Raw genomic sequence first — 57,671 nt, 5'->3', positions numbered from 1 at the left:
GCAGAGGACATCGGCTAGAAAAGCTCATCATAAGCTGAATGAAGAGCTATTTGCAGTGGACAGTGTCTAGAAAAGCTCATCATAAGCTGAATGAAGGGCTTTTTATAGTGAACACTGGCCAGAAAAGCTCTTCATATCTAAAATGAATTCCTTTTTCAGCCATTCGACTCCACCAAGTCCTGCTTAAATAGCCGGAAAAACATGAATATGTTCATCGCCAAGGTATAACATGCAAGAACAACGAGTCCGAGCACGGTATAATCCGTCATGTTAATGATCAGGCTCGCCATTGTACAAATGTAAAGTATGCCGAGCAACCGCTGAATGGTTTCATTTTTCACATAGGATGTAGCTTTTGCCCCCAACTGGGAACCGATAATGGCTCCGGCAATTAGTAGAAATCCGGTGTCATAATGGATTGGTATGTTGATGGCATATGTAAGAAATCCAGCAGTAACAATTAAAATTACACTCGTCAGGCTGGTTGCGACAGCATTCCTCGAAGGGAGTCGCAGGAAACTGATCAGGAGCGGAACAATGATGAAGCCGCCTCCTACACCAAGTGCAGTGGAGAGGAATCCTCCGATCAACCCGATAATCATCAAGGGGATAATGGAGGTAGAACCGTGCAGACTATCGCCTCCTCTTGATGATTGTTTCAACATCGTGAATGCGAAGTAGCTAAGCAATATTAAATACATTGAAGGTATCACCGTTTCGTCAAGGCCCGCGGAATCAAGCCACTCGACAAAAGGATAGGCCAGTTGTGTAGCCATAACACCGCTACCCCCAATAATAAGCGCCTGCTTCCATAAAATATTTTTCATTTTAAAATGCGCATAGACACCTGAAACGGATGTGCCGATCGTATATAGAAGGCTTGTCGAGATTGCCTCAATGGGACTGAACCCCAATAACATAAGTACTGGTGTCAGAACGAAGCCGCCCCCGATGCCGAAAAAACCGGATAGCATACTGATGGAAAACCCCATAAGGATGAATAATGCAAATTCCAAAAAAAACACTCCTTAAAAAAATCACAATAATAAAAGTATAACATGTTACATCCTTATTCTTTCCTGGAATCAGAAAAGAAGTTCATAAAAAAGCAATCCCTTTTCATCATATCAGGACCTTGTTCATACATTGTGATAAGAGGAAAAGGGAGGTTGTAACATGAGAGCAGATGACGAAAAAGCGTTATTTCGGGCTATCGATGAGATCACCGAGATTGCAAAAGGCTTTGGCCTAGACTTTTACCCGATGCGTTATGAGATTTGTCCAGCCGATATCATCTATACTTTTGGAGCATATGGAATGCCAACTCGTTTTTCCCATTGGAGCTTCGGTAAACAGTTCCATAAAATGAAGCTTCATTATGACCTGGGGCTTAGTAAAATCTATGAGCTTGTAATCAACTCCAATCCTTGCTACGCCTTTTTGTTGGATACAAATTCCCTTATTCAAAATAAGCTGATTGTGGCGCATGTGCTTGCCCACTGTGATTTTTTCAAGAATAATTGCCGTTTCCAGAATACGAACCGGGATATGGTGGAGAGCATGGCAGCAACCGCCGAAAGGATCAAGCAATATGAGCATGATCATGGAAAAGAAGAGGTGGAGAATTTCCTGAACGCCGTCCTTGCCATCCAGGAGCATATTGACCCATCTTTGGTTCGTTCCAAGCTCGCGTGGAGCATTGATGATATGGAAGAAGAGGAGGAAGTGAAGAAAAAATCGAGTGCTTATGATGACTTATGGAACCTCGATTCGCGCAACAAGCCAAAGGCAGTTCCGAAAAAGAGAAAAAAGAAATTCCCGCCGCAGCCGGAAAAGGATGTGCTGCTCTTTATCGAACATTACAGCAGCGAACTGGACGACTGGCAGCGTGATATCCTGACTATGATGCGTGAAGAGATGCTCTACTTCTGGCCGCAGATGGAAACGAAAATCATGAACGAAGGCTGGGCTTCCTACTGGCACCAACGCATCCTCCGCGAAATGGATCTCACAAGCGGCGAAGCTCTTGAATATGCCAAGCTGAATGCAGGCGTCGTGCAACCATCCCGCACGAGTATCAACCCTTATTATCTCGGTATCAAAATCTTTGAGGATATTGAAGAACGTTACAACAATCCGACAGAAGAGATGAAGCGCGACGGCATCAAGCCTGGCTCCGGGCGTGAAAGAATGTTCGAGGTGCGGGAAGTGGAATCGGACATTTCGTTCCTGCGTAACTACCTGAACAAAGACCTCGTCATGCGGGAGGATATGTACCTTTTCCAAAAGCAGGGCAAGGACTATAAGATTGTCGACAAAGCATGGGAACAAGTGCGGGACCAGCTGGTGAATATGAGGGTGAATGGAGGCTTCCCGTATATCACCGTGAATGACGGCGATTACCTCCGTGCAGGCGAGTTGTATTTAAAGCACTGGTTTGAGGGGATTGAACTCGACCTCAAATATCTCGAAAAGGTGCTGCCATATATTCATCAGATTTGGGGCAGACCGGTGCATATGGAGTCGGTGATCGAGACAAAGAATGTACTGTTTACGTATGATGGGAAGAGTGTGCATAGGAAATATATTTGAGACTCGGGGACAGGTGCACTGTCCCTTTTTCCTTCCATTTCTAACATATATTGCTTGCCAGGCTATTAAAGTAGCCTGTTATTTATCGGGAGACTAGTTTTCTAGTCTCTTTCTTTATGCTCGTTTTTAATAGATTTTGACTGTTATTGAAAGTTTATGATCGTTTTTGATTGATTTTTGAAAGGGCTTGCATTAAAATAAGGGTACTTACTAAAGTCCTATAAAAAAGGTGATGTTCATGTTAACTCCAGAGAGGCAACAGAAAATTATAGATTTGGTTCAACAGAATGAAATAGTGAAATTACAGGAATTAGTTGATATAACAGGGGCTTCGGAGTCGACCATCCGTCGCGATCTTAGCCAGCTGGAAGAGGAAAATAAATTAAAACGCGTACATGGCGGGGCAGCAAAGCTTCATCAAAAAGGCGAGGAACCAAGCATTCTGGAAAAGTCCTCGATTAACCTTGATGCCAAAACGACCATTGCCGGTGCTGCGGCAGGGCTTGTAAATGATGGAGATTGCATTTTTCTTGATGCAGGTACCACTACCTACCAAATGATTCCGTTCTTGGCGGGCAAAAGGATCACTGTTGTGACCAATGGTTTTGCGCATATTCAATCACTGATGGATAAAGGTATTTCCACATACATTGTTGGCGGTTTCATGAAAAATAAAACAGGGGCAATCATTGGAAGAAAGGCTACAGAAAGCTTGGAAGCCTACAATTTTGACAAAGCATTCATTGGTGCAAATGGTGTTCATCTAAAGAGCGGCTATACAACACCGGATCCGGAAGAGGCGGCTGTAAAGAGCCTTGCGATAAAGTTGGCACAAGAGGCATATGTACTGGCAGATGAATCAAAAATCAATGAAGTGACCTTTTCAAAAGTAGGGGCATTAAAAGAAGCGGTTGTCATCACCAATCACATGGATCCAGACTTGCTTCCTGAATTTGAAGAAAGAACGACGATTATGGTGGTGAACCACAAATGATTTATACCATAACTTTAAACCCTTCGATTGATTACGTGATGGAGGTTGCGGATTTCAAGGAAGGGTCAGTCAATCGCGCCGATCACACCATGTATTATCCTGGTGGAAAAGGCATTAATGTCTCGAGGGTGCTGAAGCGGATGGGTGCTGATACAACAGTACTTGGATTTACAGCAGGATTTACCGGCACTTTTATAAAAGAGAAATTAATAGAAGAGCAGGTTGCGGTAAAACTGATTGAGGTGGAGGGAACCTCTCGCATCAATGTGAAATTGAAGGCAGGAGCCGAAACCGAAATCAACGGAACGGGACCTATCATAGGTGAAGGTGCAGCAGCCCGGCTTATCAGTCAATTGGGTGCCTTGCAACCAGCAGATTTCGTTGTGATAGCCGGAAGCCTTCCTGGCACGGTGCCACCTATGATCTATCACACGATTGTAGAAAAGTGCAAAAAGCATGAGGCTAATGTGGTGATCGATACCGGTGGAGCTTTGTTGAAAAGTTTGATCGAAAAGCGGCCATTTCTAATTAAGCCGAATCATCACGAATTGGGAGACCTTTTCGGCGTAACCATTCGCTCTAAAGAGGAAGTCGTGGAATATGCAAGAAAAATCCATGAACAAGGTGTTCAGAATATCATTGTTTCGATGGCAGGAGAAGGAGCCATTCTTTATTCGGATGCAGGGACATTTATTGCCAAAGCTCCAAAAGGCAACGTGAAAAATTCGGTTGGAGCAGGGGATTCCCTGGTAGCAGGATTCCTGGCAGGCTACGAAAAATATGCCGATATCGAGGAAGCGCTGAGATATGGAATTGCTTCAGGAAGCGCAACTGCATTTTCCCATGACCTTTGCCAAAAGGAAGAAGTGGAAAAACTATTAACTCAAGTAGAGATAGATAAACTATAAGAAGGGGAGTTCATGATGAAAATTACTGATTTATTGACAGAAGAAACTATTTCCCTGCGATTGAAGGGAAGCTCCAAGGACAGTGTCATTCGTGAGTTGGTGGATACGCTAGATAAAGCGGGCAAGCTTTCGGATAAAAAGGGATATGAAGAAGCGATCCTGGCACGGGAAGCCCAAAGCACGACAGGAATCGGGGAGGGCATTGCCATTCCCCATGCAAAAACAAAAGCGGTTAAAACACCCGCAATTGCATTCGGTGTTTCGGATGCGGGAATCGACTATGATTCCTTGGACGGTCAACCAAGTCATTTGTTCTTTATGATAGCTGCAAGTGAAGGTGCAAACAATGCCCATTTGGAAACACTATCACGTCTTTCTTCTATGCTGATGGATAACGATTTTCGGGCAGGGCTATTGAGTGCTGCATCGAAAGAAGAGGTTATCAGTTTAATAGATAATAAAGAAAAAGAATTGTTCGAAGAGGAAGAAGTGGTTGAAACATCCGAAACTAAAGGGATGATTCTGGCTGTTACAGCGTGTCCAACAGGAATTGCCCATACGTATATGGCAGCGGACGCCTTAAAACAGAAGGCGAAAGAACTCGGTTTGAACGTGAAGGTGGAAACAAACGGGTCAAGTGGTGTGAAAAATGAACTGACAAAAGAAGATATTGAATCTGCAACAGGAATTATTGTGGCGGCAGATAAGCATGTCGACATGGAGCGGTTCCATGGCAAGAAAATCATCCAGGTTCCAGTTGCACAAGCAATCCGAAAGCCGGAGGAACTGCTAAGAAAAGCGAGCAGAGGGGAAGGAACAACTTTTACTGGTACAGGAAAAGCTGAGTCCGGTTCTGAAGAGAAGAAGGGTCGTTCGGGATTCTATAAGCATCTGATGAACGGGGTTTCCAATATGCTTCCGTTTGTTGTGGGTGGTGGTATCTTGATTGCCATCTCCTTCATGTTCGGGATTGAAGCGGCGAACCCGGATGATCCTAGCTATCATTGGTTTGCGGAAGCACTTTCCACAATTGGTGGAGGAAACGCCTTTGGATTGATGATTCCTGTATTGGCAGGTTTTATTGCGATGAGTATTGCTGACAGACCAGGTCTTGCTGCCGGTATGGTAGGGGGACTGATGGCTTCGACTGGTGGAGCAGGGTTCCTGGGTGGAATTATCGCTGGATTCCTGGCAGGGTACATTATCCTTGGTTTGAAAAAAGCATTGAATGTCCTGCCTTCATCGTTGGAAGGAATCAAGCCTGTGCTGCTGTATCCTTTATTCGGGATTTTCTTTACCGGAATGATCATGCTTCAAGTGGTTGCTCCATTAAAGGCTTTCAATGAAGGGCTGACTTCATGGTTAGGCGGATTGGGCTCAGGAAATCTAATCTTCCTGGGGCTGCTTTTGGGTGCAATGATGGCCATTGATATGGGCGGACCTATCAATAAAGCGGCTTTCACATTCGGTATTGCAATGATTGACGCAGGAAATTATGCCCCGCATGCAGCGATCATGGCAGCGGGAATGGTACCGCCACTTGGTTTGGCAATCTCGACCACCCTATTCAAAAATAAATTCAACAAGCAGGAACGTGAAGCGGGAAAAACGTGTTATGTAATGGGAGCGACCTTCATTACAGAGGGAGCAATTCCTTTTGCTGCTGCTGACCCGATGAGGGTAATTCCTTCCGTTGTGGTTGGTTCTGCAATTGCAGGTGCATTAACAATGCTATTCGGTATCGGTTTGCCTGCCCCTCATGGCGGAATCTTTGTCATCCCGATCATTACGGGAAGTATTCTACTTTACATCTTGGCAATATTAATTGGTGCATTTGTTACCGCTATGATGGTGGGCTTATTGAAAAAGAAAGCAACCGTCTAATCAATGAAAGACCGTCCCAGCACATGGGACGGTCTTTTCAATAGATAATATTATTCAACAGCAATGGCTTCGCTTTCTACCATCCCGTCCTTCACCTTCAGCACAGTATGTTCCTCATTTTTTGTGATGACGAAGAAGCCGTTAAGGAAATCGGTGGATGCTTCTTTGTAAAATACCCCATTAAGTGCATTCGGAAAGCTGGAATCAAAGACAAGCTCATAATCCGACGGCTTTTTCACGAGTTGTGCTTTTATGCCTCGATCATAGTCCACTCCTTGCACCACTGCTTCGCGTCCGACTTCCACAACATGAATGTCAATTCCCTCTACAATTTGAAATATCTCGTTTATTAAGGAATTCTTCATCATCATTTCAAATTTAGATTGCACGGGCTGGCCTAAAATAATCTGGGTAATGCCCTTTTTATTAGAAACATCTGCAACTATGGAAGAAACCTTTTTCCCTGTAGCGGACTCTACAAGCATGGTGGCCTGATACTTTCCTGCAATGGTTTGGAATAGCTGTTTGGTGCGAATGTGATTCAGGTCTAGTTCATCTTTTTCAATAGAGCATACATAGAGTACGTAGCATTCCCCACCAAATGCGTCAGCGATGATTTTTCCCCTTTGAACCAATTTTTCTACGTTACTGGGATTGCTTACACAAACCAAAATGTTCTCCTTCATCCTTTCACCTCTCCAATTAAATATCCTATAATTCTATTATTATACTAAAAATGGAAGAAAATGTTGAATGGTCATATATCTAAAGCGATAACTACTTTAATCTGTAGAGATAATGCATTTATTATTAGGTTATATGGCAATGAAGAAAAGATAAAAGAGGATATTCAGTATGTGAAACGAATTTACTAAAGAGTTGAATTTTATGAATTATTTATCGAGGTGCTGAAAACATTGAAAAGAAATGGAAGTTTAATTGAAGCATTCAAACAGACTAAATATCAAGTTGCAGGGCATGGTCCAAGGGACATTCAGGTACTGAAAGAAGCCTTGGCCGATATCGATGGGCATCAGGAAAGTGATATGTATGGGAAAGGGAAGATTATAGAAGATTTTCAAGAAAAGATGGCGACGTATTTAGGGAAAGAAAATGCAGTGTTCTTCCCGAGCGGAACGATGGCACAGCAGATTGCATTAAGGATATGGTGTGACAAAATAGGAATAAAAAAAGTTGCCTATCATCCACTAAGTCATTTGGAAATCCATGAAGAAGATGGGTTGAAGGAATTGCATCAGATACAGACCGTTCTGTTGGCAGATGCGAGCAGATTGATACAATTCGATGACGTCATCAATATGGAAGAGGAAGTGGCATGTTTGTTGCTGGAATTGCCTCAGCGTGAGATTGGCGGACAGCTGCCGGATTATGAAACTCTTGAATCAATCTCTGGATATTGCCGTGAAAAAGGGATCAAATTGCACTTGGACGGTGCTCGGCTTTTTGAAATTCTTCCTTTTTATAAGAAAACGGCAGCTGAACTCTGCAGCCTTTTTGATAGCGTGTATGTTTCTTTTTACAAAGGTATTGGCGGAGTTGCGGGTGCGATTCTTGCTGGGGATGCACCATTTGTAGAAGAGTCGAAGAAATGGAAAAGACGTTATGGTGGGGATTTGATAAGCCTTTACCCTTATATAATCAGTGCGGACTATTATTTCAATAAAAGGCTGGATAAAATGGAGCAGTATTATGAGGAAGCGAAAGAACTGGCAGGGCTTTATAACGGTTGCCAAGGAATAACGACAGAGCCTTTTGAACCTGTCTCTAATATGTTCCACGTCCATTTCCATGTTCCAAAAGAGAAGCTTGAACCTATTCTAATAGCCATTTATAAAGAAACCGGAATCGGTTTATCCAGCTATATAAGGGAAACAAGCGAGGAAGCATGCTATTATGAGGTTAGCCTCGGCGATAGATATGCTGCTGTACCCAATGAGGAATTGCGAAAAGCGTTCCATTTGCTTGATGATTGTTTGCGTAAAATAAGACATTAAAAAGCTCAAAGCTATTAAAAGTAAATCAAAATAATAAATTATAAGGAAAAATTAATGAATAGTATCTCAAACGTCAACAAAAGAAAATTAACACCAGACTTAGCACGAGGTTTTATGTTGTTATTTATTGCTTTGGCACATGCAAATCAATTTATATTTTCAACTGAACAAAAAATTACTTTAACCGACCAGTTAACTGTATTTTTCAGGCAAGTTTTCATTGACGGACGAGCATTCCCTTTATTTGCCATACTATTTGGGTATGGGCTCCATCAAGTATTGAAAGGCCAAGAAAGAAAAGGGAACAGTTGGAAGGAAACGAAAAAAATTTTTAAACGTAGAGGAGCTTGGATGTTAGTGATAGGCTTTTTCCATGCAACTCTGTTCTTCGCGGATATTATCGGGGTGTATGGATTTATCGCTCTTCTTTTTGCAAGTTTATTTCTTCGATTATCCAATCGAAATATTATTATTATTACAGTGTTTTTTCTTGTTTTGGTGGGAGTGTTTGCTCCGTACATGCCTAGAGGATTTGATGCATTGAGTATGGAAGTCACTACTTCGGCTACGATTATAGATCCTATTGAGGCATCTATTACGCGAATGTTTGATTGGCTGTTCTACACACCTGTACTTAGTTATCAAGTAATCCCAGGGGTGCTAATTGGCATATTACTCGCACGCTTTCAGATAATAGATAACCCTAGGAACCATAAAAAGGCACTTATCACAGTTGCTATACTGGGACTTTTACTTTCGTTAGCTGGCGGTATTCCGATGGCCCTGATGTCGTCATTATTTTGGACAAGTTACAATGATGTATTGGAAGTAACAGCAAAATCACTTCATACTATCACTGGCTATGCAGGTGGAGTTGGGTGGACGGCGCTCTTTGGATTGCTAGTCATTAAGCTGGAAGGGAAAATTGGCAGCTTTACAAAGGCGATTGTTGCTCTTGGACAACGTTCACTGAGTTTTTATCTATTTCAGTCCATTCTGTTTGTTGTCATATTAGCTCCGTATGCTGGTGGTCTTGGTGGACAAATTGATCAATTGTGGAGTGATTTGATTGCGTTAATTGTTTGGTTTTTTTCAGTAATAGTTGCTAATTTTATGCATCAACGATCTATAAGCGGACCATTTGAGATCTTTTTAAGGAAAATGAAGGAAAAATAATTCAAGGTAAGTAATAGTAAAACCGGTCTATCCTACGTTACACAAATTAAAATGCTCGGAGATTTTCTCCCAGCATTTTTTATTGATTTCAAAGTGTGTTTAACGGTTATTTTGTGTGCCAATTTAATGACCATTTCCACAGTGAATAAGATTATTCACTTCAAAAGAATCCATAGTTTGACCTTTGAGGAAGTCTATTACAATAGTGTCATCAAAGTCCCGCCGATCGCACCTGTCACCACGATGACCCATGGTGGAAGCTTCCAATATACAAGCATACTGAACAGAACCGCTGCGAAGGCAAAATCAATGGGTTCCATGATGGAGCTCGTCCAGATAGGGAAGTAGAAGGCGGATATGAGAATACCTACAACTGCAGCATTAACCCCCATCAAGGCAGCCTTGACCTTCACATTGCGGCGCAGAGAATCCCAGAAAGGCAGAGTCCCTAAAATGAGCAGGAATGCCGGAAGGAAAATGGCGAAGGTTGCTAAAAGTCCACCTTTCCAGCCATCGATGACCGCTCCGATATATGCGGCAAAAGTAAACAATGGACCTGGTACGGCCTGGGCGGCACCGTAACCGGCAAGGAATGCCTCTTCGCTAATCCAGCCTGTTGGAACAAATTCTCTTTCCAATAACGGAAGGACCACATGGCCACCACCGAATACAAGTGACCCTGATCGGTAAAAGCTGTCAAACATGGCGATCCAATTTAAGGAGGTAGCCTCTCTTAAAATAGGAAGCAGCACCAACAACCCGAAGAATAAAGATAAACATACAACAGCGAAACTTTTGGATATCGGGAATTTAATTCGATCGGTATCGCTCTCTGCGTGCTGTTTGAATAATAGAAATCCAATTAATGCAGAAATAAGGATGACAGCAACTTGAGAATAGGCTGTTTGCCATAATAGGGTTCCAACCAATGCAAAAAGCGCAATGGCTTTTCGCTGAAGATCTGGGGTCAGGTTCTTCGCCATCCCCATGATCGCATGTGCAACGACTGCAACCGCGACAATCTTCAAGCCGTGAATCCAACCTGCATTGCCAATATCCATGGTATTCAGTACAAGTGCGAAAATAATCAATGCCAATACAGAAGGCAGGGTGAAGCCGATAAAGGAAACGATGCCTCCAAGTACCCCCGCCCTCATCACGCCAATCCCTATACCGACCTGACTGCTTGCAGGTCCGGGCAGAAACTGACAGAGCGCCACCAGGTCTGCATAGCTTTTCTCATCCATCCATTTTCTGCGACGGATGTATTCAGTATGAAAATAACCTAAATGTGCCACCGGACCGCCAAAGGAGGTCAGCCCCAATCTTGTGGAAACAATAAGTATTTCGAGCAGAGATTTTAATTTGTTCATGTTTCATCACCTTCTTTAATTTCTTTGAATAGTTCATATGCTTTGTTTCTCGCTTCATGAAGAATGAGATTTCCTTTTTCGGTGGTGGTATAGTACTTTCTGATTTTCCCTTCCACCTTTTGATCTTTTTTTACTAGTAGACCATCCGACTCCATCGTGTGAAGAATGGGATAAAGTGTCCCGGCGCTGATGTTATAGCCATGTTCTCTGAGTTCCTCGAGCATCCATAACCCGAAAATCGGATGTTCTTTTGCATGATGGAGTATATGAATTTGAATAAAACCAAGGAACAGCTTGCGCAGCACTTTCTCTTCCAAGTTTTCGCCTCCCATAGCATATTGGACTTCAATATCGAACTTCGATATTGGAAACCGATATGTTGATACTAACATACATTAATTACTTGCCCAACCCTTTCTACTAAAATTTACAAAAGCTTAACCTTTTATCAAAAGTGTTCAAACATTTGACCAATTAAACGATTTAAGCTATGATGAACCTAACATAAACGAATGAATTCATCCCAAAGGGGAGTAGCTATACAATAAAGTCGTCATTACGGGATTTTTAGTCCTCGGCTTTGTTGGCAACGTCAAGTTGTTTGCGAGACCTTTGTCAGTACTAGCATTCTGGCAAAGGTCTTTTCTATTCCAAGAGGCCTTCTACCAGAAAAGTGGTAGAAGGCCTCTTTTCTTTTTAGAAAAACTCTTATAAAGATTCGTGAAAACTCTTAAAACCCCGCTTAGCTGTTGATTGGAGCAATAGGCGAAGACTCCTCGAAAATGCGAGCATTTTCTTCGTGCGATGTATCGCTGCCGTAGTCTTCCTTGTCCTGCGGGAGGAAGCGGTAGGCTGGAGACCCCACAGGGCAAAGCCCGAGGAGCACCAGCATCGCCCCGCGGAAAGCGCAGCCTAGTGCGGAAATCAACAGCGGTGTTCAAAGGGGCATTTGGCAGAATATCAAAGGAGGGGAAAAAAACAATGATAAAAAAATTAGTGAAGGCACTGATCCTGAAAAAAGGAGCCAAGATTGCTAAACAGAAAGTATTGCCTGTGGTGATGAAAGAAGTAAAGAAAAGAATGAAAAAATAATATAATAGGAGTGAATGGACATGAAAAAATTATTAATGATTGTTGCAATTATTTCATCGGTACTTCTCAATGGCTGTTCTCTTTTGGAAGAGGTCAATAATTCGCTGGAATACGCGAACAAAGCAACGGAACATATCAATACGTGGCAGGACTTCGGTCAGGAGGCACCTCAGATGATCCAGGAAGCTGCTACAAATCCTGAGACTAAGCAAGAGTTGGAAGCGGAGCTGAATGCCCTACTGAAGGAAATTGACGAATTCAACAAGACAGAACCACCAGCTATTGCGGCAGATCTGCATCAGCAAATAGTTGAAAAAAATGAAGCTCTACAAGAAATTATCAATGATGCGATGGTAAACGGAGAGCTGGCTTTAGAGGAGCTTCAGAACTCTGAGTTGATCACGACAATCAATGAAATTACAAAGCTGATGAACTTGGTGGAGGAATTGGGGAACTAACCTCCTTCCTCCCAAAGCTTCTTAAGAGAGTGAGAGGTTTAGAATGAGACATAACACCGAGCTCCTGCAATCTTATGATGCACTTGCTAAAAGTGTCGTGTTTGTTCACGGTAATCAAGGAACATCCTTGGTGGATTATAATAAAGTGGAATTAACTCCTATAGGTTATGGGAGAAGCGCATTTGTATTTAAAATTAGCGGGTCAAACAGGGTGCTTAAGGTTTTCTACCCGCCTTTTGAAGAAATTGCAGCAAAAGAAGCAGAAATTTATCAAAGCCTAAAAGGAATTTCCTATTATCCAGCTCTTTATGATTATGGAGAAAACTATCTTGTCATAGATCATATAGAGGGTTTGACACTCTTTGAATGTCTGGTTCATGGCAGGAAAATGAATGAGCGGCATGTGGAGCAGATAGACGAAGCTCTCGGGATGGCAAGGGAAAGAGGATTGAACCCCTCAGATATCCATCTGCACAATATCATTCTCACCCCGACAGAAGAGGTGAAACTGATAGATGTGGCACGATTCAGACAGGAGAAATTCTGTACACAGTGGGAAGATATCAAAACAGTATTTTTCAAGTACTATATAAAAAGGTATTTCCCGAAAAAATGGCCAGCCCGATTACTGTATTTTATTGCAGCTTTATACAAAAAAAGACTTTTGACTAGATTCTATTAGAAAGGAAGCATTTCTCAATGAAGGGAGGTGCTTCTTTTTTGTTTATCAAAAAATTTTCAACTTAAGTGCGATAAAATGGAGATGGGATTCGTCTAATTGTTTAGAAACTGCAAGATACGGGGGAAGAGAATGTCAGACAAACAAGTCATTTCCAAATGGTTTTATGAATATAGCGATGATATTTATCAATTTTTACATTTTCGATTAAATGCCAAGCAGCATGACATAGAAGATCTTGTACAGGAAGTATTTATTCGGGCGTTAAAGGGGCTTTCCCATTTTAAAGGGAATTCGAGCCCGAAGACCTGGCTTTTTTCAATTGCAAGGAATGTAGCAATTGATGAGGGCAGAAAACGGACAAGAGACAGATGGAAATGGTTTCTTTCCTTTGACGATAGCCACCAGGAGTCCCTCCACACGGAGTTGACACCAGAAGATATTCTTACTGACAAGGAAGAACAGAGGGCCTTAATCGCTGCTATCCGATCTCTCAAGGAGTCGTATAAGGATGTGTTGATCATGAGGAGTATAAAAGAGTTTTCAATACAGGAAACAGCAGTGGTGCTTGGTTGGAGTGAGAATAAGGTCCGTTCGACACACCACCGTGCCAAGGCAGCCTTACAGAAGAAGCTAGGAGGAGATCACCTTGAATAGAAGAGAAGATCAATTGGATCAAAAACTCAGAAGAGTCTCGAAACCACGACTATCTCCAGAAAGAAAAGAACAAATCCATGACAACCTGATGAGTGATGAATTCCTTAAAGCAAGAGGAAACTGGTTGAAGAATTTAAAGGGAATAACTGCGGTCACGGTAAGTGCGATTGCTGTTTTGATTTTGTCCTTTATCATTTTTACAGGCGAAGAAGGTTTCGCACCAAGATCATCTCATCCAAAAGAGAACTACATTACCGAACTAAGTAATATAAACTTGCATGATGAATTTTCATCCACGACCAACTATGTAGGCGACAATGGTGCGGTTACTAGTATGGCGTATTTACTGCCAGGAAATGATGCAGAAAGGACATTCGAGCTCCAGACAAAGGAAGAGCCCTATGAGATCAGGATTTTTTATTCGATTGATGAAGAACATAAGGCTTTTACAGAGGAAAATCTGCCGAAAACTTTACTCTATGATGCAACAGCCTACTTCAGTTTTTTTCACAATTTAGGGATTCTTACACTTCATTATGAGATTGAAGGTGTAAGAGAAGGGGAGCGGACCATTTCTATAACACGGGAACAGATTAATGAAATTTATGGTCAGGACCTTACAAGGTTTGCAGAGGATAAGGACCTTTGGAAAAGCGAAGTGTTGGAAAAAGTGATGAGGGATGAAGAGAAGATCGATGATTTTTATAAAAGTATAAATGCTTTCACGCCATCGGAAGGTTCTCTTCAGAAAGCTGTGGAAACCTACTACAAAAGAAATGGATCTGAGGCGGAGATTTCCGTCATGCTTGAAAAACCTTCATTATCCAGTATGGTCTATTGGAGAAAATATGATGAAGATGTGCAATATATTTTAGCCGAATTTGAGGGTAGTGAAGGGAACTTTGTTTATAAGGAAAAACATATAGACGGCATGAGTGGAGGTTACCCTTTATGGGCACAAGCAACTGAAATTGATGGCATTCCAGTCATCTGGGGCACCATTCCATTTGACCGAGAGCCGGTCCAAGAGGTTGTGTTGGATTATGGAAATGGAATAACGGACAAAGTGGAGGTAGTCAATCGTAGTTTTCTAATTGAAGCGGACCAACTCAAACACTATAATCCTGAGCTTGGCTTGTATGAGCAGGTAAATGAGGTTTATGGTGTGGATGAAATTGGGGAAAGAGTGACACCAAAGATAAATTAATGATTTTTGCAGGCATGCGGGTTGGAGTTTTATTTTAACTGCTTACTTGTTTTATATTGGTCAGGTAAAGGAAGTGCAGAAATTCTATGAAGGGTCGAGCGGGGAAATTGAGGTCATTTGACATCTCCCCCGCATTTTAATATTATTAACTTAGTAGTTTAAGAGTGAAACTATTACTCTGCTATAGAGTTTATAATACTCCAAAGGGGAGTAGCTAACAGTTATGTCGTCAATCCGTGATGTACCATGCATCGCCGGCCTAACTGGCAACATTCATGTTGTTTGCGAGACCTTTGCCTATTCGGTAAAGGTTATATAATGGAAAACCTTTACTAATAAGCTTGGTAAAGGTTTTTTTAATGTATATAGGAGGGAAGCACCATATAAAATGTAAAAAGTAATTTATTCATTGGAAAGTAAAAATTAAAATTTCACGGAGGTGAATCCCTCAAAATAGAGGGAACCAATTGGACAGTATAACGATTATAAACTTGCTTTTAGTAGCTTTGTTAATTGCACTAACAGCATTCTTCGTAGGATCTGAGTTTGCAGTAGTTAAAGTACGTATGTCTCGAATCGATCAATTGATAGCAGAAGGAAACAAAAAAGCGGTTAGGGCAAAAAAATTGATCCATGATCTGGATTACTATTTATCAGCCTGTCAACTGGGTATCACCGTAACAGCATTAGGTTTAGGTATGTTAGGTAAGCCGACAGTAGAAGCCCTTATTTATCCTTTCCTTGAAAGTCTCGGAGTATCACCATCCATGATAAGTGTAATATCATATGCAGTAGCTTACTCACTAGTAACATTTTTACACGTAGTAGTAGGGGAACTTGCTCCAAAGACTTTGGCTATTCAATACGCCGAGAAAATGACATTGCTATTTGCTTCACCTCTATACTGGTTTGGTAAGCTGATGTATCCATTTATTTGGACTTTGAATGGTTCAGCGCGTATCCTGCTTCGTATTTTTGGTGTACAGCCTGCAAATCATGAACAAGCTCACTCAGAGGAAGAATTGAGAATTATTATGGCGCAAAGCTTTGAAAGCGGAGAGATTAATCAGACAGAACTTTCCTATATGGAAAATATTTTTACATTTGATGAAAGAGTTGCAAAGGACATTATGGTCCCTCGAGTTCAGATAATCACTTTATCACAAGCGTTTACCCGTGAAGAGATTATCGCCATCCTTGATGAGCACCAATATACCCGCTATCCTGTTACTGATGATGGGGATAAGGATAGTATCATTGGATTTGTGAACGTGAAAGAAATGCTGACAAGTATTGCAGCAGGTCGTGAAGGCCAGTTAAAAGATTTCCTTCATGAACTTCCACTTATTCACGAGTACACTTCTTTGCAGGATGCCCTATTAAAGATGCAAGAAGAGCAGGTTCATATCGCGCTTGTTATTGATGAATATGGGGGTACAGCTGGTATCCTTACAATGGAAGATATTCTTGAAGAAATCGTTGGGGAAATCCGCGATGAGTTTGATGCAGATGAAGTTCCAGAGATTGACCAGCATGGCGAAGGTCTTTATCATATCAACGGACGTGTGTTGCTATCGGAAATCGAAAATGAATTTGATATCAAATTCGAAGAGAGCGACGATATTGATACAATCGGCGGGTGGATTCAAGTACAATTGCAGAATGCCGAAGAGGAGAGTGTTGATACCTTCGAGCATGATAACAATACCTGGACAATTCTTGAGATGGAAAATCACCAGGTAAAGCAGGTTGCATTGCAAATAGGAGTTTTATCTGAAAATAGATGACGTTAATGTAAGAGTCCCGTTTTCATGGAAAACGGGGCTTTTTTGTGCGCAATGATGAGTAGCGAAGTATGACGGAATATGCGTTTTATCGATATCCAACGTGTTTTCGTGGATATTCTGACATTTTCTTTGATATAAAATTTTTTTCGTTGATATCGCCAATGGATTCGTTGATATATTGAAAATTTCGTGGATATCCACAAGGGAAATCGGTCCAATATGATCTATTTTCGAAAAATGGGTAAAAAATCATAGCTTTTCTGAAAAAAATACCAAAAATACCAAAAATACCTTTCGCAATGATGGAATTCCTTTTACAATAAAGTATATACTAACCATTACAACGATGGAGGTGAATTGAATGGAAAATAACCCTAATCACTATGATGGCAGCGTTCAAGCGGTAAACGGGAATCAAAATTCTTTATCGGAAAATGAAACGTTGATTGTAACGGATGAAATGAGAAAGAATATTGCAGCTAATCCGTTTGTACTACATAATGAGGAATAATTGGTAAGGATTTGTCTTTTTGGCAAGTCTTTTTTTTATGTAGAAACAAATTACTTGCATCGAGAAGATATATTTAATAAAATTACCTCGAATTAAAAATAAATTCATTCAAGATAGTTGTTACTTTTTGCATTTTAAGGCAAACTAAACTATCTAAATTACTTACATGGAAGGGATCGATTTAAAATGGCTAAAGTTTTATACATCACGGCACATCCGCATGACGATACACAATCCTACAGTATGGCGGTAGGAAAAGTTTTTATTGATACGTACAAGCAAGCAAACCAGAATGATGAAGTGATTCATCTTGACCTATATCGTGAGCATATACCTCAAATTGATGTGGACGTGTTCAGCGGATGGGGAAAGCTTCAATCCGGAAAAGGATTTGAAGAGCTGTCCCAAGAGGAAAAGGCAAAAGTCAGCCGTCTGAATGAATTGTCCGAGCAATTTATTTCAGCCGATAAGTATGTATTTGTTACACCTTTATGGAATTTCTCTTTCCCACCAGTTATGAAGGCGTATCTTGATTCTGTAGCGGTGGCTGGGAAATCATTCAAATATACAGCGGAGGGTCCGGTTGGTCTTCTGACTGATAAAAAAGCTCTTCACATTCAAGCGCGAGGCGGAATCTATTCCGAGGGTCCTGCTGCAGGGATGGAAATGGGGCATCGTTATTTAACTGTTCTCATGCAATTCTTTGGCGTTCCATCATTTGAAGGATTGTTTGTCGAAGGACATGCGGCAATGCCTGATAAAGCACAGGAAATAAAAGAAAATGCGATTGCACGTGCAAAGGATCTAGCTCATACGTTCTAAACCAAAAAGAAAGGAGCCAACTGATATTGGCTCCTTTCCTCTATTAATGGGAATCAGTTGGCTTCTTGATTTTCTTCGTGACTTTCACCTGCTTTAGCACATTATCCTCCATGACAACCACTTCAAAATGGAGATGGTGGTATACCATTGTTTCGCCAACCTCAGGGATATGACCAATTTCTTTAAAGAAAAATCCGGCAATCGTATCCTCGTCTTCAGGTACCTTCGTTTTGAAAACTTCGTTAAAACGTCTGATTGCTATCTTCCCGTGGCAGATGATCTGATTTTCTGTCAATTCATCAATCAGTATATCGCTGTCTTCATCCGTTTCATCTTCAATTTCCAATCCAATCATCGCCTCAATGATATCCTCATGGCTAATGATACCGGTAGTTCCGCCATATTCATCAATGACAATGGCCATGTGCTTCTTTTCCTTCAACATCATCTTGAACACTTTTTCAATATTGGTGGATTCAGCAACGAAAAGAGGGCTTTTGTCCATAAAATCCCTAATAGTCAAATCCGGTTCAAGGGACCAGTTGAGGAGTAATTTTGCATGAAAGACACCTACGATATTATCTATATTCTCCTTATAAACGGGGTATCTGGTATAGCTGCTGTCCATGACAAAATTCCTGGCTTCTTCAAATGTCACCTCACAGGGCAGACCATGAATTTCTATTCGTGGAGTCTTCAGCGCATCGCGGACATCTTTTGTATGGAAATCGATAGCGCCTTTAATTATTTGGGATTCTTCCTGATAAAAGGTACCTTCCGTTAATCCGATGTCCACCATGGTCTTCAGCTCTTCTTTTGAAAGGGTGGCCTCCTGGATCATTCCCCTTGAAAGCATCCTGATAACAGAGTTGGTAAAAAGGGAGAGGAGAAATATCAATGGCTTCAGAACGATTAGCAACACGGAAATCACAGGTGATACTATGTATGCTACACGATTGGCAAAGGTTGCTGCGATGGACTTTGGCAGCACTTCTGCGAAAATAATGATGACCACCGTCAAAATGGCAGTCGCAACTCCTATATTGAAGTCATATCGAATCGCTATCAACGTAACGAGTGTCGGAAGCATGATATTGGCAATGTTGTTCCCGATGAGAATAGCTGTAATGAATTCATCAGGCTTCGAAATAAGCTTCAACAGTTTTTGGGAACGTGGATCATGGTTCTCAGCAAGAGTACGTACTTTCATTTTATTTACAGCGGTCAGGGCAGTTTCGCTGCCCGAGAGAAAAAACGACATAAAAAGGAAAAATAATAATGCAATAATCAAGTTTGCTGCCTCCTAAGAAATAATAATAGTAATTTCCCCATTCCCTTCGAAAGAATACTTTATTTTGGCTAAAACTACATATTTGAAATAGTGGTAAAATGATTGACTATACCCCGATACTCGAATATGATTTATTCGATAAGAAAACATAAAGAATGTAGGAAATGTACTATATTATTAGATAATAATAGATGAAGTAGTAAAATCCTAATTATTTGCTGAAAATGGAGTAGAAGAATGTGGATTATAAAGATAAACAACAATTAGATGTCACGCTCATTTTTTTGATGATCATGATGGTGCTTGCAAGCTTGATTGCACTCGATAGTATTGAACCGACCTTGCCTAAAGCGTTGCAAGGTATAAACTTCATGGAAAAGCAGCTTGTCTGGTTTTTGGTAGGGGCAGTCGGGATTGGGCTATCCCTGCTTATTCACTTTGATTACCTACGAAATCTTGCATGGATTACTTATGGAATCGGTATATTCTTTTTAATAGGATTGGAATTGAACTTTCCGGGTACGCTTGAAATAAAGGGTGCAAGAAGCTGGTACAGCATCCCGGGCCTTGGGAATATCCAGCCCTCAGAATTAATGAAAATAGCTCTTATTCTAGTATTAAGTAAAATAATTGCAGACCACCGCACCAAATACGAGAACCCTGAAATAAGAGATAGTTTTTATCTTCTCTTCAAGATGGCTGCTGCATCCCTGGTGCCTGTCCTTCTTTTGATGAGGCAGCCTGACATGGGGACAACCATGGTGTACCTCTCCATTATTGCTGCTTTGGTATTAGTATCTGGTATACGCTGGAGCATTATTGTTGGGCTTATATCCATCGGTGTTGGTTTTGCCGCAATATTTATCTATATTTTCATCCAGTTTCCTGAGTTTTTTCATACGTATTTCATTCCTGAATATCAGCTTGACCGCTTCTATGGCTGGCTGAATCCATATGAGTATCAGGATGAACAGGGGTTCCAGTTGGTTCGTTCTCTGCTGGCAATTGGATCTGGCGAGTATACGGGTGCCGGATATGGCTCGATGAATGTCTATCTCCCAGAAGCCCATACAGACTTTATATTTGCTGCTATAGCGAACCAATTCGGGTTTATGGGGACAACGGTCGTTTTATCCCTGTTCTTTTTACTATTGTATAAAATTACATTTATTGCTTTGCAATGCCACGATACCTTTGGCAGTTATCTTTGTACGGGAATCATTGGGATGATTACGTTCCAGGTTTTCCAAAATATCGGGATGACAGTTGGCCTCTTGCCAATTACAGGTATTCCCCTTCCATTCTTCAGCTATGGTGGAAGTTCGCTCTTAACCTATATGATTGCGATAGGTATTGTATTGAATGTTCAGTTGAGAACCCGGAAATATGTGTTCGCATAATCTTTTTTGAGAAACAATGATCTAATGATATAATGGTTCAATGTTTAAATATATCTTCTTGGAGGCATTATGTTAACTTTTGAACAAAAACTTGCAATTATCGAATCCTTTCCGGAACTGGAACGTAAGGACGTATCTTTGAAACGTGTCAATTTTCAATTCGAGGAAAGCTTAAGTGACAAAAAAAATGTCGTGTATCACCTGCATCCAAACGGCAATGGATTTGTTTATGCCAAGGGGATCAAGGGGTACCGTACGGATGAAAAAGGTATGGTCAATATCCGCGAATTTTCCGAAGAAGAGTTAAAAGAGGTTATCGCAAAAGCGATCGAGGTTTTGAGTGTGGAAACCAACTCGGAAGTGTCTGATGAAGCGGAGGCTTTTGAAGATGAGAAGTGGGCAAATGACGAAGATCAGACGCTCATGCTGGTGCTAGAGGATGATATGTGGAATGTCTACGCAGGTCCCAATCTCGATGGTACGTTCCCATCGTACAACGAAGCAAAGCAATATCTGATTGAGGAAGGTTTCAGAAAGCGATTCTATTGAGGAATCGCTTTTTTGATATGAAAAAACTTAAACATGTAATAAAAAAATGCTCCTGGCAAAGGGAGCATTTTTTGTATCATCCTGTCAACAGGTCTTCGTTAGGGTAGCGAATCTTGGCAAGGGTCGGTTTTGCCAGGGAATAGGCAAGTGTCAGCGGACCGAGTTTCCCAAGAAGCATGATGAAGATAATGACCGCTTTTCCAATAATGGTGAGATCTGCTGTAATTCCCATGGAAAGTCCGACCGTTCCGAAAGCGGAAACCACTTCAAATAATAATTGAAGGAAGTCCATTTTTTCTGTGATCGTTAAGATGAATAATGATAAAAAGACGAACAATAGACTGATGATCGTGATTGCAAGCGACTTGAATACATATTTTTGATGGATCGATCTTTTAAAAAGAACAATTTCCTGTTTGCCTTTAATAAAAGTGATGACCGCCAGAATGATAATGAGAAAGGTTGTGAGCTTTATCCCCCCACCGGTTGATGTGCTTCCTGCTCCAATGAACATCAGCAGTATCATAAATAGGATGGATGAACTCTCCATGGCCCCTATGTCGATCGAATTGAATCCGGCTGTCCTTGTTGTAGCTGCTTGGAAATAGGAGGCCCAGAGTTTCTCCATAAACGTCAAATTAGCCAGTGTGTCAATGTTGAAGTATTCCAGTGAGAAAATCACCAGCATGGCCAACAGGTTGATGCCAAGTGTTCCAAACAGCATGATCTTCGTGTGCAAGGAAAGCTTCCTGAATTCTTTTGTGTACCATAAATCCGTAAGAACAGTGAATCCAATCCCTCCAATGATAAAAAGGAAGGATATGACGATGTTTATGACAGGATCTCCAACGTATTGAGATAAGCCATCTGCCCATAGAGCAAATCCAGCATTGTTAAAAGCGGAAATGGAGTGGAATATACTCAAATATATCCCTTGTCCCCACCCATATTCCGGTACCCAGCGATAGGACAATAAGAGTGCAGCTATTCCTTCAATCAGCAAGGAGAAGATGACAATCCTGCGAACAAGGAGGATAATTCCCCCAACAGAAGTCTGATTCAATGCTTGCTGCAGAAGCAATCGTTCCTGAAAGCCGATTTTTTTGCCGAGCATCATGAAAATGAGGACTGCAAATGTCATAATTCCGATTCCGCCCAATTGAATTAATGCCATGATGATGACCTGACCAAATACCGTATAAACAGTGGCTGTATCAACTACGACCAATCCTGTGACAGTCATGGCTGACATGGCAGTAAACAAGGCGTCGATGAATGATATTCGCTCGGTAGTGGAAACAGGGAGCATAAGGAGCATAGATCCGATAAAGACAAAAAAGATGAAAACGAGAATGAGCAATTGAGGCGGACTCAGTTTAATACTCAAGTTACGCATCCGTTACACTCCTGTCTCCTCAAAACGGTGGATATCTTCATTTCTTCCTAAAATGATCATCAGATCTCCTTCACGGATCACTTCATCAGCGGCCGGTGAAAGAATGATGTCTCCGTCCCGTTGTATGCCAATTAAGGTACAACCATACTTGGCACGTATATCCAGCTCCATCAAATTCCTATTCGCCACCTTTTGGGTTGCATATAATTCTGCAATACAATGGTTATCCGAAAGCTCGATGTAGTCGATGATTTTATCGGAGACGACATGGTGAGCAATTCTTTTTGCCATATCGCGCTCCGGTTGGATGATGCGATCGACTCCAATTTTTTCAAGAACTTTTTGGTGATATTTATTGTTCGCTTTTACCCACACTTTTTTTAATCCCATCTCCTTTAACAGGAGGCTGCAGAGGATGCTGGATTCGATATCATCCCCCATGGATACGATGGCGTGATCGAAATTTCTGATGCCAAGCGAATTCAGTGTGGCCTCATCTATTGCATTTGCTTGTACAGCATGGGTCGCATAAGGACTGATCTTGTTGATGTTTTCCTCGTCTTTGTCGATTGCAAGCACCTCAACACCCAGAGTGGAAAACTCTTCTACGATGCTGCCTCCGAATCGTCCCAATCCAATTACGACAAACTGCTTTTTCATGTTAGTTCCTTCTCCCTTTGAACATAAAAAGACCATTCCTTGACAACACAAAGAATGGTCCGGTCGTTCATAATTTAGACCCTTCTCTCAATAAGCTTACGAGGTTAGCTGTCGGATTAGAGGATGAGAGTCCTCTTCGCATATCTGCGATTCACCCCAAGATAATGAAAAAGTCCATTATCAATATGGTTCCCCCGCTCTTAAAAGATTAAGCAATAGGTTTATATGTTTCTGTATGATGTAATATAATTTACTCCCCTTTTTCATGTTCGTCAATACGTTTTTTTGTAAAATTTATATGAAGAAAGAATTAGGCATTTGGAGAGTCATTTGAGGATAGGGAATGTAAGACTACCCAGAAAATAAGTGTGTGATCTGTTTAACACCCTGTTGATTTCCGTTCTAGGTGGCAGCGACGAGGAGGCTCCACAAACGCCCAGCGGAAAGCGCAGCCTAGTGCGGAAATCAACAGCGGTGTTTTATCATGACAAAATATTAAAAAGGCCTCTCCACATATCGTGGGAGGCTTAGAATGTAACTTATTCCTTGGAACTGCGGATTTTCCGTTGGTAGAAGATGAAGATCGGAAGAGGAATGACGATCCAGCCGAAGCTTTTAATCAGCGTGTTCCACGCTCTTTCCTTGTTGCGTTCTTTATCCTGTTTCACCACCATTTCGTACTCCTTAAGCAGGTCCTCTTCGTCTATTTCAGGGGTGGAAATCGGTTTTCCATTTTCATCGTATTTGGTCTTGTTGGCAATTTTCATTTCCTTGTATTCCATGTAGCTTTGATAATAGCTTGGTGGAGAAACGATATCCGCGATTGCCATGAAGGCGGCGACACTTCCTCCGATGGTCATCATTAAGGTCATGAACAGAATCAAATAGTAATATACCACTCTAATCATGCTTGCACCTCGATTTTTGTCTGAAGTAGTTTTTCTTGCATAGCTTCCTGCCATGAAAAGACAGAAACCCAATAAAACAAGTATCAAAAATGGGATGAATAAAGCTGCTATACTCATGCTGATCATGCAGTCCCCCTTTCTTACTACTAGGATATTGTGATTATTGGAGTAATAGACGCACTGTAAAGTGAGGAACTTGCAAAACTTATTGTGAAAAGTATACACTTAAACAGGAAATGCCAAAGTTGGAAGTGCGTAAGAATGGATATGGAATACCACCGTTGTTAAAAGGGCATTTTATAGAGGGGATAAGGCAGCAGCCTTTTGTACATTTATAAAGGCCATGCAGCCTATTTGTACGTGGAAGTAGGAGACGAACAGCTATTCATTAATGCTGAATCAGAATCCGATACACTAAAATGGTTCGAACAACTCGTACAAAATTTGGAGTCGGCCAACTAATACAATGAAAAGGAATCGAATATTATGACATATGTACTTCTTGTAGTAGGCTTTGCATTATTAATTAAAGGAGCAGATTTTTTCGTGGAAGGTGCTTCCAAAATAGCATCCATTCTGCGAGTTTCTCCGCTCTTGATCGGACTGACCATCGTTGCATTTGGGACAAGTGCACCTGAGGCTACCGTGAGTATTTTGGCAGCAATGGAAGGTAATGCGGATGTTGCACTTGGGAATGTGATTGGAAGTAATATCTTCAATATCACCTTTGTGGTAGGTGTGACAGCTCTGATATTCCCACTATTGGTTGAAAGCAACACTATAAGAAAAGAAATTCCTTTTACTCTTTTAGGGAGTGTTGTATTACTTGTTGTGATAAGTGATATTGCTCTTCAGGGCTTAAATTCAAATCTCATAACAAGAAGTGATGGATTAATTTTTCTCTTGATTTTTACAGTGTTTATGTACTATATATTTGAAGTTGCCAGAAATAATCGTGAGCAGAGCAAAGCAGAGGACATCGTTGAAAAAAGTCCATGGATGAAAAATGCAATCCGTACAGTCCTGGGACTTGCAGCCATTATTTTTGGAGGAGATTTAGTGGTACGTAACACTTCAGAGATTGCCGTATCTCTTGGAATGAGTGAAACGTTGGTGGGATTGACGATCGTGGCTGTGGGGACTTCCTTGCCTGAATTGGTGACATCTGTTACGGCGGCCGTAAAGAAGCAAAGTGAGATTGCCCTAGGTAACATTGTAGGCAGTAACATTTTTAATATCCTATTTGTCCTAGGAGCATCATCTGTGATTGCTCCATTACCTGTGAATGATAAAATATTTGCTGATATTTTTATTTTGTTGTTTTTGACAGTAGTCCTCCTTATCTTTTCCCGTACAAGATACCGTATCGGTAAGATAGAGGGTAGTATCCTTGCCATCGCTTATGTGATATATTTAATCTTTATCATCTTAAGAAATTGAGGTTTATTGTTTATGGAAGAAATTTTGTTGTTGTTTAAATATTTATTATTAGGAATTTTCCAGGGGATCACCGAACCGATTCCCATTTCATCAAGTGGCCATGTCATGATTCTTCAGGAACTGTTAGGAATGAGAATGGAAGGGCTGACCTTTGAAATAGTCGTGAATTTTGCATCATTGCTTGCAATCCTGGTCATTTATCGTGAGTCCATCTCTCAACTTTTCTTTGGTGCAACAAGATACTTGGTCAAAAGGGATGAAGCGGATAAGGCTGATTTCCGATTCTCGCTATATCTTATTATTGCAACCATTCCGGCAGGTGTAATTGGTGTGCTGTTTGGCGATTGGATTGCCGCACGGCTCGATGATAACATTAAGATAATTGGAGTTACCCTTCTTGTCACAGGGGTTGCCTTATTCTTGATACGAAATCTGCGAGGCAGAAAGAATGATGCGGAGCTATCCCTAAAAGATGCCATCATCATCGGATTGGCCCAGGCTGTTGCCCTGATTCCCGGAATCAGCAGATCAGGTGCGACCATTGTTGCCGCAATGGGACTTGGCATGAAGCAGGAAACTGCATTAAAGTTCTCGTTTTTACTATTCATTCCTGTCAGTGTAGGAAGCATCATTTTAGCAGTTTCCGATCTCATCAAAACCCCGAACCTCGGAGAGCTTGCCCTGCCATATACATTGGCATTCCTGGGTTCACTGGTTGCTTCCTATTTTTCTTTGAAGTGGTTCATGAACATCATGGCGAAAGGAAATCTTGTCTACTTTTCCATCTACTGTTTTATCGTCGGAACTCTAGTAATACTATTTTTATAGATTGTAGGATAGAAGAAGCCTTTCACTTAGGGGCTTCTTTTTTATTGCTGAACTACCAGATAGTTGGTGTTGTTTAAATTATCTGAAATTATTTATCTCGAATTGAGCAAATAAATAAAATGTTACATATACATATGCTATAATAGAGTTAAGTAACATTAGGAGGTGTGTTTTAGGAATGGAGTATGTGGAGGCCTTAAAGGATAAACACTATATACATGCGATGAAAGAGTATCTTCATAAGCATTCATTAAGGGATAACCTATTTTTTGTAATGGGCATTAATATGGGGCTTCGTGTAAGCGAGCTGCTTCAGCTTAAGGTTCAGGATGTAGTGGAAGGAGAGGAAAGCATCAAGGAGTTCTACTCAGGCAAAGATGATTATTCTCCTTCCATCTATATCAACAATCAGGTAAGAGCGGCATTGACTTCCTATCTTCAAACAGTGGAGATGAAGCCGCATGATTATCTATTTAAATCAAAAAAATGTGCATTACCCATAACTCGCCAGCAAGCGTATCGGATCATTAACCATGCCGCCAAGGAAGTAGGTGTGCCAGGAAAAGTTGGGACGCATACGCTTCGCAAGACATTTGGCTATCACGCTTATCATAGCGGCGTTGCAATATCCATCCTTCAAATGTATTTCCACCATACAACACCTTCTGAAACACTTCGATATCTGGGCATCAAAAAAGCTGAAAACACATTGGTCAAGATCGATGTGAACTTATAGATTTAAGGGGGGAGACGATGATTTCTGGATCCTTTAATGTAGACTATTTTATTTTATTGATTGCAATGTTATTGATTGTTGGTGTCCTGACTACAAAATTCTCTGCCAGAATGGGTGTTCCTGCGCTTGTTCTCTTTATTATCGTAGGGATGGTTGCAGGTAGTGACGGACTTGGATTCATCTATTTTGATAATGCAAAATACGCCCAGCTGATCGGTGTATTTGCCCTTGTCATTATCCTGTTCGAGGGTGGTTTGCAAACCAAATGGAAGATAGTGAAACCTGTCATCATCCCATCCTTATCGTTGGCAACTTTTGGTGTAATCCTTACTACAACTATCGTGGCATTGGCTGCAAAGCTGATATTGGACGTGACGATGCTTGAGGCGTTCCTGTTCGGAGCCATCGTTGGTTCCACAGATGCGGCAGCCGTTTTTGCAGTGCTGAAGGGGCAGAATATCAAAGAACGCATGGGAGCGACCCTTGAAGCGGAGTCAGGTACCAATGATCCGATGGCTGTCTTCCTGACATTGGCATTCATCGAACTGATACTTGCACCTGAACCGAGCTATCTCGGATTTATCGGCAACTTTTTCTGGCAAATGGGATTCGGATTACTCCTTGGATTACTGTTAGGAAAGTTTGCTTCCTATGCCATCAACACAATTAATCTTGACTCGAGTGGACTCTATCCGGTCTTTGCGATGGCATTTGCGCTACTCACTTATAGTGCCGCAGCATTGATGGGGGCAAGTGGCCTGCTTGCTGTTTATGTGGCCGCTCTCATCATCGGGAATAGCGAACTGACGTATCGCCACTCCATCTTCCGATTTAACGAAGGATTTGCATGGATGATGCAGATACTCATGTTTATCATTCTGGGACTATTGGTTTTCCCAGGACAGCTGTTTCAGTTTGATATTATGATGAAAGGGTTGCTGATTTCCTTTGTGCTTATTCTTGTGGCAAGACCCGTGGCGGTATTCCTATCCACCATCGGTATGGATTTTGATACAAAGGAAAAGGTGTTCCTATCATGGGCAGGTTTGCGGGGAGCTGTTCCAATTGTCCTTGCCACTTTTCCGATGCTTGCAGGAATTCCGAACAGCCAACTATTTTTCAATGTGGTATTTTTCGTTGTATTGACATCCACCCTGGTTCAGGGGTCCACCATCACCATGCTTGCCGCCAAGCTGAAACTGATGGGTCCCAAAAAGGTTTCGCCTCCTCATTCCCTGGAGCTCGTTTCCATTGGAAAAGCTAATGCGGAGATTATTGAGGTGGAAGTGGAGGACAATGCAAAAATCATCGGTCAGTCTCTGGCGGATATCAAGTTCCCGGAAAATACGCTGATCAATGCCATCATCCGTTCGGACATACTTGTGACACCATCTGGAGATACCGTGATTCGCGAAAAGGATTTTCTTTATATATTAACTTCGAGAAAAAGTAAAAAGAAGCTTGAGGAGTTTTTGAAGGAAAAGAAAGTGGATGATGAGGATCATTACGGTTCTGAGCAATTAAAAATGAAAATGTAGAGCATGAAGAGCCAGGTTTTCTCTGAGAGGGGGATGACCTGGTTTTTTGATTTTTGAGTAGCGGGGTTTAGGGACGACTACGTTATGCGGTTTTGAGACCACGAAAACGGGAAGAAGGAGGAATGGTGGTGTCAAAATGCGGTTTTGAGACCACGAAAACGTGAAGAAGGAGGAATGGCGGTGTCAAAATGCGGTTTTGAGACCACGAAAACGAGAAGAAGGAGGAATGGTGGTGTCAAAATGCGGTTTTGGGACCACAATAGTGGGGAGATGGGGAAATGGCGGTGTCATATATATTTTTTTACTTACACAAACTCATTCGAACACAAGAAGACCAGTTCAACAGCACTGGTCTTTTCTGTTATTTTCCTAGATTAATATGAAGAGAGGTGTTTTGGGCAGCTTATGCTCCTCCCATTCATTCAACGAGTTAATTATTACCCTCTATATCTCCATAATTGTTCCCATAGTTTGGTCCGTATCCGCCACTGAACCCAGGACCACCGCCGCCGAACCCGGGACCACCGCCGCCGAACCCGGGACCACCGCCACTGAACCCGGGACCACCGCCACTGAACCCAGGACCACCGCCACTGAACCCGGGACCACCGCCACTGAACCCAGGACCACCGCCACTGAATCCGGGACCACCGCCACTGAACCCAGGACCACCGCCACCGAACCCAGGGCCACCGCCACTGAACCCAGGACCACCAAAGCCAATTCCAGGGCCAACTCCATAACCAGGGAAGCCACCATAACCAACGGGATACCCTCCGTATCCTCCACCGAATGGCCCGCCAAATTGATTAAATAGTGCACTGCCGACAAGCCCTCCGACTAATCCACCAATCAGAGGAAATCCAAAACCTCCAAATCCACCGATTCTGCCAGGACCGCCAAATCCACCAAAACCTCCTGGCCCACCGAATCCTACTCCTCTAGAACGGAATGACAAGGGTGGGGGACCATTCCAACGATGTGCTATCATAATTCTCCTCCTCTCGCTTAGGTCTACTAAGTATTCTATGTACAAATGTCCAATCGGTGCCCGACCCATAAACCCACCATAATATCCATACAAAAAGACAGCTCCTCCAAGAAAGAGAAGCTGTCTACCACCATCAAAGGTTAAGAAGCGATATGCTGCTGTTTTACTAGAATCTTTTTGTCCGCCTCCACAGTAATTGAAGCATGCTGATATGCACAATAGACCAAGAACACAGAGACAAGCATATAGCCAATTGCAAACTCCGGTGAGGCATTGAATGCAAGCTTTGGTGCATGCATGAAGCCTACGAAAGAAAGAAGTGCTCCAACAAGTGAAAAGACGGCAGCTTTCCTGAACTGCTGATCGATTACATAAACCGTGATGGAGCCTAACACAATAGCCGTAAACATCGCCCCTTGACCGAGTGGAACGATACCTTCAGAAATGCCTGCCACCACTTCGCCAGCAGCATTATTGAAGCGTGTCATCACGTAGTTTGCAAAATAAGGGAGCATGGCAATTGCCACTGCCGGGAAGTATTTCTTTTCATTGGATTGAAAGGCAGTTGCCACCATGGAAATCCCGACGAACACTAGAATTGGGGCAACGGCTGCCAACGGGATGATGGCTGCCATTGCAGCGATGACTCCTGTTACTGCTGCCAAGCCAAATACAATTGCATTCAGGATGCTGTAGCCTCGACCTGCTCCCATCCACTTTGAACCTACCGTTGCAATATATACGGTTGTAGGGAAAAGTCCACCGAATACTGCACCAAGCATGGTTCCGACACCATCCACAGCTTGACATTCACGCACATCATAGGAATCTCCTGCAGCAGACATGGCATCGACGTTGTTCATCGTTTCAATCGCATTATATAAAGTGATCGGTAGAATGATGGCTAAAAGACCGATTAGAGTACCGAACAAATAAGTCATTCCATCAAATGCTGCAAGTGTTGGCAATAATGGGTAAAAGCCGATGTTCGCAAGACCTTCATTTATTTTTCCGGGAGATTGATAGCCCAAAGTGAAAGCAAGAATGGTACCGATGATTACTGCAAATAAAGAGGATGGGATATTAAACGGCATGGACATCTTTCCGACAACCCCAACGATGATAATGACAAGTGCAACCAGACCCACTACCGGGATGGAAAAGGTGTTGAACAGCATTTCACCTGCGATAAATGTCAGGGCAACCCCCGCAAGTGCTCCGAGCATGGCAGCTCTGGGAAGCTGATTGCGTACCCAATTGCCTGTAAAGCTTACCAAGGTTTCCACAAGTCCGCTCAGGAAAGCGGCTCCCACTGCAATTTTCCATGCAAGTTCAGGATCGCCCGTCAGTGTTTTTGCTGGTACGAGAACACCGAATAAAAAGACGAACATGACAGGCGTACTAATCCCATAGGAGAGGGCGGTCACATCTGTCCGGCCTTCTTTTTGTGCCAGACGGTTTGCCATGTAAGCATAATAGAGATTTCCAACCATCACGGCTACAGCAGCACCCGGAATGACTTTTCCGAATACAATGCTGGCAGGAAAGCCCAAGCCTAGCATGGTAACAGCGATGATGACGAAGTTTGCCAGGTTATTTTGAAAAAGAGCAATAAATGCATCTGTGTCTTCTTTTTTATACCAAGGGTAGTTGACCGTTTTTGTGGACATACACAATACCTCCAAATAGAAATTTTATTAGCTATGGACAGCGTCTTTATGAAGAAAAGTAACGGTTTCATTTTCCAAGCTTTCAATCCTTGCCAGCGATTCAACACGGTAGCCTGCTGATACCAGCTTTTCTCTGCCAGGCTGAAAGGATTTTTCTATGACAATCCCAATACCTGCTACAGTCGCACCAGCCTGTTTCACTACATCAACCAAGCCAAGTGCTGCCTGACCATTTGCCAGGAAGTCATCAATGATCAGAACGGTGTCATCCTCATGCAGAAATTCTTTGGCAACGGTAATTTCACTCGTTTCCTGTTTGGTGAAGGAATAGACGCTGCTCGTATATAGATTATCCTGAAGAGTGAGAGATTTCTTTTTTCTGGCAAAAACCAGTGGTACTTCGAGCTCATGAGCGGCGAAAAAACTCGGTGCGATTCCTGATGATTCGATCGTAATGACCTTGGTGATACCACAATCATTAAATCTATGTGCAAATTCCTTTCCAATCTTGATCATTAGACCGGTATCTATCTGATGGTTTAAAAAGGAGTTAACCTTCAGTACCCCACCGGGAAGAACAGTGCCTTTTTCTTGAATGGCGTTTTTCAATGCTTCCATCTCGTTTCCTCCTAAAAATGAATAAATAAAAACCCGAAAGCTGGTTGGCACTGTACTACAAGTGACCACCAGACTTTCGGGTTTAATGGAAAATAAACAATACAAGCGCAGCAGGTAATGACTGTTGCTGACTTGTACCATGTCAGGGTATCACCCGTAGTCAAGCCATTTACGGTAGCTTGGTAGAGACTTGTAGGCCATATTCCCACTATTATACGAGTTTCTAATATGAATTTGTTTGGATTATGTAGCGATTATATCGGAAAACTCGATAAAAAGATACCCCTGAAAAGCAAAAAGCGAATTAAAATATAAAAACAAGTAAAATAATTCGGTTTCTGAACGACTAGAGAAAGTGGATAAGAAAAAAACGCTCCAGTGAAAAAAAGAATCACCGGGAGCGTTTTTTTACGCATCAATCGCATCTTTAAGCTTTTTCATTTCCATCATCAAGTCTACTTTTTCCAGCTTGTACTCCTTGGCAATATCGCGGAAGGATTGACCATCTTCCTTTTTCTTCAGCACATCTTTCAGCTCCACTCCTGCAAGCTTTGAGACAATGGAAGCTTTTACGAGAGTATGAAGCTTTGCACCATCCTCAAGGTAACCATTCAACTCAGCTTCCTCTTTACCGAGGTAAGTTGCTAAGTATGGCATTACCTTGTCCTTATTTTTCTCCAGATAGAGGTGGTGTTTTTTCCAGTCATGATGATGCTTTACTTTAGTGGGGTCCAAGCCGAAATGAGAGGCAGTTTCTTCCCATGACTTGCCTTTTTGATGGAATGCAAGGATCTCTTTCGCCTCTATATCAGCCCCTTTTGAAAGCTTCAGGGCAACAAAGATATCATGCTTGGAATAGCCAAGCTTGATCAGTTCTTCCACCTTTTCTTTTTCTCCGGCTTCCCATTCCATTTTATGTTTATGATGCTCTGCTGGGTGATTGGCGTGATCCTCAGCATGGACCAAAGAATATGCTCCGACTGTGGATAAAAGCCAGCAAGTAATCAAACTGAATGCTAATTTCTTCAACAGATACCCTCCTTAAGATTGATCTTTCTTAATTTGTCCAAATTATATTAAAAAATGCAATAATTTCCTTATTCCCAACGTGCTTTTCCCATCTGAGGAAAGTCATCTGTGGGAATTACGAATTAAAGTCCAAATTGAGTTAGGACTTTCCCAATAGCTACCGAAGAAAACTTGTTCTATGATAGAAGATGAGGATATAGAACTAAGAAAAGTAATTTTTTTCTAAAAATATGGATCTTGCAGAGGGGGAGATTGCTTGAGAAAAGTAGCAGTGCTCGTTTTTTTCATTAGCATTATCGCAGTTGCAGCGGGTATTGTTCACCATTATGACATCTACTCCATACAGCACTCCGAAGCAGACATACAATACTTTCTTCATGAATGGTATAAAGAAGATGAGCCTTTATTGCTGGAGATACACACCATCGATAAATCCACCACCGTTATTGCAACCTACTTACATAAAAAAGATACCATCGGTGCGATGATTTTTGAAAAAGGAATGAACCGGCAATTAAAGCTGAAGAGCGTTCTGGATAATCAAGCTTTCTATTCAGAGATTGTTGAAACGAATAAAGGGACCTATGCTTTTTTTCTTGGGGAAAACCGTGAATTGGCCATTAAGACCATTATTACTGATATTAGGGGAGAAAACGAAATAAAGAAAATAACAGTACCTCCTCAGAGTTATTTTTCTAAGATTGAAAAAGCGGAATCCTTCATAAAGAGCGGAGCTTCTCCCATTTACTATTACAAAACACTACAGGGAGCTTTAGATGCTTCATTGGATCATGCGGGGATGGAGCTATTGTTTATGGATAGAGTGAATCAAACCTATATGCTTCATTCCCTTGAGAATAGTAGTTTGAACACTGTTTTGGGAAGCTTTGAACTTGTAGAGGAAGGCTATCGAATAGCTCCTGCAAAAGAAAGGGATACCTATTCGATGGAGGGAGAAAAGACTTTTTGCTTTGAAGAAAAACAGGTGAAAAGTGCAGATGGTGAGCTGAACTATATTCATGGGCTGATCCCGAATATGGGGGAAGTGCAAAAAGTGGTGTTGGAGGTGGAGCTCGAGGATGAGATGATTTTCCAGGCCGCAAGCGATGTGAAAAATCAGCAATTTCTCCTGCATGTTGAAATCCCTGAACACATTCTCAAAGAAGGGAAAGTGGTAAGGAAATTTCATCTTTATGATAGTGAGGGGAAATTTCTGGGGACGGAATGGAAATTATGAGGGGAAATTTTTGGTTGGAGAGCTGGAAATCCAGCTTCTTTTTTTTCGGAACTTTCCCAGTCTACATTACGTATATTCGATGTAGAGGTACTTAAAGGAGGAGTATTTATGATGACAGACAATATGGGGATGCCGGGTGGATTTTTTACTGGGGATTTTCTTTTTCAGCTTTTTCCGATCTTTTTTATCATCGTTCTCGGAATCATTCTATTTTCTTTTTTTCGTGGTATCAAAGAGTGGAACAACAATAATCAGCAGCCGAAACTGAGTGTAGCAGCAATTCTCATAGCCAAACGGACAAGGGTAAGAAGACATGGGGGAACTCATCACAATAATAATCATCATCATTCTCACACAGCCACTGATTATTTCTGCACATTCGAGGTGGAAAGCGGGGACAGGATGGAATTCATGGTGAAGGAAGGTGTTTTTGGCTTATTGGCAGAGGGTGATAAAGGGAAATTGACTTTTCAGGGTACAAGATTTCTTGATTTTGAAAGAAGAACGTGATTTGTCCAATACTTGATTTTTACATGCAAAGACCGCACCTATTGATAATAAAAGGTGCGGTCTAGCTCTTTGCCGGTTCTTCACTTGTATAAATATGTTTGTATACGGAAATGTTTTGCAGAATACTGATAACCATCAAGGCAAACATTACCCAAAAGTAACCGATGTCTTGTATGACAAATGCTATGACCGAGGCAACTAGCATTAAGAAGCTTGCCATGATGCTGATAACAAAGATAATTTTACTTAACCTCAACAGTCCATCCCCCGTCCATGTATGAATTATAAAAATTGGAAAAATGTATGTAACGGTTTATAGCCAAAAAATATAATAATTGCACGTTTACTATTATACACGATATAGATATGTCTCTTCATTACATTTTTGTAAAAACTAACTTTAACAATGGCTAACCTTATAACGTAAGTGAAAGCTTGAAAGTTCTAATATTCTTGAAAAAAATGAGCTTAGAAAGAATGAGTTAAGATTCGTTGATTTTCACGAGTTCGTGAATGTCTTTCAAATATTCCGCTTCTGTTTCATGACGTATCCAACCGACCTGTGGTGCAAAAGTGGATGTCCCTTTACGGATAATCTTTCCCTCTTTATCCTTTTCTTCAAAATCAATGACAATGGTTTGGTTGAAGGTTTTTGCCGGTGTTTCCAAGGTAGAATCAATGGAGCGAATGTGATAGGAGATGGACACGCCCAAATCTTCGAGATTTTCTGTCCATTTGCTTCCAACCTCAAGAGGATATGCGATGATTTTCGTCTTTTGAAATTTTTTTATATCATTGGCAGTCCAATCTTTAGGGAAATCCTCTGATAGAACCATATATCCATAAATTCCGTCCTTCAGTTCTTCATAAAAATTATTGGTTTCGGAAATTTCTGTTGAATCCAGCTTTTGAACCGTTTTAACCTGAACAATTTTGCTATCCGGTACTTCGCTGTATAGCACACGATATTCCGTATGCTCTTTATCTTCCACATAACGCAAAAAAGTATAGTCTCCTGATACCGGCAGCAGGGGAGCCTTTTCTGCTTGCCCTTTATCTGCGGAAGGATCTATATTCTTTGTGCTGCATCCAGCAAGCAAGGTTACACTAACACAATAAGCGAAAAGGAGTAGGTGACATTTTCTCATTTTTTGCTCCTCCAAAATAGATAGATATTGTTAGTGTAACCATTTTTCATTATTACATTATAGGGTCACCCCTAATTGCTTTAAAAACGGGATGGGATCCTCCTTAAAGTAGTAAAACATCGGATTCTTTTTCTGCTCATCAAAAAGAAGCATATAGGGCCGTTCCCCGTTTGGAAAAATGAAGATGACTTCTTTCACAGGGTCCTTGACCAGAATATTGTTAAGATTTATTGTGGAATCGAATGGAACCTTGACCATGATACCTGATCTCGGTGTCGCGTTTATCTTGGGAAAAAGGGATTCAACACTTCTCACTAGCCTGATGGCCTCATTTTTTTTATCTTCATCAAGTGGAATGGACTTTACCACCTTGCTTTGTGCTACGTCAAATACTTCTATTTGAATATCCGTCTGGGCAAAGGTCTGTTGGCAAAGAATCAAGCAGACCGAAAAAAGAAGGAGTGAAATTTTTTTCATCATTATTCACCTCTTCTTTAGTATGCACTGCCCCATTCCATTTATCAGTCTTCGTGCCCCAAAAATCGGTAGCCTACATATAAGATGATCATGCAAACTAAGGTTATCGCAAGTAGATCATATCCTACACAAAAGCTTTGGATGCAAAAAGAGTCCATCTTCATTCCCCCATCCTATTAATGACAGCTTCATATCTTCACGCTTGATAAAGTGTATGGGTGCATGCGAACGCTCAGCACCAGAATGAAAGAAAACGCTTACAATTAGTGGATAATAAAAGGTCGAGCCGTCAGGGGATGAAGCTTCAAACCCTTTGGTCGACCACTTTTATTCCTCTTTTTCCTTTTCCTCTTGTATCAGCTCTTCAAGAAGTGCTACCGCTTCTTCTTTATCATAAGTGAACATAATCATATCGTCCGTCAAATAACCAGTGTATTCGAAAATGGCATAGGCAGGAGTCTGCTCAAAGTTGTAACGGGAGTACTGTTCATTAGCTTTCTCAAGCCCAACAATCACTTCACCATTTCTTAATATCAAATCGATATCTTTTATTTCAGAGAGAGAAGCATCCTCTTGCTGTTCTACCACTTCTACAAAGGAATATCGCTGCTTGATTTCAGGAGGTTGGCCACATGCTGTAAGAAAAAGGAGGAACACAGAGAGAAGAAACAACTTCTTCATCATCGGTCACCTCATTAAATTTGACAATCATATATACGATTCGACAAAAAATAAGGAAATCCTCTTTGATTTCCAAAAACTTTTCGATAGCAGGAAGCTTGTTTCTTTTTTATGGTGATTATTAAGGACTTGCTTTCATACATATAAAGGACAACAACCAAAAAAGAGGCGTGATTTATGGAGCATTTCTTTCTATCGGTTTTTGAGCTTTTTACTGGATTGGGTGTACTTGGTATTGCACTTGGATTGATGATTGAAATTATCCCCAGTGAAATTGTGCTTGGATATGGGGGGTACTTGATTTCCAAAGGTGAGGTAGGATTTCTTGCCGCTACAATAGCCGGGGTAGTGGGAGGAACACTTGCCCAGCTCTTTTTATACTGGGCTGGGAGCATTGGCGGTAGGCCGTTTCTCGAAAAGTATGGAAAGTTTGTATTTATCCATCAGAAGCATCTTGATGTATCGGAAAGATGGTTTCAGGAATATGGACCCATCGTCATTTTTACGGCACGTTTCATTCCTGTAGTAAGGCACGCCATCTCCATCCCCGCTGGTATTGCGAAAATGAGGTTTCTCCCTTTTTTATTTTATACGGTAGCAGCGGTGATACCTTGGACCATTCTTTTTTTATTTCTGGGATTCCAGCTTGGGGAGAATTGGCGGGAAATCAAACAGGTCGCACAGCCTTTGATCATTCCGATCATGATCCTGATCATTCTTGGTGCCATCACTTATTTTGTGTTCGATCGTAAGAGAGGGTAGAGGGGGGAGCTATTTTGTCTAAAATAGAGGCATTCATACTTGGCATCATTCAAGGGTTGACAGAGTTCCTGCCAATTTCAAGTACAGGACATCTGTATTTGGGCAGAAATATTTTTGGGCTACAGGAAGCAGGCCTCTTACTTGATACCATGCTGCACTTTGGTACGTTGGTCGCCGTATTGTACTTTTACAGGGAAGAGTTTGCAAAAATTATCCGCAACCCCTTTCATAAGCTTTCCTTTCTATTAATTATTGGGACCATTCCGGCGGTTGTCATTGGCTTGACCTTCAAAGACTATTTCGAGGAGATTTCCAAAACTGGCGCAACAATCGGGTGGGAATTTCTGATCACAGGAGCTTTTCTATGGTTTGCAGACAGCATCAAACAAGGCGCTAAGAAAATGGAGGATATCTCTTGGAAGGATGCACTGTTCATCGGTTCCTTTCAGGCTGCCGCGATTTTTCCTGCCATATCACGATCTGGGCTGACGATTGTGGCCGGATTATTCCGGAAGCTCGACCGGGAAACAGCGGCCTATTTCTCCTTTCTGTTATCCACCCCAGCCATTGCGGGTGCTGTATTCCTGCAGACTGTGGAGGTCGCGCAGACAGGTAAAGAGGATATTTCTCTATTGGCCTTAATGGTCGGCATACTTTCCTCCTGCCTTTTTGGCTATTTTGCCGTCAAATGGATGATCAATTATTTGAAAAAGCACTCCTTGCGCATGTTTGCGGTTTACGTATGGATATTGGGCATTTCCATCATTGCCCTGCAGTATTTTAAATTGTTCTAGTTGTTGACAGGCACATTTCTAATAGTAAGATAGAGTTATGGTTGTAATTACCAATTGTAATGCCAAGGTCTTAATATTGGAGTGAGTATATGGATCAGGATTCAAAAATGCGCGAACTGGAAGAGAAGTTGAAAGCCTTGGAACAAGAGCTATCACTTTTACAATCGAAGGTGAAGAATATAGAGGAGAGGCAAGTTGAGGCTGGTTTCAGAAAAGTGCCGATCAAGCAAGCTGCGCCTATTCCACATTCAGATAAAAGCGGACGGCAGGAATTGGTTATCGATAAAAATGCGATATCTGAACATTTTAAAACAGAACCGAGGGACTGGGAAAAGATCCTGCTGCAAACCTGGCTTCCCCGTATTTTCATTTTCGTATTTATTGTCGGGGTGGTATGGGGGTTTAAAGCGGCGTCTGATTATGGCTGGTTAAATGATTGGGTCAAGATTAGCCTTGGCTATCTTACATCAGCGGCTTTGCTGTTTATCGGATACAAGCAGATGCATCATAAGCGGGAAGTATTGGGGCAGGTCCTGCTTGGCGGCGGCATATCGGTGCTGATTCTTGCCACTTTTGCCATGCATAGCCTATACGGAATGATTGGACCGATCCTGGCCTTTATCCTTCAGGTGATATGGATCATTGGCGGCGTCTGGTTAACGACGCGATTTTCGTCTCAAGCATTGGCAATCATCAGTGTGGTTGGCGGATTCTTGGTACCGTTTTTGATTGAGAGCAGCAATCCGTCCATCTACATATTCGTCGGATATGAAACGGTGCTGTTCCTTGTATTTTTGTATCTTGCCATACAGCTTAGGTTTATATATTTGTATGTGGCTTCCTTTTTATTATTAAATGGGGCTTTACTTTTTTATTATGCATTTTCTCCGGAAGTGGAAGGAAGCTATCTGCTGCCGACTGCCATTATCATTCAGCATGCAGTACTACTATATTTCTTCCTGACAACAGAGCATTTCACGAAGGTACAGGCAGGCACAGTATTTAGTAGTGTGTTTGTTACGTACACATGGGTGTATGGCATATTCCAGGACCTTTCCATTACCCTTTATCTGCTTTTTGGGATAGGAACATATGCAGTATTGAGTTTCCTATGGAAGCAGCAGAAGCATAAAGTCGATCAGCTTGCAATTAACGGATTATTGTTTATGTTCTTCTTTTTCTTCCATTACTTTTCAGATGAATATTTGGGAGCATTGCTTCTGCTCCAGGGTATCGGGGCGTTTTATGCAGCTTTCAAATATAATAGCTTGGCGAGTAAGGTGCTATCCGTATTTATCTTCCTGATAGGGACGATGATGGTCTTGGTGGATCCAATTTTGGAACCTTTATCCTTCGAGACGGTGCAGTGGCTGATTTTATTGATGACGTTTATACTCGGGATCCTGGTTGTCTGGCAGTTTAATCAGGATCTGCAGACACGGACGTTGACCATTGGCGGCCTGCTATTCACCTTCTTTTCGTTGGTATTCGTCACACAGCTTACGATGGCGATGACAAATGATCTGGCCTATGAAAATCAGACATTGTGGCTAAGCTTTGCCTGGATGACCCAAGCCGTGGTTTTCATTGGATTGGGCATATGGAAGAGGTTCAATCTTGCAAAATATATCGGTGTGGGATTATTGGTATTGACGCTTGTAAAGCTGATTTTGCTTGATCTGCCATTTATTTCAATCCAGTTTAAAGCGATTCTGTTTATTGCGTTGGGGTTGATTGGGTTGATAGCTTCGAGGGTGTTCTATAAAAAGAAATAAAGTGGAGAGCCTGCAGCTGGATGGTGATATAATCCAGCTGCGGGCTCATCTATTAGAAGAGTATATTGAATCAACAAAAAGCGGCTTTTCTCGAAAAATTCTGTTAAAATGAATTTATACATACATAAAACTCTTTATTTTTCGCACCGAATCAAGGGGGAAGGTCGATGTTCAAGGATATAAAATCACGAAATAAGCCATTCGTTGTACTGCAGCTGCTTTTGTTTTTTTCTGGACTGATTTTGGGTGGTATTGGTGTTTACACAGATAGTACATTGTATCTCGGATGGATGTTCTGTCTGGTGAGCCTGGCATTTCTCATGAGAGGCCTGGAAGTCTGGCTCTCACACAAACAGCAGTATATCGGCTATGTGGTGTTGGGGGTAGTGTATCTGGGTGTATCCATATTCTTTTATCCTGTTTGGTGACTAAATTCGCATACATTGTGCTTTTGACGTATCCAATGTAAACACGTAAAAGAACTTGCTTTCGTGCTCTTTTTCCATGTAATCAATTTATTTTCTTTGATTAATACAGGGATGAAAGCTGTAAAAAATCCAAAAGCCGATTTTTTACAGACATAAGCAACAAACTTTACAAAAAGAGCCTTGGTGAGAATAAAAAGCCGGTAGCAAGTTTTAACTCAGCTACCGGCTTTTAACGTTTAATTCAAAGCTCATCAAATCCATTGTCCACTACATTCACTTTTGTATACTGCCTGGATTTCTGTTCGAAAAAGTCTGATTTGCCAAGGTCGACCTCTTCATATGCCTTGATCCATTTCAAAGGATTGGTGCGGTATCCTTCGAAGGGGCGCGCGTAACCGAGCTGATTGCATCTTACATTGGCATAGAACCTAATATATGCCTCGACGTCCCCGATATCTATCCCTGCAATTTTATCTCCAAGGATATGCCTAGCCCAGTCGATTTCAAGTTCTGCTGCCTCGATAAAGGTTTGGGTGACAAAGGTTGCCAATTCATCTGTATCATATTCTGGATACTCCAACAGTACCTCTTTGAAGATTTTCACGAATAAGTCCACATGTATCTGTTCATCACGGTTGATGTAATTGATCATGGTGCTGGATGAGACCATTTTCTGCTGTCTTGCCAGATGATAGAAAAATGCGAATCCCGAATAGAAAAACAGTCCTTCCAAAATGACATCATAGATGATGGAATGAAGAAAGCTCTCCACATCCGGCTTTTCTGCAAATGCGGCATATCCATTTGTGATAAAGTCATTTCTTTTACGGAGTATCGGTTCAGTACGCCAGTATTCAAAAACCTCTTCCTGTTTTGACCGGGAAACCAGACTTGATAATACATAGGAATAGGAATGGTTATGAATGACCTCCTGTTGGGCGAGCATGATCATCAGTGCATTCAAGCTGGAATCGGTTAAATAGTCCGCCACTTTTCCTGCATAATCCGTTTGTATGCTATCCAACAATGCAAGAAGTCCGATGATTTTTAGGAAGGCATCCTTTTCATCAGGTAAAAGCTCGGAAAACTGTTTGATATCCTGGGACATATTTATTTCAAAGGGCGACCAGAAATTGGCGAGCATTTTTTTGTATTTGGGATAGGCCCAGGAAAAGGCGACATCGTCCCAGTTCAGCACGTTCGAGCTCTGGCCATTTATTATTTTCGTCGATCGGTTTGGAGCGGTTGCGTCCATCAGTAATCGTGAAGTCAGTGAAGCAGTCATCGTTGTTTCCCTCCTAAATTATCAGCTTGCACAAGAATCGCATTCTTCTATTTCTTTTGAAGTGGACCTTACATAGTAGGTAGTCTTCAATCCCTGTTTCCATGCATCCAGATGCAGATCAAGGAGCGCCTTTGCTTTGATTGCATTGGTTACATACAGGTTAAAGGAAATCGCCTGGTCAATATGCTTCTGTCTGGCCGCGTTCTGGGCGATGCTCCAATGCTGGTCGATATGGTAGGCTGATTTATAGAGCCATGTGGTGCTTGCATTCAAATCAGGGGCAGTCACCGGAATTTTGTAATCCTTTTTTTCCTCGGAATACACTTTCAGGAAAATTGGATCGATGCTTGCTGTGCTGCCTGCAATGATAGAGGTGGTCGCATTAGGGGCCACTGCCATGAGATAGCCGTTACGGATGCCGGATAAGGCTATTTGCTCCTGTAAGCCTCCCCAATCAAAAATGTCATCTGTTTGATAACCTCTTTTACTGAAATACTCCCCGGTATACCAATCGGATCCTTCAAATGCTGGGTATGCGCCTTTTTCTTTTGCTAGGGCTGCACTTGCCTGAATCGTATAAAAGGCGATTTCTCTATAGAGTGAGTCTGCAAATTCTACCGCCTCTTCACTTTCCCATTTGATTCCCTGCAAGGCCAAAAGATGATGCCAACCGAATGTTCCCAATCCGATAGCACGGTATTTCTCATTGGTCAGCTTGGCTTGAAGGACCGGAATGTTGTTAAGATCAATGACATTGTCGAGCATCCGAACCTGAATAGCTACCAATCTCTTCAGGACTTTAGCGGGGATAGCCCGCGCAAGGTTGATGGAGGAGAGGTTACATACAACAAAGTCCCCTGGTGTCTTCACCGTCACTATAGCGCCGTCTTTTACAAATTGCTTGTTCGTGGTGGTGGCACTTTGGTTCTGGGTGATTTCTGTACAAAGGTTGGTGCAATAGATCATCCCAAGGTGATGGTTGGGATTCATGCGATTGACCTCGTCACGATAGAACATAAACGGACTTCCTGTTTCAAGCTGGCCACGCATGATGCTTTTCATGACATCGATGGCTGGCACTTTATCATGATGCAGGGAAGGGTGGTGCACACACTCCCAATATTTATCCCGGAAGCTGCCTGCTCCTTTTTGTTCATCAAAGAAATCCTCAAGCGAATAGCCCATCACATTTCGCACTTCATGTGGGTCGAACAGGTACCAGTCGCCACGGCTTTCCACCTGCTCCATAAATACATCTGGAAGGCAGACACCAGTGAATAGATCATGGGTACGCACCCGTTCATCCCCATTATTGAGCTTGCTATCGAGAAAAGGGAAAATATCCTTATGCCAGACATCCAAGTATACAGAAATGGCCCCTTTGCGCTGTCCCAGTTGATCTACACTAACCGCCGTATTGTTCAACTGCTTCATCCAGGGAATGACCCCGCTCGATACACCCTTGAAACCACGGATATCACTTCCACGACTGCGGATTTTTCCTAAATACACGCCGATTCCGCCACCTGACTTTGATAGATTGGCAATATCTGTGTTACTGTCATATATTCCTTGTAAGCTATCATCCACAGTATCGATAAAACAGCTCGATAGCTGTCCATAGCTTTTCCCTGCATTGGAGAATGTGGGTGTCGCGACCGTCATGTACAGATTGCTTAGTGCCCAATATGCCTCTTTTACCAGTTCGATCCGATTGTTTTCTTCCTTGGCCATCAAGGTCATGGCAATTATCATGAACCTTTCTTGCGGAAGCTCCCACAGGACCTTGTTGTAGCCTCGGGACAGATAACGGTCTGCCAGCGTCTTGAGGCCGATGTATGTAAAAAGCTTGTCCTTTTCCGGATCGATGAACTTTTCCAATTCCTTTATTTCTTCAGTGCTATATGATTCCAGAAGTGACCGATGAAAAATGCCCATTTCCACCAAGGAATGTAAAAGGTAATAGAAATTCTCGTAGGGGGTGTCGGTGCCGCGAGTGGCGCACGCTTCCTCATATAATTGTCTGAGAAGAATCCGTTCAGCAACAAAAGTCCAATCTGGCTCATTCTCGGAAATGTAGCCAATCGCCTCCAAGGTTAGATGCTTATAGCCTTCCGTATTTTGACTTCCAACCAGCTTATCTGCTTTATCGAGGAACGATTCTGTTGCCAAGTGGGGGAATTCAGCCAATATACCATGAATCCAAGCTTTGGTATCCAAAGTCTGGTTTGTAATATTTAATGTTGAAGTAATCATATGCCGTTCACTCCGTTTCGCATTAATAAAAAAAATCCACCCAGGATTGAGTGGATCAAACGATAATAGAATACGTGAAGGAGAATACCTCCAACGCTGAAATAGGAAGAGGTATTGATTCATGCAAGCTTCTAGCACCGTTTCATCATCTCAACTCCCGAAGAATAAGAAACTAGTTCGAAAAGGCAGGTCTCCTGACTTGTGCTTCTTCCTACATTGACCCTTCCCATATAAGAGCCGTTAAGCCTACTTATACAGTGGTGATTCAATTCGTCTGCACTTACAGTTGCGGGGACAGTTCCGGAATTTCACCGGATTCCCTATTAAGTCTTGTTAAAGACACCTTTTTCGCAAAAATACTATATGTAGTTATTTTTAATATTTGAATAACTGTATTTTGTGTTTTGTGATAAATCTATCATAATCCATCTTTAAGTATATTACAATCAAAAAATAAAAAAAGAGCTGCAACATGTGCGGCTCCTAATTCTTCAACTGGAAATCCTGCAAGATCTGTTCGATGGACCCTGTAATCTGGATATCTGTCAAACTCACACCAGTGGAGATGAATTGCAAGCTCAGTTCCGGTCGTAATCCGGTAATGATCGGTGTAATCCCGATTAATTTCAGGGAACGGATCAGCAAATCTAATGTATGCACTACAGTCTCATCCAATTTATATACGCCTGAAAAGTCAACGATCAACTTATTGATAGACAAATTTTTGCTTTTCTGCAAAGTTTCTTCAATCAGTATGCTTGCTCTAAGCTCATCGATCTCTCCAACCAAAGGAAGAACCGCGAGACCTTCGAAAAGTGGCACGATTGGGATGGAAAGTCTGATGAAGCTCGTCCTGGTGTCCTGTATTTTCTGTTCGGTTGCAAGTGTGAATGCATGGCTGAAGCCGTAGACGATGATATTGAAAATCTCATCAATGTGGATGAAAATCTCGGTCAGATGATTCAGATGGATGCCTTCCTTGGCGCCTTCCTCCTGAATGAAATTCCATAGTGCACGTTTATAGAGAGTCATATTCGATAATGCGTCCTCCAAGGAACCTCCAGCCTGAACAGACATGATACCGACGGATTCACCCCAGTCTTTTGCCTCATCCAATACTGTATTCACCGGGTCCTGCACGTACTTCCCAATAAATTTAATAAGAGTCTGGAAGATTTCTTTTATTGCAGCCTGGTGATGCGGATCTCGGTATTCCGAAATTTCAGGATAGGCAAGCCTTATATCATTCAGTATTCTTTCTGATAGTTCAATCTCTGATTCTAGCATTTTCTTCCCAATCTTATGGTGTACTGCTGTAGGCATGGTAGTATCCTCGCTTTTTGTCAATTTTTATCTATCTTTTATTTTAATCAATAGTAGAACAGAAGTATATCCTTACATACTTCATATAGTAAAAAAGTTTTGTTTTTTTTAATAAAATCTTTCTATCAATTAAATTGGTAAATTCTCCGACAACCTAGTATAATCCATTTTGAAGAAGAAAAGGAGTGGAGATAATTGGAGAAAATACATTTATCTAAAGAAGTATCTATTTCCCGGATTGTCCATGGGATGTGGAGATTGCAGGAATGGAATTATACGAACGAGCAAACACTCTCTTTTATGGAACAGTGTCTGGAAATGGGCGTGACGACGTTCGATCATGCCGATATTTATGGAAATTATATGGTGGAAGAAAAGTTTGGTGAAGCCTTGGCCCTCAAACCTTCTCTGAGAGATAAAATGGAGCTGGTGACCAAGTGCGGCATCAAGCTGATTTCATCCAATAGACCGGAACATAAAATCAAATACTATGATACAAGCAAAGAGCATATCACCTGGTCGGTTGAAAATTCATTGAAGAACTTCCAAACGGATTATCTGGATTTACTGCTCATCCATAGACCGGATCCGTTCATGAACCCGGAGGAAGTAGCAGAAGCATTCACTGCTCTAAAGGAGTCAGGAAAAGTGAAAAGCTTTGGAGTATCGAACTTCAAACCTGCAGCTTATAAGCTATTGAATTCATATTTGGATTTCCCGTTAGTGACCAATCAGATCGAAATCTCTGCCACAAATCTGGAGCATTTCGAAGCAGGAACAATTGAGCTGTGCCAGCAGGAGAGAGTGTCACCGATGGCCTGGTCGCCACTTGGCGGAGGCTCGATTTTCACAAGCCAGGAAGCTGGTGTGGTCAGGGTGAGAAAAGTGTTAGAACAGGTAAAAGGCGAGATTGGAGCTGCTTCGATCGATCAAGTGTTGTATGCATGGTTGTTAGCTCACCCGGCAAAAATCATTCCGATAGTCGGGTCAGGGAAAATTGAGCGTGTAAAAGCGGCAGTAGAGGCGACAGAGCTTTCTCTGTCCAGACAGCAATGGTTTGAAATCTATGAAGCGTATAGAGGACGTGAAGTGGATTAAAGTCGTAAGCAATGTTTATGACTAGCGTTGATTTTTTAAGAATCTAGCTGTTGATTGGAGCAATTGGCGAAGACTCCGGCGGGTGTTGCGTTTAGTGGAGACCCCACAGGCGAAGCCGAGGAGGCTCTCGCAAGCCCCTTGGGTCGCTGCGCCTGTTGCGTGCGGAAACCAACTGCGGTGTTTAAAGTGCCAAGTAAAAAAAGCAGGCATCAGGCCTGCTTTTTTGTATGGATTAAAACTTCAACTGGTTGTTTCTTTTATTTATGAATTTCTTGAATATGTCAGAAAAAAGCATCAGCCCTATAAAACCAAAAATTAAGTATGACAGGTTGAAGTATAGCGCGGGATCGATCCGAACGTGATCTGTAGCGGCGGCTACCTTGATGATCTGATAGGAATCGATGGCCACTTTTGCTGCAATAAGAACAAATATTGCCACCATAACTCTCCAAATTAATTTCAACGAAAACCCCTCCATCTTTCTGCATGAAAATTTTTCTATTTGTGAATGCTATAAAAGTTTAATTTATGGGTAAATAAAAGTAGAAAATCGTTGTTAACTATATCAAAAATTTGAAAAGAAGACAACCCGACTTTCGTACCTGATCTCTGTAATATAACACATGGCGCAAAAGTTAATCTATCATAACTCACTTTACAGATTATTATATTAGACGTAGAATGAAAAAAGTCGCCTTTTGTGAATTACATACATCTCCTGTAATTTTCTTCAAAAAACATTATATCACTATTGCAAAAGGGAGGAACATCATGTGAAAAAGAAGAAAAAATTATCACTCACGAAAAAAATAATCATCGGTCTTATTTTAGGTATTCTAGTAGGTCTTGTAATTAATTTATACGCTCCGAATCTATATGAACCTTTAGATAAATTCTTGTTTCAGCCACTAGGTACGATCTTCCTTAACTTGATCACCATGTTGGTGGTCCCAATAGTCCTCATTTCCATTACGCTCGGTGTCGTGGGCCTTGGGGATACCAAGAAGCTTGGATCTATTGGACTGAAAACCATTCTGTACTTCCTGGTGACAACTTGTATCGCCATCACAATCGGATTAACATTGGCTTCTGTTATCGAGCCTGGTAATGCAGGGAATTTTGAGGATATGCTGGTGGATAAGCTTGCTGAAGATCAAAAGCCCGAAGAAGCTCCACCGGTTCAAGAAACACTGCTGAATATTATCCCTAAAAATCCAGTAGAAGCTCTTGCCAAAGGAGAAATGCTCCAAATCATCGCTTTTGCCGTATTTTTGGGTTTTGCGATTAACGTACTGGGTGAAAAGGCGGTCATGGTCAAGACCTTCTTCGAACAGGCGAACGATATTGTCATGTTCCTCGTTCACGTTGTTATCAAAACAGCACCATATGGGGCATTCGGCTTGATCGCCTCAGCTGTAGGCGGGCTTGGCATTGATGCCATAAAAGCGATGAGTGCCTACTTTATGGTAGTTCTCTTGGCATTACTTATCCACTTTTTCGTTACCTACGGCGGAGCGATATTATTCCTGGGGAAAACAAACCCGATCACCTTCTTCAAACGTTTTATTCCGGCGATGAGTGTTGCTTTCAGTACTTCAAGCAGTAATGCCACTCTTCCTGTATCCATGGATGTAGCACAGGAAAACCTTGGTGTGCCAAAGCGTATAAGCAGCTTTGTTCAGCCTCTTGGTGCGACCATCAACATGGATGGTACAGCAATCATGCAAGGGGTAGCGACTGTGTTTATTGCTCAGGTTTACGGAATAGATCTGACCTTGACACAATTATTAACTGTTGTAGGTCTTGCGGTTATTGCAAGTATCGGAACCGCTGGAGTTCCTGGAGTAGGATTTATCCTCCTCGCTATGGTACTGCAGCAAGTGAACCTGCCTGTGGAAGGGATTGCTCTGATCCTGGGTATAGACCGTCTTCTCGATATGACGAGGACAGCGGTAAATATTACAGGAGATGCTGCAGGAGCTTACATTGTTGCAAAATCAGAGGACAGCACATTAGAGATACCCGAAAAAGAAATGGATTAATAGAAAAGCCACTCCGCGGAGTGGCTTTTTGAATTTTGGTTGAGCTTCACTCGTCGCTACGACGTTATTTTCAATCCCACCACCCCGATGATAATCATCGAAAGCAGGAGCATGCGAACGATGCTTTTTGATTCCTTGAAAAGAAGCATCCCTAGAAGAACACTCCCCGCTGAACCGATACCTGTCCAAATGGCATAGGCTGTACCCATCGGTATTTCCTTCAGTGAAAGCGAAAGAAAGTAAAAGCTCATCATTCCAATTACAATAAAGAGGATAGAAGGGAGGAGACGCTTGAATCCTTCAGCCTTTTTAAGCGAAAGAACGGCACCAACTTCACAAAAACCTGCTATCGTCAAATAAATCCAAGCCATATTATCCTTCCTCCCCCTGAACTTCTGCTGGAGTCGTGAGTTTCAAACCGATAATGCCCGCAAGCATCAGTCCTATGAAAAAAAGCTTGAAAGCACTAGCAGTCTCCTCAAAGAATAGTATGCCGACAATTGCTGTCCCTGCTGCACCAAAGCCGGTGAAAATGGCATAGGCGGTTCCTATCGGTAAAAACTTCAAAGATTTCGAGAAAAGGTAAAAGCTGACCGCAAGTGTTGCAATGGTAACCACGCTCGGCACAAGCTCCGTAAAGCCGTTGGAAAAGCGCAGTCCAAGAACCCAAACTATTTCAAGTAGTCCTGCTAAAAAGATGAAGACCCAATGCATGTTATATTCCTCCTTGATGTATTCCCTTCCAGTAATGATCAAAAGCATGAGAAACTTTCGCTTCATATTCTTCAGGCTGGTAAAAAAAGCGTTGAACGAAAAGTCCATCTATTAAACAATAAAAGGCATCAATCAATGGTAGAATCTCCTGATCCTTTATTTGTTCTGTCCGGATGGCCTCGATGAATATCCTGTTTAGAATCTCGGTTGTATGTGCTTCACTCTGTTTGAATTGTTCACGGGTCAACTCTTGAAATTGTTCTTCCGGAAATAGCATCGAGCGCTTGTAAAGAAGCCCAAGCTGCTCATCCTTCCAAAAATCAACCATGCTTATTACCATTCCAAGCAATTGTTCTCTGGTTGACTGATGATGGGCATCTTGATAGGTCATGGTGATTTTTTTTGTGAATACATCCACCAATTCAATAATGACGGTTTTATATAGTTCATCCTTGTTCTTGAAATGCGCATAAAGGGAGGGTTTTTTAATTCCCACCATATTCGCGACATCATTAAGGGAGGTACCATAGTATCCTCTTTGGGCAAAAAGCTGGAGCGCACTTTTTTTAATCTTGTCGTAAGTGGAAGGGGGCATATTTTATCGGCACCTTTCTAATCATCCTTATCTACCTACCGTTCGTTAGGTTATAAATTTATACTACTACCAACCATCCAAAAAAGCAATCTCCATGTTTTAGATTAACGATATGGGGTAAGTAAAAGTAAGAGATGAGGGAGGAATTGATGTGAAAAGAAGATTGAAGAAGAAGCTTGAAAAAAGACAAGCTCTATTCAAGTCACATGCTGAGCATCGTGCCATCGGGCATACGCAGCGTCTGGTCAATGCACATCAGAGAACTCAAAGTAATACACATAAACCGACAGCAAGAGAACAATGAGGAGGGTATTTCCTTGAGTGAAAACACACTACGGACAAAGAATCAGAGTTTTAGGGAAAAAGCGAAATATGCAGAGGAAGGATCCTCCTTAAAAAAGGATGCAAAAAGCGTAAGCAGGATCAGTCGGCATATGGAGCGGGAAAAGAAGCGGAAAGAGCAGAAGGCCCTTCAACCTGCCTATGAAGTTTTTGTGAACGACAACTCTTTTCGCGTCAAAGGAGTAAAATCAGAAGAAGAAGCCATTGATAAGCTTTCCAAATGGAGCGCCTTCCACAATATGGTCAACAAGATGAAGAAAAACGACGAAGAAGTAAATATCCATGCCAAGAAAATTCAAGGATAACAAAAACACGCCACATATGAATCGTGGCGTGTTTTTGCTGGTTTTCCATTGAATTAATTGCTTAAAAACACTGGAATGATCTGATTCTGTTAGTGTCAATACCGAAGTAAATCCAAGTGAAGAACCACCAACGGTAGCCGGCTACTGACCTTCTGCCGATGTAAGTTGGCCAGAACCAGAAGCCTTCCCCGTTATTTAGTCTAACCCAGGTATAACGACGTAAGCATCTCCGCATCGCTCCCGGATCAACTGCAAATGCAGTAGGCCCACCTGCACCATAACCCATCACTTCAGGTGGAGGAGATGATGGTGGAGGTCCCGGTGGAGGTCCACCCTGTCCGCCTCCTTGTCCTGGAGGTCCGAATCCGCCTGGTCCTTGGCCAGGGGGTCCAAAACCTTGTCCTGGAGGTCCGAATCCGCCCGGTCCTTGGCCAGGGGGTCCAAAACCTCCTCCTTGACCTTGCCCTGGCGGAGGACCAAATGGCGGAGGTCCACCTTGCCCGGATCCTGGTCCGAATATTTGAGGCAATCCAGGTAATTGTCTATATGGATACATAGGGATATCTCCTTTCGTGTAGCATCTATATACGGTATGCGTTAGCCTATGGATTGGTGAAGATAGGCGTTTGAAAGCACAAAAAAGCCAGGTCTTTCCAGAAGGAAAGACCTGGCCCAGCCGGTTATCACTTTGCAACAAGTACGGGACAGGTGGCAGAATTTGTGACCTTATCGCTGACGCTGCCCAGAATAAGTTTCTTTAAACCGCCCAGTCCGCGGCTCCCGATAATGATCAGGTCATGATTTTGTGTTTCGGCAAATTTGCAGATGGTTTTGGCAGGATCTCCGTACATTATCTCCACCGGAGCTTCAACACGTTCCTGTGCCAGTAGTTCCCGGATTTCCCTGGATGATTCCTCTGTCGGATCATTGTTGGTAGCCTGTGGATGGCGGTCGGTTGGGACACGCTCTTTGACATTGTTGGCGTACATATTCATACCTTCGAGTCCAAAACCTCCGACAGGCATGACTTCAGGCTGCCTTGATGAAATGGGGGCTCCCGACATTTTTTCCTCCAGTACCTGCAGCACTGTAATATTAGTATCGAGTCTTCTCATCATATCGATGCCTAGCTTGAGAGCTTTGACGCTTCCGTCTGATCCATCATATGCAATGAGGATATTGTTGAACGAGTGCATGCTATTCCTCTCCCTTTTTTTAATCTGATCGTTTGTAATTTAAGTACCCTGTACCTAGACTTTTAAACGTAGATGAAGAGGGGAGAGGAAGGCATTTTTTGTAAAAAACTACTGAATGGAAATATGTCTGAACTCTGTTACTTCAAACAATCCTGATTCGGTAAGCTTTAATGCAGGAATAACATGCAGGCTCAGAAATGAGAGCGTGACAAATGGATTGAAATCAAGCTCCATCCCTATTTCTGTTAATGAGTGATGAAGGTTGTTTAAATGCTCTAAAACCTGCTCCAAAGGCTGCTCTGACATCAAACCGCAAATTTCCAAAGGTAGAGTGGCAATTGGTTCTTGCTTTGATACAATGACCATCCCTCCCTGTATATCCTGAAGTGTTTGAATGGCAACGAGGAGATCATCGTCATTGGTTCCGACAGCTACTATATTATGAGAGTCGTGCGCAACGGTAGATGCAATCGCTCCATTTTTTAACTGCAGTCCTTTCACAATGCCAATTCCGATTTTCCCGGTGCCTTTATGCCTTTCGACTACTGCAAGCTTCATCTGATCATTTTTTGTGCATGGAAGGAATTCGCCTGCGCTAGTTTGTACCATTTCTTTTATATACTTGGTGACAAGGCTATTAGGGATGATTTCAATAATGCTGCAAGGCACTGAACCATCCACAGGCAGCTTCAATTGGTCCTTTGAACACGTTTTGATGTGGACAGAATCTGTGAGTTCTTTTGGGACGGAAAGAGGAAACTTCGATAAGCCCTTTGATTGGTCTGTTACCAGTTTTCCGCGCTTCAGGACTTTTTCTATTTCCAGATTCTCCAGATCGCCTACTAAAACAAGGTCCGCGTGGTAGCCTGGCGCGACTGCACCTTTTTGAGGGAGGGAGTAACATTCCGCTGCATTCAATGTGGCCAACTGAATGGCAAGCAACGGATCCATTCCCTCTTGAATCGCGAGCCGAATATTATGGTCGATGCTTCCCTCCCGAACTAGATCGTCGAGGTGTTTATCGTCCGTGCAAAATAAAAAGCGCCTTGCATTTCGATTATTAACAGCAGGTAACAGTGCTTTCAGGTCCTTTGCGACCGAGCCTTCCCGAATCATGACATACATCCCCCGCCTGATTCGAGCCAAAGCTTCCGTTGCAGTAACACATTCATGATCCGTTTTTATCTGGGCACTGCGGTAGATATTGATCGCCGTTTCAGTCAAGCCTGCACCATGCCCATCTATCTGCTTTCTTTCATTCCAAGCGTGGGTCAGTTTTTCCAGCATCTCTTCATCGGTATCTCTGACCGCCGGAAAGTCCATCACTTCTGCCAGTCCCAGTACTCTTTCATTCTCATAAAAAGGTGCAAGGTCTTTTGCATGCAGAGTGGCACCATTCTGTTCAAATGGCGTAGCAGGGACACAGGAAGGCAGCATGAAAAATACATCCACCAAGGAATCCTTGGTTGCATTAATCATGAACTGTATGCCGGCGGCCCCGCTGACATTGGCAATTTCATGAGGGTCGGTGATGATGGTGGTTACGCCATGCTCAATTAAAGTATTGGTAAAATGAAAAGGGTGAACCATTGAGGATTCCATATGGACATGTCCATCAATGAAACCGGGACAAATATACGCACCTTTGGCATCCAGGAAATCTATAGCTTCGTAGTCTCCTATTCCAATAATCATTCCATCTTTTATTGCTAGATTATCCTCGATGATTTCGAGATTGAACACGTCAACGATTTTCCCATTTTTGATGACAAGGTCAGCGGGAGTGGTTTTTGCAGAAGCTTTGATAAGGTTTGTCAGGTTGGTTGTATTCATTTCAATCTCCTCCAATAAAAAATAAAAAACTCCATGGAAATCCTGGAGTTTGACATTAGAGAAGTGGCAAAATGGCTATAATTTGTTTCCGTTCTACATAAAAAGTAGGTTTTTGCCGAAAACATACATATAGTATTTGCTCCATCCCGTAGTCAAACTGTTTAAGGCAGTTTGGTAGAAACTTATGGACCATATCTCCAAGATTATACGAGTAGCACTTTATACTTATTCATTTAGGTAATTGTTCAACATTATATGGGTGAAAAGAAGGGTAGTCAAGAGAATTGGAATTCGCGCAATTATTAGAATTATATTTTTGTGGTTGGACTTCTTGTAAAATGGGTAAGTAGTAATGTTCAAGTAAAGGAGAACACGGGTATTACAGGGATCCGTCGTATTTAATTCTAATAGATGAAGCGTAGAATTATGTATGCTTACCCTAAAAAAATTAGGGGATGCTCCGAATTACTGTAAAGATTTTTGTTGTGAAATAGGGGGTTCTTATGGCGAAGAGAGTAGAACGAAACAAGAAAAAGGTAAGCCTGCGAGCATTGTTTTTAATGGCAGGATTATTCGTGCTAATCGTATTGCTAGGGATGCAATTATATATTAATACAAGGGATGTCAGTGCTTTGACCGAACCTTTGCCTCAGGCTACGGTAATCTATGACCGTCATGGTGAGGTTGCAAGTAAGCTGACTGCAAGTAAAATAGAGGGAGTATCGAGTGAAGACATTCCGGATGTGATGAAACTCGCTGTCGTAGCGGTGGAGGATCGTCGTTTTTATGAACATGACGGGTTCGATTTTGTTGGAACCCTCCGTGCGTTTTCCTCTAATATCAAGGCTGGGGGAGTCGTACAGGGCGGAAGTACCATTACACAGCAGCTGGCGAAGAATGTATTTTTGACACATGAACAAACATTCAAACGGAAATTTGATGAGTTTTTCCTGGCCAAGAAGGTGGAAAAGGCCTACACAAAGGATCAGATTATCAGCCTTTATTTGAATCAGATCTATTTTGGTGAGGGAGCATGGGGAATCAAGAATGCAGCCTCCGTTTATTTTGCAAAGGATCCAAGCGAGTTGACGCTGGCGGAAGCGGCCACCATTGCCGGCTTAATTAAAGCACCATCAGCCTTATCCCCGTTGAATAATCCGGACCGTTCCATCGAAAGAAGAAATTTGGTCCTGCACCTGATGTATGATCAGAAGTTTATTACACTCGAAGAATTAGAAGCCGCCAAAGCGGAAGAGTTGAAGCTCGAAACGAGAAATGTAGATCCATATGAAGGGAAATATCCGAGCTATATGGATTACATTCTCGAGGAAGCCAATAAAATGTATGGCATCAGTGAAAGTGAGCTATTGGCAGGAGGTTACAAAATCTACACTTCCCTTGAGCCTAAAGCACAGGAAACCTTGGAAAAGGTGTATGCCGACCCGGCCAACTTCCCGACGGCACCTAATGGGGAAGTGGCCCAGAGCAGCGGAATCTTAATGGATCCCAAGACAGGTGGGATTCTTGCACTAATCGGTGGAAGAGACTACAAGTTCCGGGATTTCAACCGTGCTTCACGACTCGCCAAGCAGCCTGGTTCCACGGTGAAGCCTTTATTGGTTTATACCCCTGCTCTGGAAAAGGGCTATGATATGTACGATATGTTAAATGATTCACCGATCGATATAGACGGGTACAAGCCGCTGAATCACACACTTGATTACCGCGGGGAAGTATCCATGTATGATGCAGTATTGAATTCGTATAACGTTCCGGCAGTCTCCCTATTACACGAAATGGGAGTCAAAACTGGTGTTGAAGCGGCAAAAAAATTGTATTTGCCGATTACAGAAAATGACCATAACCTTGCAGCCCTTGCTCTTGGTGGATTTGATAAAGGAATCGCCCCCAAACATCTGGCAGAGGCCTACACCATTTTTCCCAATAAGGGTGAGCTTGTCGAATCCCATGCAATTATGAAAATTGAAACGGGAGACGGCGATGCAGTTGCTAACTTTGAAGGGGAAAAGGAACAGGTCGTTTCTAAGGAAGCGGCGGAGAAAATGACCTATATCCTGCAGAATGTTGTGGAAGAAGGCAGTGGAAAGAACGCCATCATTCAAGGCAGGGAAGTGGCAGGTAAAACTGGTTCCACCCAAACAAGGGACGATAACCATAAAGCTACCTCCAACCAATGGTTTGCCGGCTTCACCCCACAGGTGGTCGGTGCTTTCTGGATCGGATTCGATAAGCCGACAGAAGATTTATACCTTCCGATCATTTCCGGAGCAGGCAGTCCTTCCGCGAAGATTTTCCAGCAGGTAGTGAGTGAAGCTTGGAAAGACGAACCAGTCGAATCCTTCAACCTTCCTGCTTTCGGAAAGCCCAAAGCACCTGTAAAGAAGGAAGAAGAGTCCGAGAGACCTTCTGACAATGAGGGCGAAAGGAAGAAAGAAGAAAAGAAAAAAGATGATAAGAAAAAAGATAAAGATAAGAAAGATCGCGGGAAGAAGAAGGATAAACACGACGATGATGATGACGATGACGATTAACCACTGATCAGTAGTGCCAAGTCCCTGATTTAGGACTTGGCATTTTTAAGTTTTCGAACCGCAGAAGATGTTGAAAATACAAATGGCTGATAAATGATAATTTCAGCTGATATCTAGTTTTTTGCATTCAAAGACATGTAGATAGTATATTGGACGATGAAGCAGGCTGGAATTTTGAATAGGTAATGGAGGGGATTTTAATGAAAGCTCTCGTATTTGATAAATTTGGAGGTCCTGATGTTCTGTATTACACGGAAATTCCGGACCCTGTAATAGGTGATCATGAAATTTTGGTTAAGACGGAAGCGGTAGGTCTGAATTTTGCTGATATTTATCGGAGAAAAGGCAACTACCATCTTGCAGGTGAGCCGCCTTATATTCTTGGATATGAAGGGGCAGGAGTGGTCTCAGAAGTGGGGGCTGCCATTACGGACATTAAGATCGGAGACAAAATAGGATTTGCAGATGTACCATATGCGAATGCGGAATTTGTGGCAGTACCTTACGATAAAGCAATTCCTCTTCCTGATAAGATTTCTTGTGAAACGGCTGCTGCAGTTTTGCTTCAAGGACTCACTGCACTTTACCTTGTGCACGACAGTCATCCTGTTAAAAAAGGGGACACAGTTCTGGTGCATGCAGCAGCCGGAGGAGTCGGTCAGCTGTTGACCCAGATGGCTAAACTGCTTGGCGGTAAGGTAATCGGATTGACTTCCTCTGCGGAGAAGGCGGCTATCGCAAAAGATGCAGGTGCGGACCAGGTGTTCCTGTATGGTTCAGATTGGGTGGCAGACGTAAAAAACGCAACTTCGGGGCAAGGCGTTGAGGTAGTGTATGAGTCAATCGGTTCGACCTTGGCATCAAGCTTTCAAGCAACAAAAATTGGCGGAACGGTTGTGTTCTTTGGTATGGCTGGCGGTGATCCGGAACCTGTCGATCCAAGGATGCTGATGGACACCTCGAAGACCCTGACAGGCGGAGATCTTTGGAATGTTTTGACTTCCCGCGAAGAGAGGGTAGCACGTTCGACCAGGTTGTTCTCCTGGATTGCCGAGGATAAGCTGGAAATTGCAGAGCCGACTGTTTTTTCCCTAAGTGATGGAGCCAAA

At 42.2% G+C, this 57,671-nt stretch carries 58 protein-coding genes and 4 riboswitches (1 of these 62 only partly in view); of the genes, 32 read left to right on the top strand and 26 right to left on the bottom strand.

The window, feature by feature from the left end; genetic code table 11:
• Nucleotides 1–155: 155 nt before the first annotated feature.
• Complete coding sequence (locus ACQCT5_RS18500; RefSeq protein ID WP_499643985.1) at nt 156–1,016, bottom strand: sulfite exporter TauE/SafE family protein; 861 nt, start codon at nt 1,014–1,016, stop codon at nt 156–158.
• 160 nt (nt 1,017–1,176) lie between these two features.
• On the opposite strand from ACQCT5_RS18500, the gene ACQCT5_RS18495 reads away from it, so the two are divergent.
• From ACQCT5_RS18495 to ACQCT5_RS18480, 4 genes are all read left to right on the top strand, one after another.
• Nucleotides 1,177–2,592, top strand: a complete 1,416-nt coding sequence (locus tag ACQCT5_RS18495) for a SpoVR family protein (protein WP_499643983.1) — start codon at nt 1,177–1,179, stop codon at nt 2,590–2,592.
• A 238-nt stretch (nt 2,593–2,830) separates the two neighbouring features.
• On the top strand, nt 2,831–3,586 hold the full coding sequence (locus ACQCT5_RS18490) for a DeoR/GlpR family DNA-binding transcription regulator (protein WP_499643981.1): 756 nt from the start codon (nt 2,831–2,833) through the stop codon (nt 3,584–3,586).
• Nucleotides 3,583–4,494: a 1-phosphofructokinase gene (gene pfkB / locus ACQCT5_RS18485; protein WP_499643979.1), complete on the top strand. Its 912-nt coding sequence runs from the start codon at nt 3,583–3,585 to the stop codon at nt 4,492–4,494. Before ACQCT5_RS18490 ends, pfkB begins: the two co-directional genes overlap by 4 nt.
• A 15-nt stretch (nt 4,495–4,509) precedes the next feature.
• Nucleotides 4,510–6,378, top strand: coding sequence for a PTS fructose transporter subunit IIABC (locus ACQCT5_RS18480; protein ID WP_499644064.1), 1,869 nt, complete (start codon nt 4,510–4,512; stop codon nt 6,376–6,378).
• A 50-nt stretch (nt 6,379–6,428) separates the two neighbouring features.
• Here ACQCT5_RS18480 and ACQCT5_RS18475 read toward each other — a convergent pair whose 3' ends face one another.
• The gene (locus tag ACQCT5_RS18475; protein ID WP_499643977.1) at nt 6,429–7,064 is read right to left on the bottom strand and encodes an adenine nucleotide alpha hydrolase family protein; all 636 of its coding nucleotides are present in this window, start codon (nt 7,062–7,064) and stop codon (nt 6,429–6,431) included.
• A 231-nt stretch (nt 7,065–7,295) separates the two neighbouring features.
• Between ACQCT5_RS18475 and ACQCT5_RS18470 the strand changes: the two genes are divergently transcribed.
• Together ACQCT5_RS18470 and ACQCT5_RS18465 are read left to right on the top strand one after the other, a co-directional pair.
• On the top strand, nt 7,296–8,393 hold the full coding sequence (locus tag ACQCT5_RS18470; protein WP_499643975.1) for a threonine aldolase family protein: 1,098 nt from the start codon (nt 7,296–7,298) through the stop codon (nt 8,391–8,393).
• 54 nt (nt 8,394–8,447) lie between these two features.
• Nucleotides 8,448–9,569 carry a DUF418 domain-containing protein gene (locus tag ACQCT5_RS18465; RefSeq protein ID WP_499643973.1) on the top strand — a complete coding sequence of 374 codons (1,122 nt, stop codon included), beginning with the start codon at nt 8,448–8,450 and terminating at the stop codon, nt 9,567–9,569.
• 197 nt (nt 9,570–9,766) lie between these two features.
• On the opposite strand, the gene ACQCT5_RS18460 is transcribed toward ACQCT5_RS18465, so the two are convergent.
• Nucleotides 9,767–10,942, bottom strand: a complete 1,176-nt coding sequence (locus ACQCT5_RS18460; RefSeq protein ID WP_499643971.1) for a chromate transporter — start codon at nt 10,940–10,942, stop codon at nt 9,767–9,769.
• Nucleotides 10,939–11,259, bottom strand: coding sequence for a PadR family transcriptional regulator (locus ACQCT5_RS18455; RefSeq protein WP_499643969.1), 321 nt, complete (start codon nt 11,257–11,259; stop codon nt 10,939–10,941). Before ACQCT5_RS18455 ends, ACQCT5_RS18460 begins: the two co-directional genes overlap by 4 nt.
• Before the next feature lie 795 nt (nt 11,260–12,054).
• Here ACQCT5_RS18455 and ACQCT5_RS18450 point away from each other — a divergent pair.
• From ACQCT5_RS18450 to ACQCT5_RS18420, 7 genes are all read left to right on the top strand, one after another.
• Complete coding sequence (locus ACQCT5_RS18450) at nt 12,055–12,492, top strand: DUF6376 family protein (protein WP_499643967.1); 438 nt, start codon at nt 12,055–12,057, stop codon at nt 12,490–12,492.
• A gap of 43 nt (nt 12,493–12,535) precedes the next feature.
• Entirely contained in the window at nt 12,536–13,174 is a 639-nt protein-coding gene (locus ACQCT5_RS18445) for a protein kinase family protein (RefSeq protein WP_499643965.1), read from the top strand.
• A gap of 129 nt (nt 13,175–13,303) precedes the next feature.
• Nucleotides 13,304–13,828 carry an RNA polymerase sigma factor gene (locus ACQCT5_RS18440; RefSeq protein WP_499643963.1) on the top strand — a complete coding sequence of 175 codons (525 nt, stop codon included), beginning with the start codon at nt 13,304–13,306 and terminating at the stop codon, nt 13,826–13,828.
• Nucleotides 13,821–15,035 carry a DUF4825 domain-containing protein gene (locus ACQCT5_RS18435; RefSeq protein WP_499643961.1) on the top strand — a complete coding sequence of 405 codons (1,215 nt, stop codon included), beginning with the start codon at nt 13,821–13,823 and terminating at the stop codon, nt 15,033–15,035. The genes ACQCT5_RS18440 and ACQCT5_RS18435 overlap by 8 nt, the downstream gene beginning before the upstream one ends.
• 467 nt (nt 15,036–15,502) lie before the next feature.
• Nucleotides 15,503–16,822, top strand: a complete 1,320-nt coding sequence (locus tag ACQCT5_RS18430) for a hemolysin family protein (RefSeq protein ID WP_499643959.1) — start codon at nt 15,503–15,505, stop codon at nt 16,820–16,822.
• 361 nt (nt 16,823–17,183) lie between these two features.
• Complete coding sequence (locus ACQCT5_RS18425; protein WP_499643957.1) at nt 17,184–17,333, top strand: hypothetical protein; 150 nt, start codon at nt 17,184–17,186, stop codon at nt 17,331–17,333.
• 186 nt (nt 17,334–17,519) lie between these two features.
• The gene (locus ACQCT5_RS18420; RefSeq protein ID WP_499643955.1) at nt 17,520–18,155 is read left to right on the top strand and encodes an FMN-dependent NADH-azoreductase; all 636 of its coding nucleotides are present in this window, start codon (nt 17,520–17,522) and stop codon (nt 18,153–18,155) included.
• Between the two features lie 43 nt (nt 18,156–18,198).
• Here ACQCT5_RS18420 and ACQCT5_RS18415 read toward each other — a convergent pair whose 3' ends face one another.
• Entirely contained in the window at nt 18,199–19,446 is a 1,248-nt protein-coding gene (locus tag ACQCT5_RS18415) for a hemolysin family protein (protein WP_499643953.1), read from the bottom strand.
• 287 nt (nt 19,447–19,733) lie between these two features.
• On the opposite strand from ACQCT5_RS18415, the gene ACQCT5_RS18410 reads away from it, so the two are divergent.
• Both ACQCT5_RS18410 and ACQCT5_RS18405 read left to right on the top strand, forming a co-directional pair.
• Nucleotides 19,734–20,846 (top strand): FtsW/RodA/SpoVE family cell cycle protein, encoded by a 1,113-nt coding sequence (locus ACQCT5_RS18410; RefSeq protein WP_499644062.1) that lies wholly within the window; start codon nt 19,734–19,736, stop codon nt 20,844–20,846.
• A 69-nt stretch (nt 20,847–20,915) separates the two neighbouring features.
• Nucleotides 20,916–21,395: a hypothetical protein gene (locus ACQCT5_RS18405; protein WP_499643951.1), complete on the top strand. Its 480-nt coding sequence runs from the start codon at nt 20,916–20,918 to the stop codon at nt 21,393–21,395.
• A 76-nt stretch (nt 21,396–21,471) separates the two neighbouring features.
• Here ACQCT5_RS18405 and ACQCT5_RS18400 read toward each other — a convergent pair whose 3' ends face one another.
• The 3 genes from ACQCT5_RS18400 to ACQCT5_RS18390 all read right to left on the bottom strand — a co-directional run bounded on the left by ACQCT5_RS18400 (nt 21,472) and on the right by ACQCT5_RS18390 (nt 24,485).
• A complete protein-coding gene (locus tag ACQCT5_RS18400) occupies nt 21,472–22,791 on the bottom strand; it encodes a TrkH family potassium uptake protein (RefSeq protein WP_499643949.1) in 1,320 nt (439 codons plus the stop codon).
• Nucleotides 22,792–22,794: 3 nt separating this feature from the next.
• Nucleotides 22,795–23,451 carry a potassium channel family protein gene (locus tag ACQCT5_RS18395; RefSeq protein WP_499643947.1) on the bottom strand — a complete coding sequence of 219 codons (657 nt, stop codon included), beginning with the start codon at nt 23,449–23,451 and terminating at the stop codon, nt 22,795–22,797.
• A 79-nt stretch (nt 23,452–23,530) separates the two neighbouring features.
• A riboswitch (cyclic di-AMP (ydaO/yuaA leader) is annotated at nt 23,531–23,676 on the bottom strand.
• A 314-nt stretch (nt 23,677–23,990) separates the two neighbouring features.
• Nucleotides 23,991–24,485 (bottom strand): hypothetical protein, encoded by a 495-nt coding sequence (locus ACQCT5_RS18390; protein WP_499643945.1) that lies wholly within the window; start codon nt 24,483–24,485, stop codon nt 23,991–23,993.
• A 198-nt stretch (nt 24,486–24,683) separates the two neighbouring features.
• Between ACQCT5_RS18390 and ACQCT5_RS18385 the strand changes: the two genes are divergently transcribed.
• The 5 genes from ACQCT5_RS18385 to ACQCT5_RS18365 all read left to right on the top strand — a co-directional run bounded on the left by ACQCT5_RS18385 (nt 24,684) and on the right by ACQCT5_RS18365 (nt 28,901).
• Nucleotides 24,684–24,821 (top strand): hypothetical protein, encoded by a 138-nt coding sequence (locus ACQCT5_RS18385; RefSeq protein ID WP_499643943.1) that lies wholly within the window; start codon nt 24,684–24,686, stop codon nt 24,819–24,821.
• A 24-nt stretch (nt 24,822–24,845) separates the two neighbouring features.
• A complete protein-coding gene (locus tag ACQCT5_RS18380; RefSeq protein ID WP_499643941.1) occupies nt 24,846–25,799 on the top strand; it encodes a calcium/sodium antiporter in 954 nt (317 codons plus the stop codon).
• Between the two features lie 12 nt (nt 25,800–25,811).
• Entirely contained in the window at nt 25,812–26,627 is an 816-nt protein-coding gene (locus ACQCT5_RS18375) for an undecaprenyl-diphosphate phosphatase (protein ID WP_499643939.1), read from the top strand.
• 178 nt (nt 26,628–26,805) lie between these two features.
• Nucleotides 26,806–27,363, top strand: coding sequence for a tyrosine-type recombinase/integrase (locus ACQCT5_RS18370; RefSeq protein ID WP_499643937.1), 558 nt, complete (start codon nt 26,806–26,808; stop codon nt 27,361–27,363).
• A 17-nt stretch (nt 27,364–27,380) separates the two neighbouring features.
• Complete coding sequence (locus ACQCT5_RS18365) at nt 27,381–28,901, top strand: potassium/proton antiporter (protein WP_499643935.1); 1,521 nt, start codon at nt 27,381–27,383, stop codon at nt 28,899–28,901.
• 430 nt (nt 28,902–29,331) lie between these two features.
• Here ACQCT5_RS18365 and ACQCT5_RS18360 read toward each other — a convergent pair whose 3' ends face one another.
• The 4 genes from ACQCT5_RS18360 to ACQCT5_RS18345 all read right to left on the bottom strand — a co-directional run bounded on the left by ACQCT5_RS18360 (nt 29,332) and on the right by ACQCT5_RS18345 (nt 33,209).
• Nucleotides 29,332–29,892, bottom strand: coding sequence for a hypothetical protein (locus ACQCT5_RS18360; RefSeq protein WP_499643933.1), 561 nt, complete (start codon nt 29,890–29,892; stop codon nt 29,332–29,334).
• 140 nt (nt 29,893–30,032) lie between these two features.
• Nucleotides 30,033–31,562 (bottom strand): SulP family inorganic anion transporter, encoded by a 1,530-nt coding sequence (locus tag ACQCT5_RS18355; protein ID WP_499643931.1) that lies wholly within the window; start codon nt 31,560–31,562, stop codon nt 30,033–30,035.
• Nucleotides 31,563–31,589: 27 nt separating this feature from the next.
• Nucleotides 31,590–32,180 carry a xanthine phosphoribosyltransferase gene (locus ACQCT5_RS18350; protein WP_499643930.1) on the bottom strand — a complete coding sequence of 197 codons (591 nt, stop codon included), beginning with the start codon at nt 32,178–32,180 and terminating at the stop codon, nt 31,590–31,592.
• A gap of 137 nt (nt 32,181–32,317) precedes the next feature.
• Nucleotides 32,318–32,419, bottom strand: a riboswitch (purine riboswitch).
• A 169-nt stretch (nt 32,420–32,588) separates the two neighbouring features.
• A complete protein-coding gene (locus ACQCT5_RS18345) occupies nt 32,589–33,209 on the bottom strand; it encodes a hypothetical protein (RefSeq protein WP_499643928.1) in 621 nt (206 codons plus the stop codon).
• Nucleotides 33,210–33,465: 256 nt separating this feature from the next.
• Here ACQCT5_RS18345 and ACQCT5_RS18340 point away from each other — a divergent pair, with 256 nt between their 5' ends.
• Together ACQCT5_RS18340 and ACQCT5_RS18335 are read left to right on the top strand one after the other, a co-directional pair.
• Nucleotides 33,466–34,446 carry a hypothetical protein gene (locus ACQCT5_RS18340; RefSeq protein ID WP_499643926.1) on the top strand — a complete coding sequence of 327 codons (981 nt, stop codon included), beginning with the start codon at nt 33,466–33,468 and terminating at the stop codon, nt 34,444–34,446.
• Nucleotides 34,447–34,554: 108 nt separating this feature from the next.
• Complete coding sequence (locus ACQCT5_RS18335; RefSeq protein WP_499643924.1) at nt 34,555–34,956, top strand: DUF2500 domain-containing protein; 402 nt, start codon at nt 34,555–34,557, stop codon at nt 34,954–34,956.
• A 61-nt stretch (nt 34,957–35,017) separates the two neighbouring features.
• Here the strand turns inward: ACQCT5_RS18335 and ACQCT5_RS18330 are convergent, their stop codons facing one another.
• The 4 genes from ACQCT5_RS18330 to ACQCT5_RS18315 form a co-directional block, all read right to left on the bottom strand.
• Nucleotides 35,018–35,212, bottom strand: coding sequence for a hypothetical protein (locus ACQCT5_RS18330; protein WP_417897484.1), 195 nt, complete (start codon nt 35,210–35,212; stop codon nt 35,018–35,020).
• Nucleotides 35,213–35,438: 226 nt separating this feature from the next.
• Nucleotides 35,439–36,104, bottom strand: a complete 666-nt coding sequence (locus ACQCT5_RS18325) for a hypothetical protein (protein ID WP_499643922.1) — start codon at nt 36,102–36,104, stop codon at nt 35,439–35,441.
• 57 nt (nt 36,105–36,161) lie between these two features.
• Nucleotides 36,162–36,584, bottom strand: coding sequence for a hypothetical protein (locus tag ACQCT5_RS18320; protein ID WP_499643920.1), 423 nt, complete (start codon nt 36,582–36,584; stop codon nt 36,162–36,164).
• 324 nt (nt 36,585–36,908) lie between these two features.
• Nucleotides 36,909–37,265 carry a hypothetical protein gene (locus ACQCT5_RS18315; protein ID WP_499643918.1) on the bottom strand — a complete coding sequence of 119 codons (357 nt, stop codon included), beginning with the start codon at nt 37,263–37,265 and terminating at the stop codon, nt 36,909–36,911.
• Nucleotides 37,266–37,439: 174 nt separating this feature from the next.
• Between ACQCT5_RS18315 and uptA the strand changes: the two genes are divergently transcribed.
• The 4 genes from uptA to ACQCT5_RS18295 all read left to right on the top strand — a co-directional run bounded on the left by uptA (nt 37,440) and on the right by ACQCT5_RS18295 (nt 41,021).
• The gene (uptA, locus tag ACQCT5_RS18310; protein ID WP_499643916.1) at nt 37,440–38,024 is read left to right on the top strand and encodes an undecaprenyl phosphate transporter UptA; all 585 of its coding nucleotides are present in this window, start codon (nt 37,440–37,442) and stop codon (nt 38,022–38,024) included.
• A gap of 14 nt (nt 38,025–38,038) precedes the next feature.
• The gene (locus ACQCT5_RS18305) at nt 38,039–38,818 is read left to right on the top strand and encodes an undecaprenyl-diphosphate phosphatase (RefSeq protein ID WP_499643914.1); all 780 of its coding nucleotides are present in this window, start codon (nt 38,039–38,041) and stop codon (nt 38,816–38,818) included.
• Between the two features lie 89 nt (nt 38,819–38,907).
• On the top strand, nt 38,908–40,593 hold the full coding sequence (locus tag ACQCT5_RS18300) for a DUF2339 domain-containing protein (protein WP_499643912.1): 1,686 nt from the start codon (nt 38,908–38,910) through the stop codon (nt 40,591–40,593).
• Between the two features lie 167 nt (nt 40,594–40,760).
• Entirely contained in the window at nt 40,761–41,021 is a 261-nt protein-coding gene (locus ACQCT5_RS18295; protein WP_499643910.1) for a hypothetical protein, read from the top strand.
• A gap of 241 nt (nt 41,022–41,262) precedes the next feature.
• On the opposite strand, the gene ACQCT5_RS18290 is transcribed toward ACQCT5_RS18295, so the two are convergent.
• The 3 genes from ACQCT5_RS18290 to ACQCT5_RS18280 form a co-directional block, all read right to left on the bottom strand.
• Nucleotides 41,263–42,306 (bottom strand): ribonucleotide-diphosphate reductase subunit beta, encoded by a 1,044-nt coding sequence (locus ACQCT5_RS18290; protein ID WP_499643908.1) that lies wholly within the window; start codon nt 42,304–42,306, stop codon nt 41,263–41,265.
• Nucleotides 42,307–42,327: 21 nt separating this feature from the next.
• A complete protein-coding gene (locus ACQCT5_RS18285; RefSeq protein WP_499644060.1) occupies nt 42,328–44,685 on the bottom strand; it encodes a ribonucleoside-diphosphate reductase subunit alpha in 2,358 nt (785 codons plus the stop codon).
• A 45-nt stretch (nt 44,686–44,730) separates the two neighbouring features.
• Nucleotides 44,731–44,924, bottom strand: a riboswitch (cobalamin riboswitch).
• Nucleotides 44,925–45,045: 121 nt separating this feature from the next.
• Entirely contained in the window at nt 45,046–45,885 is an 840-nt protein-coding gene (locus ACQCT5_RS18280) for an STAS domain-containing protein (RefSeq protein ID WP_499643906.1), read from the bottom strand.
• Between the two features lie 195 nt (nt 45,886–46,080).
• On the opposite strand from ACQCT5_RS18280, the gene ACQCT5_RS18275 reads away from it, so the two are divergent.
• Nucleotides 46,081–46,983, top strand: coding sequence for an aldo/keto reductase (locus ACQCT5_RS18275; RefSeq protein ID WP_499643904.1), 903 nt, complete (start codon nt 46,081–46,083; stop codon nt 46,981–46,983).
• Between the two features lie 232 nt (nt 46,984–47,215).
• On the opposite strand, the gene ACQCT5_RS18270 is transcribed toward ACQCT5_RS18275, so the two are convergent.
• Nucleotides 47,216–47,446 (bottom strand): hypothetical protein, encoded by a 231-nt coding sequence (locus tag ACQCT5_RS18270; RefSeq protein ID WP_499643902.1) that lies wholly within the window; start codon nt 47,444–47,446, stop codon nt 47,216–47,218.
• Between the two features lie 310 nt (nt 47,447–47,756).
• Here ACQCT5_RS18270 and ACQCT5_RS18265 point away from each other — a divergent pair, with 310 nt between their 5' ends.
• Nucleotides 47,757–49,025 (top strand): dicarboxylate/amino acid:cation symporter, encoded by a 1,269-nt coding sequence (locus ACQCT5_RS18265; RefSeq protein ID WP_499643900.1) that lies wholly within the window; start codon nt 47,757–47,759, stop codon nt 49,023–49,025.
• A gap of 56 nt (nt 49,026–49,081) precedes the next feature.
• On the opposite strand, the gene ACQCT5_RS18260 is transcribed toward ACQCT5_RS18265, so the two are convergent.
• From ACQCT5_RS18260 to ACQCT5_RS18250, 3 genes are read right to left on the bottom strand one after another with little or no spacing between them, the layout of a single operon-like run.
• The gene (locus ACQCT5_RS18260) at nt 49,082–49,396 is read right to left on the bottom strand and encodes a DMT family transporter (protein WP_499643898.1); all 315 of its coding nucleotides are present in this window, start codon (nt 49,394–49,396) and stop codon (nt 49,082–49,084) included.
• Between the two features lies 1 nt (nt 49,397).
• Entirely contained in the window at nt 49,398–49,739 is a 342-nt protein-coding gene (locus ACQCT5_RS18255; protein WP_499643896.1) for a DMT family transporter, read from the bottom strand.
• 1 nt (nt 49,740) lies between these two features.
• Nucleotides 49,741–50,334 (bottom strand): TetR/AcrR family transcriptional regulator, encoded by a 594-nt coding sequence (locus ACQCT5_RS18250; RefSeq protein ID WP_499643894.1) that lies wholly within the window; start codon nt 50,332–50,334, stop codon nt 49,741–49,743.
• A 151-nt stretch (nt 50,335–50,485) separates the two neighbouring features.
• Here ACQCT5_RS18250 and ACQCT5_RS18245 point away from each other — a divergent pair, with 151 nt between their 5' ends.
• Complete coding sequence (locus tag ACQCT5_RS18245) at nt 50,486–50,638, top strand: hypothetical protein (protein WP_499643892.1); 153 nt, start codon at nt 50,486–50,488, stop codon at nt 50,636–50,638.
• 13 nt (nt 50,639–50,651) lie between these two features.
• Complete coding sequence (locus ACQCT5_RS18240) at nt 50,652–50,981, top strand: hypothetical protein (RefSeq protein WP_499643890.1); 330 nt, start codon at nt 50,652–50,654, stop codon at nt 50,979–50,981.
• A gap of 61 nt (nt 50,982–51,042) precedes the next feature.
• Here the strand turns inward: ACQCT5_RS18240 and ACQCT5_RS18235 are convergent, their stop codons facing one another.
• The 3 genes from ACQCT5_RS18235 to ade form a co-directional block, all read right to left on the bottom strand.
• Nucleotides 51,043–51,537: a hypothetical protein gene (locus ACQCT5_RS18235; protein WP_499643888.1), complete on the bottom strand. Its 495-nt coding sequence runs from the start codon at nt 51,535–51,537 to the stop codon at nt 51,043–51,045.
• Between the two features lie 127 nt (nt 51,538–51,664).
• Complete coding sequence (locus ACQCT5_RS18230; RefSeq protein WP_499643886.1) at nt 51,665–52,177, bottom strand: universal stress protein; 513 nt, start codon at nt 52,175–52,177, stop codon at nt 51,665–51,667.
• A gap of 108 nt (nt 52,178–52,285) precedes the next feature.
• Nucleotides 52,286–54,010: an adenine deaminase gene (gene ade / locus ACQCT5_RS18225; RefSeq protein WP_499643884.1), complete on the bottom strand. Its 1,725-nt coding sequence runs from the start codon at nt 54,008–54,010 to the stop codon at nt 52,286–52,288.
• 129 nt (nt 54,011–54,139) lie between these two features.
• A riboswitch (purine riboswitch) is annotated at nt 54,140–54,241 on the bottom strand.
• 272 nt (nt 54,242–54,513) lie between these two features.
• Here ade and ACQCT5_RS18220 point away from each other — a divergent pair.
• Both ACQCT5_RS18220 and ACQCT5_RS18215 read left to right on the top strand, forming a co-directional pair.
• Entirely contained in the window at nt 54,514–56,562 is a 2,049-nt protein-coding gene (locus tag ACQCT5_RS18220) for a transglycosylase domain-containing protein (protein ID WP_499643882.1), read from the top strand.
• Nucleotides 56,563–56,747: 185 nt separating this feature from the next.
• Nucleotides 56,748–57,671, top strand: partial view of a quinone oxidoreductase family protein gene (locus ACQCT5_RS18215; protein ID WP_499643880.1) — the 5' portion only. It continues 57 nt past the right edge of the window; 924 of the gene's 981 nt are visible here — the first part of the coding sequence; it begins with the start codon at nt 56,748–56,750; the stop codon falls past the right edge of the window.

Source organism: Sutcliffiella halmapala (assembly GCF_050107295.1).
Classification (GTDB): Bacteria; Bacillota; Bacilli; order Bacillales; family Bacillaceae_I; genus Sutcliffiella_A; species Sutcliffiella_A halmapala_A.
Note: the sequence above shows the minus strand (reverse complement) of the source record. Positions and strands in the feature narration are given on the sequence as shown.

Coding starts and splice junctions, on each gene's coding strand:
- ACQCT5_RS18220 (WP_499643882.1), top strand. CDS start 54,514: ATGGCGAAGAGAGTAGAACGAAACAAGAAAAAGGTAAGCCTGCGAGCA.
- ACQCT5_RS18425 (WP_499643957.1), top strand. CDS start 17,184: ATGGAAAATAACCCTAATCACTATGATGGCAGCGTTCAAGCGGTAAAC.
- ACQCT5_RS18280 (WP_499643906.1), bottom strand. CDS start 45,885: ATGCCTACAGCAGTACACCATAAGATTGGGAAGAAAATGCTAGAATCA.
- ACQCT5_RS18250 (WP_499643894.1), bottom strand. CDS start 50,334: ATGCCCCCTTCCACTTACGACAAGATTAAAAAAAGTGCGCTCCAGCTT.
- ACQCT5_RS18285 (WP_499644060.1), bottom strand. CDS start 44,685: ATGAATCAATACCTCTTCCTATTTCAGCGTTGGAGGTATTCTCCTTCA.
- ACQCT5_RS18405 (WP_499643951.1), top strand. CDS start 20,916: ATGTTAACTTTTGAACAAAAACTTGCAATTATCGAATCCTTTCCGGAA.
- ACQCT5_RS18390 (WP_499643945.1), bottom strand. CDS start 24,485: ATGATCAGCATGAGTATAGCAGCTTTATTCATCCCATTTTTGATACTT.
- ACQCT5_RS18465 (WP_499643973.1), top strand. CDS start 8,448: ATGAATAGTATCTCAAACGTCAACAAAAGAAAATTAACACCAGACTTA.
- ACQCT5_RS18300 (WP_499643912.1), top strand. CDS start 38,908: ATGGATCAGGATTCAAAAATGCGCGAACTGGAAGAGAAGTTGAAAGCC.
- ade (WP_499643884.1), bottom strand. CDS start 54,010: ATGAATACAACCAACCTGACAAACCTTATCAAAGCTTCTGCAAAAACC.
- ACQCT5_RS18410 (WP_499644062.1), top strand. CDS start 19,734: ATGATCATGATGGTGCTTGCAAGCTTGATTGCACTCGATAGTATTGAA.
- ACQCT5_RS18400 (WP_499643949.1), bottom strand. CDS start 22,791: ATGCGTAACTTGAGTATTAAACTGAGTCCGCCTCAATTGCTCATTCTC.
- ACQCT5_RS18335 (WP_499643924.1), top strand. CDS start 34,555: ATGATGACAGACAATATGGGGATGCCGGGTGGATTTTTTACTGGGGAT.
- ACQCT5_RS18320 (WP_499643920.1), bottom strand. CDS start 36,584: ATGATGAAAAAAATTTCACTCCTTCTTTTTTCGGTCTGCTTGATTCTT.
- ACQCT5_RS18375 (WP_499643939.1), top strand. CDS start 25,812: ATGGAAGAAATTTTGTTGTTGTTTAAATATTTATTATTAGGAATTTTC.
- ACQCT5_RS18355 (WP_499643931.1), bottom strand. CDS start 31,562: ATGTCCACAAAAACGGTCAACTACCCTTGGTATAAAAAAGAAGACACA.
- ACQCT5_RS18370 (WP_499643937.1), top strand. CDS start 26,806: ATGGAGTATGTGGAGGCCTTAAAGGATAAACACTATATACATGCGATG.
- ACQCT5_RS18230 (WP_499643886.1), bottom strand. CDS start 52,177: ATGCACTCGTTCAACAATATCCTCATTGCATATGATGGATCAGACGGA.
- ACQCT5_RS18450 (WP_499643967.1), top strand. CDS start 12,055: ATGAAAAAATTATTAATGATTGTTGCAATTATTTCATCGGTACTTCTC.
- ACQCT5_RS18480 (WP_499644064.1), top strand. CDS start 4,510: ATGAAAATTACTGATTTATTGACAGAAGAAACTATTTCCCTGCGATTG.
- uptA (WP_499643916.1), top strand. CDS start 37,440: ATGGAGCATTTCTTTCTATCGGTTTTTGAGCTTTTTACTGGATTGGGT.
- ACQCT5_RS18460 (WP_499643971.1), bottom strand. CDS start 10,942: ATGAACAAATTAAAATCTCTGCTCGAAATACTTATTGTTTCCACAAGA.
- ACQCT5_RS18445 (WP_499643965.1), top strand. CDS start 12,536: ATGAGACATAACACCGAGCTCCTGCAATCTTATGATGCACTTGCTAAA.
- ACQCT5_RS18380 (WP_499643941.1), top strand. CDS start 24,846: ATGACATATGTACTTCTTGTAGTAGGCTTTGCATTATTAATTAAAGGA.
- ACQCT5_RS18440 (WP_499643963.1), top strand. CDS start 13,304: ATGTCAGACAAACAAGTCATTTCCAAATGGTTTTATGAATATAGCGAT.
- ACQCT5_RS18490 (WP_499643981.1), top strand. CDS start 2,831: ATGTTAACTCCAGAGAGGCAACAGAAAATTATAGATTTGGTTCAACAG.
- ACQCT5_RS18495 (WP_499643983.1), top strand. CDS start 1,177: ATGAGAGCAGATGACGAAAAAGCGTTATTTCGGGCTATCGATGAGATC.
- ACQCT5_RS18350 (WP_499643930.1), bottom strand. CDS start 32,180: ATGGAAGCATTGAAAAACGCCATTCAAGAAAAAGGCACTGTTCTTCCC.
- ACQCT5_RS18325 (WP_499643922.1), bottom strand. CDS start 36,104: ATGAGAAAATGTCACCTACTCCTTTTCGCTTATTGTGTTAGTGTAACC.
- pfkB (WP_499643979.1), top strand. CDS start 3,583: ATGATTTATACCATAACTTTAAACCCTTCGATTGATTACGTGATGGAG.
- ACQCT5_RS18290 (WP_499643908.1), bottom strand. CDS start 42,306: ATGACTGCTTCACTGACTTCACGATTACTGATGGACGCAACCGCTCCA.
- ACQCT5_RS18475 (WP_499643977.1), bottom strand. CDS start 7,064: ATGAAGGAGAACATTTTGGTTTGTGTAAGCAATCCCAGTAACGTAGAA.
- ACQCT5_RS18365 (WP_499643935.1), top strand. CDS start 27,381: ATGATTTCTGGATCCTTTAATGTAGACTATTTTATTTTATTGATTGCA.
- ACQCT5_RS18395 (WP_499643947.1), bottom strand. CDS start 23,451: ATGAAAAAGCAGTTTGTCGTAATTGGATTGGGACGATTCGGAGGCAGC.
- ACQCT5_RS18295 (WP_499643910.1), top strand. CDS start 40,761: ATGTTCAAGGATATAAAATCACGAAATAAGCCATTCGTTGTACTGCAG.
- ACQCT5_RS18420 (WP_499643955.1), top strand. CDS start 17,520: ATGGCTAAAGTTTTATACATCACGGCACATCCGCATGACGATACACAA.
- ACQCT5_RS18260 (WP_499643898.1), bottom strand. CDS start 49,396: ATGGCTTGGATTTATTTGACGATAGCAGGTTTTTGTGAAGTTGGTGCC.
- ACQCT5_RS18255 (WP_499643896.1), bottom strand. CDS start 49,739: ATGCATTGGGTCTTCATCTTTTTAGCAGGACTACTTGAAATAGTTTGG.
- ACQCT5_RS18235 (WP_499643888.1), bottom strand. CDS start 51,537: ATGTATCCATATAGACAATTACCTGGATTGCCTCAAATATTCGGACCA.
- ACQCT5_RS18315 (WP_499643918.1), bottom strand. CDS start 37,265: ATGATGAAGAAGTTGTTTCTTCTCTCTGTGTTCCTCCTTTTTCTTACA.
- ACQCT5_RS18360 (WP_499643933.1), bottom strand. CDS start 29,892: ATGATAGCACATCGTTGGAATGGTCCCCCACCCTTGTCATTCCGTTCT.